47 protein-coding genes and 3 pseudogenes (2 of these 50 cut by a window edge) are annotated in these 57,671 nt (G+C 43.2%); 11 read left to right on the forward strand and 39 right to left on the reverse strand.

Going from position 1 to position 57,671, the window contains the following annotated elements; translation table 11 throughout:
* Nucleotides 1–329 carry the start of an ABC transporter substrate-binding protein gene (locus tag BAZ21_RS13130; RefSeq protein WP_068501127.1) on the reverse strand. Its footprint begins 1,291 nt before the window's first position, so the window shows 329 of its 1,620 coding nt (coding positions 1–329); it begins with the start codon at nt 327–329; the stop codon falls past the left edge of the window.
* Between the two features lie 310 nt (nt 330–639).
* On the opposite strand from BAZ21_RS13130, the gene BAZ21_RS13135 reads away from it, so the two are divergent.
* Both BAZ21_RS13135 and BAZ21_RS13140 read left to right on the forward strand, forming a co-directional pair.
* On the forward strand, nt 640–1,005 hold the full coding sequence (locus BAZ21_RS13135; RefSeq protein ID WP_068501130.1) for a BlaI/MecI/CopY family transcriptional regulator: 366 nt from the start codon (nt 640–642) through the stop codon (nt 1,003–1,005).
* Entirely contained in the window at nt 998–2,521 is a 1,524-nt protein-coding gene (locus tag BAZ21_RS13140; protein WP_068501132.1) for a M56 family metallopeptidase, read from the forward strand. Before BAZ21_RS13135 ends, BAZ21_RS13140 begins: the two co-directional genes overlap by 8 nt.
* Before the next feature lie 552 nt (nt 2,522–3,073).
* Here BAZ21_RS13140 and BAZ21_RS13145 read toward each other — a convergent pair.
* Complete coding sequence (locus BAZ21_RS13145; protein ID WP_068501134.1) at nt 3,074–4,069, reverse strand: zinc-binding dehydrogenase; 996 nt, start codon at nt 4,067–4,069, stop codon at nt 3,074–3,076.
* 182 nt (nt 4,070–4,251) lie between these two features.
* On the opposite strand from BAZ21_RS13145, the gene BAZ21_RS13150 reads away from it, so the two are divergent.
* Nucleotides 4,252–4,845, forward strand: coding sequence for a TetR/AcrR family transcriptional regulator (locus BAZ21_RS13150; protein WP_068501136.1), 594 nt, complete (start codon nt 4,252–4,254; stop codon nt 4,843–4,845).
* 81 nt (nt 4,846–4,926) lie between these two features.
* Here BAZ21_RS13150 and BAZ21_RS13155 read toward each other — a convergent pair whose 3' ends face one another.
* Nucleotides 4,927–5,376: a GNAT family N-acetyltransferase gene (locus BAZ21_RS13155; protein ID WP_068501644.1), complete on the reverse strand. Its 450-nt coding sequence runs from the start codon at nt 5,374–5,376 to the stop codon at nt 4,927–4,929.
* A 175-nt stretch (nt 5,377–5,551) separates the two neighbouring features.
* Here BAZ21_RS13155 and BAZ21_RS13160 point away from each other — a divergent pair, with 175 nt between their 5' ends.
* Nucleotides 5,552–6,388, forward strand: a complete 837-nt coding sequence (locus BAZ21_RS13160) for a MerR family transcriptional regulator (protein ID WP_068501141.1) — start codon at nt 5,552–5,554, stop codon at nt 6,386–6,388.
* A gap of 82 nt (nt 6,389–6,470) precedes the next feature.
* On the opposite strand, the gene BAZ21_RS13165 is transcribed toward BAZ21_RS13160, so the two are convergent.
* From BAZ21_RS13165 to BAZ21_RS13175, 3 genes and pseudogenes are all read right to left on the reverse strand, one after another.
* Nucleotides 6,471–7,238 carry an S-layer homology domain-containing protein gene (locus BAZ21_RS13165; RefSeq protein ID WP_068501143.1) on the reverse strand — a complete coding sequence of 256 codons (768 nt, stop codon included), beginning with the start codon at nt 7,236–7,238 and terminating at the stop codon, nt 6,471–6,473.
* 417 nt (nt 7,239–7,655) lie between these two features.
* Complete coding sequence (locus BAZ21_RS13170) at nt 7,656–8,414, reverse strand: cyclase family protein (protein WP_068501146.1); 759 nt, start codon at nt 8,412–8,414, stop codon at nt 7,656–7,658.
* A 391-nt stretch (nt 8,415–8,805) separates the two neighbouring features.
* Nucleotides 8,806–9,184: pseudogene (locus tag BAZ21_RS13175) on the reverse strand (MerR family transcriptional regulator).
* A gap of 337 nt (nt 9,185–9,521) precedes the next feature.
* On the opposite strand from BAZ21_RS13175, the pseudogene BAZ21_RS29635 reads away from it, so the two are divergent.
* The 3 genes and pseudogenes from BAZ21_RS29635 to BAZ21_RS13185 form a co-directional block, all read left to right on the forward strand.
* Nucleotides 9,522–9,629: pseudogene (locus tag BAZ21_RS29635) on the forward strand (cupin domain-containing protein); the annotation flags it as partial.
* Between the two features lie 85 nt (nt 9,630–9,714).
* Nucleotides 9,715–10,755, forward strand: coding sequence for an NAD(P)-dependent alcohol dehydrogenase (locus BAZ21_RS13180; protein ID WP_068501150.1), 1,041 nt, complete (start codon nt 9,715–9,717; stop codon nt 10,753–10,755).
* A 336-nt stretch (nt 10,756–11,091) separates the two neighbouring features.
* A complete protein-coding gene (locus tag BAZ21_RS13185) occupies nt 11,092–12,663 on the forward strand; it encodes a sensor domain-containing diguanylate cyclase (protein WP_068501153.1) in 1,572 nt (523 codons plus the stop codon).
* A 378-nt stretch (nt 12,664–13,041) separates the two neighbouring features.
* On the opposite strand, the gene BAZ21_RS13195 is transcribed toward BAZ21_RS13185, so the two are convergent.
* The 3 genes from BAZ21_RS13195 to BAZ21_RS13205 form a co-directional block, all read right to left on the reverse strand.
* Nucleotides 13,042–13,506 (reverse strand): MerR family DNA-binding transcriptional regulator, encoded by a 465-nt coding sequence (locus BAZ21_RS13195; RefSeq protein ID WP_068501158.1) that lies wholly within the window; start codon nt 13,504–13,506, stop codon nt 13,042–13,044.
* 282 nt (nt 13,507–13,788) lie between these two features.
* On the reverse strand, nt 13,789–14,310 hold the full coding sequence (locus BAZ21_RS13200; protein WP_084011623.1) for an FAD-dependent oxidoreductase: 522 nt from the start codon (nt 14,308–14,310) through the stop codon (nt 13,789–13,791).
* Nucleotides 14,311–14,453: 143 nt separating this feature from the next.
* The gene (locus BAZ21_RS13205) at nt 14,454–15,350 is read right to left on the reverse strand and encodes an AraC family transcriptional regulator (RefSeq protein WP_068501162.1); all 897 of its coding nucleotides are present in this window, start codon (nt 15,348–15,350) and stop codon (nt 14,454–14,456) included.
* Nucleotides 15,351–15,468: 118 nt separating this feature from the next.
* Between BAZ21_RS13205 and BAZ21_RS13210 the strand changes: the two genes are divergently transcribed.
* Entirely contained in the window at nt 15,469–16,377 is a 909-nt protein-coding gene (locus BAZ21_RS13210) for an EamA family transporter (protein ID WP_068501165.1), read from the forward strand.
* 9 nt (nt 16,378–16,386) lie between these two features.
* Here the strand turns inward: BAZ21_RS13210 and BAZ21_RS13215 are convergent, their stop codons facing one another.
* The 7 genes from BAZ21_RS13215 to BAZ21_RS13245 all read right to left on the reverse strand — a co-directional run bounded on the left by BAZ21_RS13215 (nt 16,387) and on the right by BAZ21_RS13245 (nt 25,962).
* The gene (locus tag BAZ21_RS13215) at nt 16,387–17,484 is read right to left on the reverse strand and encodes a GerAB/ArcD/ProY family transporter (RefSeq protein WP_084011625.1); all 1,098 of its coding nucleotides are present in this window, start codon (nt 17,482–17,484) and stop codon (nt 16,387–16,389) included.
* 51 nt (nt 17,485–17,535) lie between these two features.
* On the reverse strand, nt 17,536–17,757 hold the full coding sequence (locus BAZ21_RS13220; protein ID WP_068501168.1) for a hypothetical protein: 222 nt from the start codon (nt 17,755–17,757) through the stop codon (nt 17,536–17,538).
* Nucleotides 17,754–18,959, reverse strand: coding sequence for a Ger(x)C family spore germination protein (locus BAZ21_RS13225; protein WP_068501171.1), 1,206 nt, complete (start codon nt 18,957–18,959; stop codon nt 17,754–17,756). The genes BAZ21_RS13220 and BAZ21_RS13225 overlap by 4 nt, the downstream gene beginning before the upstream one ends.
* A 35-nt stretch (nt 18,960–18,994) precedes the next feature.
* A complete protein-coding gene (locus tag BAZ21_RS13230) occupies nt 18,995–20,581 on the reverse strand; it encodes a spore germination protein (RefSeq protein WP_084011627.1) in 1,587 nt (528 codons plus the stop codon).
* A gap of 221 nt (nt 20,582–20,802) precedes the next feature.
* Nucleotides 20,803–21,810 (reverse strand): cation diffusion facilitator family transporter, encoded by a 1,008-nt coding sequence (locus BAZ21_RS13235; protein ID WP_068501175.1) that lies wholly within the window; start codon nt 21,808–21,810, stop codon nt 20,803–20,805.
* 407 nt (nt 21,811–22,217) lie between these two features.
* Nucleotides 22,218–23,075, reverse strand: coding sequence for a Cof-type HAD-IIB family hydrolase (locus BAZ21_RS13240; protein WP_068501178.1), 858 nt, complete (start codon nt 23,073–23,075; stop codon nt 22,218–22,220).
* A gap of 277 nt (nt 23,076–23,352) precedes the next feature.
* Nucleotides 23,353–25,962, reverse strand: coding sequence for a glycosylhydrolase-like jelly roll fold domain-containing protein (locus BAZ21_RS13245; RefSeq protein WP_068501181.1), 2,610 nt, complete (start codon nt 25,960–25,962; stop codon nt 23,353–23,355).
* A gap of 179 nt (nt 25,963–26,141) precedes the next feature.
* Between BAZ21_RS13245 and BAZ21_RS13250 the strand changes: the two genes are divergently transcribed.
* Complete coding sequence (locus tag BAZ21_RS13250; RefSeq protein ID WP_068501185.1) at nt 26,142–27,185, forward strand: AraC family transcriptional regulator; 1,044 nt, start codon at nt 26,142–26,144, stop codon at nt 27,183–27,185.
* A 52-nt stretch (nt 27,186–27,237) separates the two neighbouring features.
* Here BAZ21_RS13250 and BAZ21_RS13255 read toward each other — a convergent pair whose 3' ends face one another.
* The 16 genes and pseudogenes from BAZ21_RS13255 to BAZ21_RS13325 all read right to left on the reverse strand — a co-directional run bounded on the left by BAZ21_RS13255 (nt 27,238) and on the right by BAZ21_RS13325 (nt 44,535).
* Entirely contained in the window at nt 27,238–29,127 is a 1,890-nt protein-coding gene (locus BAZ21_RS13255; RefSeq protein ID WP_068501190.1) for a beta-glucoside-specific PTS transporter subunit IIABC, read from the reverse strand.
* Between the two features lie 417 nt (nt 29,128–29,544).
* Nucleotides 29,545–30,321, reverse strand: a complete 777-nt coding sequence (locus BAZ21_RS13260; protein ID WP_068501193.1) for a class I SAM-dependent methyltransferase — start codon at nt 30,319–30,321, stop codon at nt 29,545–29,547.
* Nucleotides 30,322–30,655: 334 nt separating this feature from the next.
* The gene (locus BAZ21_RS13265; protein WP_068501196.1) at nt 30,656–31,132 is read right to left on the reverse strand and encodes an RNA polymerase sigma factor; all 477 of its coding nucleotides are present in this window, start codon (nt 31,130–31,132) and stop codon (nt 30,656–30,658) included.
* A gap of 34 nt (nt 31,133–31,166) precedes the next feature.
* Complete coding sequence (locus tag BAZ21_RS13270; protein ID WP_068501200.1) at nt 31,167–32,108, reverse strand: polysaccharide deacetylase family protein; 942 nt, start codon at nt 32,106–32,108, stop codon at nt 31,167–31,169.
* Between the two features lie 65 nt (nt 32,109–32,173).
* Nucleotides 32,174–33,388 carry an ABC transporter permease gene (locus BAZ21_RS13275; RefSeq protein ID WP_068501204.1) on the reverse strand — a complete coding sequence of 405 codons (1,215 nt, stop codon included), beginning with the start codon at nt 33,386–33,388 and terminating at the stop codon, nt 32,174–32,176.
* Entirely contained in the window at nt 33,385–34,122 is a 738-nt protein-coding gene (locus BAZ21_RS13280) for an ABC transporter ATP-binding protein (RefSeq protein WP_068501207.1), read from the reverse strand. Before BAZ21_RS13280 ends, BAZ21_RS13275 begins: the two co-directional genes overlap by 4 nt.
* Nucleotides 34,119–35,573, reverse strand: a complete 1,455-nt coding sequence (locus BAZ21_RS13285) for an efflux RND transporter periplasmic adaptor subunit (RefSeq protein WP_068501210.1) — start codon at nt 35,571–35,573, stop codon at nt 34,119–34,121. The genes BAZ21_RS13280 and BAZ21_RS13285 overlap by 4 nt, the downstream gene beginning before the upstream one ends.
* 35 nt (nt 35,574–35,608) lie before the next feature.
* Nucleotides 35,609–36,715 carry a TolC family protein gene (locus BAZ21_RS13290; RefSeq protein WP_068501212.1) on the reverse strand — a complete coding sequence of 369 codons (1,107 nt, stop codon included), beginning with the start codon at nt 36,713–36,715 and terminating at the stop codon, nt 35,609–35,611.
* 155 nt (nt 36,716–36,870) lie between these two features.
* Nucleotides 36,871–38,880 (reverse strand): ABC transporter permease, encoded by a 2,010-nt coding sequence (locus BAZ21_RS13295; protein WP_068501216.1) that lies wholly within the window; start codon nt 38,878–38,880, stop codon nt 36,871–36,873.
* Nucleotides 38,846–39,625 (reverse strand): ABC transporter ATP-binding protein, encoded by a 780-nt coding sequence (locus BAZ21_RS13300; protein WP_068501219.1) that lies wholly within the window; start codon nt 39,623–39,625, stop codon nt 38,846–38,848. The genes BAZ21_RS13295 and BAZ21_RS13300 overlap by 35 nt, the downstream gene beginning before the upstream one ends.
* A gap of 101 nt (nt 39,626–39,726) precedes the next feature.
* Nucleotides 39,727–40,713 (reverse strand): sensor histidine kinase, encoded by a 987-nt coding sequence (locus tag BAZ21_RS13305; RefSeq protein WP_068501222.1) that lies wholly within the window; start codon nt 40,711–40,713, stop codon nt 39,727–39,729.
* The gene (locus BAZ21_RS13310; RefSeq protein ID WP_068501226.1) at nt 40,710–41,411 is read right to left on the reverse strand and encodes a response regulator transcription factor; all 702 of its coding nucleotides are present in this window, start codon (nt 41,409–41,411) and stop codon (nt 40,710–40,712) included. The genes BAZ21_RS13305 and BAZ21_RS13310 overlap by 4 nt, the downstream gene beginning before the upstream one ends.
* A gap of 91 nt (nt 41,412–41,502) precedes the next feature.
* The gene (locus BAZ21_RS28985; protein WP_176718150.1) at nt 41,503–41,667 is read right to left on the reverse strand and encodes a hypothetical protein; all 165 of its coding nucleotides are present in this window, start codon (nt 41,665–41,667) and stop codon (nt 41,503–41,505) included.
* A 182-nt stretch (nt 41,668–41,849) separates the two neighbouring features.
* Nucleotides 41,850–42,586 (reverse strand): annotated as a pseudogene (locus BAZ21_RS13315) (YjjG family noncanonical pyrimidine nucleotidase).
* A 120-nt stretch (nt 42,587–42,706) separates the two neighbouring features.
* Nucleotides 42,707–43,219, reverse strand: coding sequence for a GNAT family N-acetyltransferase (locus BAZ21_RS13320; protein WP_068501230.1), 513 nt, complete (start codon nt 43,217–43,219; stop codon nt 42,707–42,709).
* Between the two features lie 110 nt (nt 43,220–43,329).
* A complete protein-coding gene (locus BAZ21_RS13325) occupies nt 43,330–44,535 on the reverse strand; it encodes an MFS transporter (protein WP_068501233.1) in 1,206 nt (401 codons plus the stop codon).
* A gap of 217 nt (nt 44,536–44,752) precedes the next feature.
* On the opposite strand from BAZ21_RS13325, the gene BAZ21_RS13330 reads away from it, so the two are divergent.
* The gene (locus BAZ21_RS13330) at nt 44,753–45,331 is read left to right on the forward strand and encodes a TetR/AcrR family transcriptional regulator (protein WP_068501236.1); all 579 of its coding nucleotides are present in this window, start codon (nt 44,753–44,755) and stop codon (nt 45,329–45,331) included.
* Nucleotides 45,332–45,429: 98 nt separating this feature from the next.
* On the opposite strand, the gene BAZ21_RS13335 is transcribed toward BAZ21_RS13330, so the two are convergent.
* Genes BAZ21_RS13335 through BAZ21_RS13345 form a run of 3 tightly spaced genes read right to left on the reverse strand, consistent with a single transcriptional unit; the run spans nt 45,430 to nt 52,491 of the window.
* Complete coding sequence (locus tag BAZ21_RS13335; RefSeq protein WP_068501239.1) at nt 45,430–47,799, reverse strand: beta-galactosidase; 2,370 nt, start codon at nt 47,797–47,799, stop codon at nt 45,430–45,432.
* 25 nt (nt 47,800–47,824) lie between these two features.
* Entirely contained in the window at nt 47,825–49,126 is a 1,302-nt protein-coding gene (locus BAZ21_RS13340; protein WP_068501242.1) for a cellulase-like family protein, read from the reverse strand.
* On the reverse strand, nt 49,123–52,491 hold the full coding sequence (locus BAZ21_RS13345) for a DUF5107 domain-containing protein (RefSeq protein WP_068501244.1): 3,369 nt from the start codon (nt 52,489–52,491) through the stop codon (nt 49,123–49,125). The genes BAZ21_RS13340 and BAZ21_RS13345 overlap by 4 nt, the downstream gene beginning before the upstream one ends.
* Nucleotides 52,492–52,637: 146 nt before the next feature.
* Between BAZ21_RS13345 and BAZ21_RS13350 the strand changes: the two genes are divergently transcribed.
* Nucleotides 52,638–53,519 (forward strand): AraC family transcriptional regulator, encoded by an 882-nt coding sequence (locus BAZ21_RS13350; protein WP_068501246.1) that lies wholly within the window; start codon nt 52,638–52,640, stop codon nt 53,517–53,519.
* A 201-nt stretch (nt 53,520–53,720) separates the two neighbouring features.
* Here BAZ21_RS13350 and BAZ21_RS13355 read toward each other — a convergent pair whose 3' ends face one another.
* The 4 genes from BAZ21_RS13355 to BAZ21_RS13370 all read right to left on the reverse strand — a co-directional run.
* Nucleotides 53,721–54,326 (reverse strand): YczE/YyaS/YitT family protein, encoded by a 606-nt coding sequence (locus tag BAZ21_RS13355; RefSeq protein ID WP_256020896.1) that lies wholly within the window; start codon nt 54,324–54,326, stop codon nt 53,721–53,723.
* A 43-nt stretch (nt 54,327–54,369) separates the two neighbouring features.
* Nucleotides 54,370–55,809, reverse strand: coding sequence for a glycoside hydrolase family 1 protein (locus tag BAZ21_RS13360; RefSeq protein WP_068501254.1), 1,440 nt, complete (start codon nt 55,807–55,809; stop codon nt 54,370–54,372).
* 18 nt (nt 55,810–55,827) lie between these two features.
* The gene (locus BAZ21_RS13365; RefSeq protein ID WP_068501258.1) at nt 55,828–56,175 is read right to left on the reverse strand and encodes a PTS lactose/cellobiose transporter subunit IIA; all 348 of its coding nucleotides are present in this window, start codon (nt 56,173–56,175) and stop codon (nt 55,828–55,830) included.
* 366 nt (nt 56,176–56,541) lie between these two features.
* On the reverse strand, nt 56,542–57,671 hold the 3' portion of the coding sequence (locus tag BAZ21_RS13370; RefSeq protein ID WP_068501260.1) for a PTS sugar transporter subunit IIC. The gene runs 100 nt beyond the window's last position; the window shows 1,130 of its 1,230 coding nt (coding positions 101–1,230); its start codon lies beyond the right edge, outside the window; it ends in the stop codon at nt 56,542–56,544.

Here is a 57,671-nt window from a genome sequence, read left to right on the forward strand (position 1 = left end):
GCAAGCCAGTCCACAATTTTGCCTTTGCTATCGAAAGTAACCAAAGATTCAAATACTTTGTCAATGGCAAAGGCATTGTTCGACGTAATCTCATTATGTAAATCAAACGAGGTTACTGAAGCAGGCCGTCCATAGACGAAAGTTCCTCCCACTGCAGGTTTGTCTGTATTTGCACTCTGATTCGCTCCTTGATTCGTGCTCTGCTGAGCGCCATTATTTTGATCAGGAACGTTCTTCGATCCGGAGCATCCCGCAACTAACACCAATAATAGAACTGCTAACGTTCCTATCCACAATGGCTTTCTTAATGATGCATTTAACTCTAGCACGTATAATCCTCCTTTTTCGTATAAAGCATATGCATTTAGTATGGATAGTATTATGATTTAATCCTCCCGGTCTGTCAAACAAAAAAACTTTATTATGACGGGCTAAAACTAATTTATTGTCAAGCTGACTCGATCTTGCCGACTGTATCATCGGACTGAGCTTTGTTTTGCTCTATCCGATAGTAACCTCTGAAACAAATAGATACATTAAAAGATGAACATATTGTAATCGTTCTGACATTGATTTTTCTATAAGACAGTTGTATTATCATAAATATAAACTACAATTGTCTTATGGAAGGAGAGTGTTATGGATAAGCTGAATCTGGGCGATTCCGAGTTGAAGGTCATGTCTGTCCTCTGGCAGGAAGGCGATACAACAGCCAAGCATATCGCCGGTATTTTGTCCGACAACTACGGCTGGAATGTAAATACGACATATACGCTTATCAAGCGCTGCATCAAAAAAGGAGCGATTCAACGCTCCGAACCGAACTTCATTTGCCATGCGCTGGTGTCTCAAGAGGAAGTGCAGAGAAAAAGCACAATGGAACTGGTGAACAAAATTTTCGATGGCTCCACCAACAAGCTATTCGCTTCACTGCTCGGCAAAAAGGAACTGTCCAATGAGCAGATTGACCGGCTGAAAAAAATGGTAGACGAGTTGGATGAATGAGGTGCTTATGATGAACTGGCTGCAAATGGATATTTCCGCAGCTCTGATGATCGTTATTGTGGTCGGTGTAAGGACACTGAACAAAAACACGCTCCCCCGCTCTGCTTTTTTATGGCTGTGGGCTATCGTCTGGCTGCGACTCTGTATTCCTTTTTCCCTGCCTTCGGAATGGAATTTGTATTCGTTGTTGAATACAGCGGCAAATAAGCTGAGTGGTCCAACAATTATGGCAGCTACAGCAGTCCCTACTTCTCCGGTGGCTGCCTGGACAGCGGCTTTATCGGATTCAACGCCCCCCCAGCAATCATGGGGCGTACTGTCCGTACTGCCTTCCACTTTTCCGCAATCAGCACCTGACGCGTCGGCATGGCTGCTCGTCTGGCTGATAGGTGCAATCGGGCTCGCAGTGTTTTTCAGCGTAGCGTATATCAGGTGGTATCGCCGTTTCCGCTCTGCCCGTCCGGTCAAGCATGAATTTGTAGATCACTGGCTATCCCGCCATCGTCTGCTGCGGAGCATTCAGATCAGACAGACTGAGCAAATTGCTTCTCCACTTACATACGGGATTATTAAGCCTGTTATTCTAATACCCGTAACAATAGATTGGAGCGATCACAAGCGACTGGAATATGTTCTGACTCATGAATACGTGCATATCCGCCGCTTCGACAGCGCCACGAAAATGCTACTGCTGCTGGCATTCTGTCTACACTGGTACAACCCGTTTGTATGGCTGATGTATGTGCTGGTTAACCGGGATATAGAGTTGTACTGTGATGAGGCGGTAATACGACGGCTTGGCTATCAGCGGCGCTCCGATTATGCGCGCACCCTGATCCATATGGAAGAGCAAAAGCTGGCACTGCCATCCATGAACAATTATTTTAGCAAATTAGCGATTGAAGAAAGGATTGAATCCATTATGAAAATGAAAAAAACAACAGGCGCAGGTGTACTATCTGCTTGCCTGCTTATCGGAAGTCTGGCGACTGTACTGGGAACCTCTCCTGTCAGCGCTTCTATCGTGGCCTCGCATGCTGGTTCTGCTACGTTAGCAAAACATGCGAATGAATATCGTGCCGGAGAAACCTGGAAAGTAAACAACGAATGGGAATTTACTGTAAATTCGGTTCGCGAGACCACACTCGAGGGCAACACTATAGATGGTAACCGACCGGCCAAGCAGGTGCTAATCGTGAACTACAGCTACAAAAACATCCGTCCAGCTGGAGGCGAGCCACTCGCGTTCTCCAAGGCCCATTTTTGGATGACAGATGCACACGATCCGGAAAATAATAGTGCAGACGGCTCGCATTATACCCTATTCGTGCCTGGTATGGATCGCATCGGGGTTGTAAATCCGGGCCAAAGCGTACAGGGCGCAGAATGGGTTTACGCTTTTTATGACAAAAAGACCGATAAGGTTGAATTCAACGTCGGTGCCTATGACTCACATGAGAAGCTGCATGAAACCAAATTTATTGTGCCTGTAGAAGCACATACGGCAGTGAAGTAAGAGAGCATTGCCCAAATGTGCAGAAATAATGTTAACCCTATATATGAGTAAGAATAAATTATTGCTGTTATAGTCGAGAATTATCTCTGAAGGCTTCATGAGTAAATTCTAGCATCAGCCCTAAGCCATATGGAACACAGACTTGCTGCTAATCTGCGGACGCCTTAAACGTACATGTTTATAGCGACCGCAGGTTTTGTTATTCAGTCTATATGCTCTGCTTGTATAGCTTTCATACAAAAGTACTTGCGAATCCGTAATGCTCCAACTCTTTTCTGAATCCATTCAACCTGGACGGAGAATGGTTTCTCGTTCCAAATTACACGGCTGCCGGGAACTCGCTCCAGGTTGTATTATTGCTGCTGGTTAGATAGAATCTTGTATTTGGATAAATGTTTTTAAAAAAAGGAGCATTAGCCCTAGGCCAATACTCTTTTTAGAACTATAAATAACCACCGGGAAGTGTATTTGAGGAATCCACCATGATTAAAGACCTACTAATCGTAACACCGCCAGTCAATCAACCAAGCTGACCCTGCTCTAGTCGCTAGTTCACTCCATCGAATTGATTTTTGCAACAACTTTCCCTGTTATTTTTCCTTCTTTTAGTTTAACTAAATACTCAGGAATTTCTTCCATAGAAATGACCGTCAATGCTGGAGGTGCAATTTTCTTTTCAACTAATAATCGAGCGAATTCATCTCCAATTTCAGCTAAATTGGTTTGTGCTTTGTAATCCCCTTCTGTGTGAGCACCTCCAAGAGCAATTTCATGCAGAGACATGCCCTTTTCATAAAATCGAAGTCGACTAAATTCAGGAAAACCAGCTGTGACGACAATTTCACCACCAAAGGCAAGTACATCAATATCTCTAGTAGCACTTGCCGAGCTAATGGTATTCAGTACGTAGTCAACACCTCTTTCGTTTGTCAACTTGGCAATCACTGCATACACATCTTCTTTTGTAAAATCAATTGCCTCATCTGCACCAAGACTTTTTACATATTCTATGTCTCTTCCTTGGCAAGTCGTATATACCGTTAAGCCGCATAATTTAGCCAACTGAACAGCATATCCCCCTACACCACCTGCTCCTCCGTGTATCAGTATCGTATTTCCTGCTTTCGGTCTGAGTTTTTGAATTATTGCCTGATATGCTGTAAAGCCTGCCCCGGGAGCTACGGCAGCTACCTCGAAGGGAATGGCCTCAGGCAGCTTGCTTGCTGTATGAGCTGTCGTACAGGCATACTCCGCAAATCCTCCATCCAAATTTGTTATGCTGCGGAGATAGTACACACGATCACCAACCTTAAAGTTGTTGACCTCGCTTCCAACCGCATCCACAATCCCGGCAACATCTAATCCGAGCACTCTCTGCTTTTCACTTGCCAGGCCGGTATAAGCTGCAACCTGATAATCTGAAGGATTTAAACCAGATGCAAAAACCTTTACCCTAATTTCATTTTCTTTCGGCATGGGTTTATCTCTATCCTCCACAACCGTAAGGCTTTCTATCTTCCCCTGTTCTTTTAAAACAAGTGCTTTCATAAAAATACTACCTCCTGAATTAATCTGTGGCACCGGTGCCTGCTACGTAGAGCTTCTTTTCTATTTGACATTTATCTTAAGAAAAAATAGAATACACATGTGTTTCCGTTACAATTGTAACGTCGGTGATTTCAAGCGTCAATCGGATAGGATACGGACTAAACAAAACAGGAGGAATTGTAATGTCTGAAAACAAAATGACAGAAATGCAGCGATTAGAGATCCTACGCTTGTCTAACGCAGAATCCAACCGCATCACTAAAACGTGTATTGAATCAGCCATGATTTTATTAATGAAGGACAAATGCTTCCATGATATATCTATTACAGATATTGTAAAACGTGCTGGTGTGTCTCGAACTGCCTACTACCGCAACTACGACTCTAAAGAGGATATATTGCGAAGCGTAATGAAGGAAATCGTGGATAAAGTCATAGTTGCCATGAATCTGCGTTTTCCAATAAGTAACACATATGAATACTGGTACTCCTTATTCCACATGCTAAAACAACATGCCGATAGTCTGAAAATACTTCTAATGGCGAATTTCGGAGATGCAATACTAAACGAAATCCACAGAATAATGCAGAGTTCTGTATCCAAAAATAGTATCCAGGAAAATTACAAATCTTATTTTTGGAGTGGTGCCATTTACAGTGTAGCAGCGAGTTGGATTCGAGATGGTATGCAGCAGACGGTCGAGGAAATGGCGAAGATTTGCTATCAAATCATAGATTGCATGGATGAGGATTGTCATGCCATTCAAAAAGAATAGCCGACCTGGTATAGGATGATAAACTTCTCATGTGCTATTTTCCTCCACGTATCTAAACAATAAACTAATAATTTTAGTTAGTTATAACTCTTTGACCATTACCTTTTCTCCGTTTATATCCAGCTCTCCATTAAAACGAAAACCAAACTTTTGGTATAAATACAAGGCTCTGTGATTCTCCTCATAAAGGCTTAGATAGATCTCTTTACAATGGTATAAATTAACAAGATGCTTGATAAGCGCTGTAAGCATCATGTTCCCAAGCCCCTGTCCTTGGAAATTCTCGTCAATCATGAATCGATCCAACCATACTCGGCCGCTATGACCTTCTCCAGGAAAGAATCCATACATGGCAAACCCGACCAAAACATTCTCCCAATAAAGTCCTGCTGGTCGGTAGAAAGTGCAATCTTTAGCATCTTCCAAACTTTGTTGAGAAGCTTCAATATATGATTTTTGATGATCACTTACACGCAAGGACAATATTTCTTTCACATTTTCCTTAGTCACTTCTCTAATAGAGACTGTCATCATATCTACCTTTTCCTATACATAATTTATGATTCCTAATTTCTACTGCAATAAAGTTAAGCAGGTGGATCACAGCAGTGGCCAGCACAAAAAGGTCTTCTCTCCCTTGCTTTGGCCCATTACTATTCATACAATAAGGTATACCGTAACCAGATAGTCAAGTGGGGATGAAATGATGAGGAAAAATTCAGAGACGTATTTTACAACAGGACAATTCGCTAAAATATGTAAGGTAAATAAGAGAACTTTATTTCATTATGATGACATTGGGCTATTCCAGCCTGCTTTTATAGATGAAAACGGGTATCGTTATTATTCTTATCATCAATTTGATTTATTCTCCATTATTACTGTTTTAAAGGAATTAAATGTCCCTTTAAAAGAAATCAAGACGTATCTTGATGAGAGAACTCCAGAACGAATATTGGATTTGTCGAAGCACAAGATATCAGAAGTGAATAAAGAAATCGAAAAGATGATTAAAATTAAGCACTTATTGGAAGAAACCATTGTGTATACGCACAGAGGATTAAACTCTACAAGTAAAGAAATTAAAGTGGAGGAACATGAAGAAGAGAAAATAATTCGAAGCACTTCATTGAAAGAAAACAATATAAAGGATTACGCTGAATGGATGATGAATTTCAAAAAATTTGAACATAGCACACAATCCGTTGGAGCATCTTTTGTTGGGGCTATGTTGGATAAAGATGCTATTTTAGCGGGGAAATATGCCTCAAAATCGTATCTTTTTGTAAAAATAAACAATAGAGATAACACACATTTTTCAAATTTCATAAAACCAAAGGGGTTATACGCGGTTGCATATCATCATGGAAGCTATGAAAAGATCGGCAGAACCTATGAGAGACTAATTCAGTATATTGAAAAGGAAAATTTTCTTATTCAGGAATTTGCTTATGAAGAATATCTTATCGATGAAGTTGGTGCAAAAGATGAGAGTGACTATGTTACTCAGATTACGGTTGGGGTAAAGAGTAAAAATTTATAATAGATTTCAAAACAACCGTTCCCCGGTCGAATACCGAGAAACGGCTGCTGTTCATCTTGCTAGCGTGAAATTTCATTAAAAATCACTTGGTTGTGGCTTTGTACAAACGCTGTAAAAGGGTAACAGCTTCAGCCCGTGTGACTTGCGCTTTTGGGCGAAGGAATCCTTCATCAGCGGTAAGAACGCCCATCTTGGTTAGGGTGTAGAATGCTTCTGCCTTTTGATCCTGGGAATCGCCATCATAGGAGTACTCTTCTCCGCTCTTGTTGATGTACAGTACCGGATAGTAGGCCGAGAAATTGTCATTGTAATTTGCCTCACGAACTTTCATATCCTTGTACTGCGCAGCTGCGGAAATCACTTCCTCAATCTCGGGATGAAGAGTTTGATTGGTATAATCCGTCCGAACAGAAGCAATCATCATCATATCCCAGCGAGTCAACGGTTTATCGGGCTTGACATAGAATTGATAGTTTGGATATTTGCCTCCTACACTTTCAGCATACGGCCAAACATAATCTCCGTTGAATATTGCTGCAAAATCTTTATTCGCCCAGTGTTTACGCGCATCCACAAATTCTGAAGAGTTGCCGGATGAATGATTGATTTCTGGAAAAAGCTTGTGGAACATATGTACAAATTCCGCTTTCGTGATGGTTTTGCCTGGCTTGAAGGTCCCATCCGCATAGCCGTTGACAACGCCCTTGTCGACCATCGAACGAATTGATTCGGAAGCCCATTCATATTTTGTCCCGTCCACATCGGGAAACGTATTTGCCGCGAATGCGGATGGACTGAAAAACAGTGCCCCCGCAACCAGCGGGGTGATAAGCCATTTCTTTTGCAACATCTCTTTCCACTTCCTTTAGGTAAAATTTATGTAAAAAATAGTTCTCCAAACTCCATATTATATCGGCATTTTAAATGCAAATGATGAAGCTTTCCGCTTGCAGCACGCCCGACTCCAAAGCTTCGATCACAAGCGGATTCAGATTTGCTCTGGATAAGTAGATAGCCGCTGTCAGCCCCGAGTGGACTTTTACTACCTGATTAATCGCCTAGCATAGCACAACAAAAACAGCTCTGCATCGCCTGCAGGAGCTGTTTTTGTTGGTTACTATAGTATTTTAACAATAGCCAGTATTTTAACAATAGCCCTTCTATTTGAGGAATATTTACTTGAAAGTTAATTTTTCTGGAGGTCCAAGCAGCTGAGTTTAGTGGTGTATCTAATATTGGATATTGCTGCTGGAACGTTGTCTCCGTTTTATTCCTCTATGATTGCTACGGGACGAGCCCATCCAGCACTCGCTCTTTCCACTTTAACCGGAAAACAGCAAACCTTGAAGCCAAACGGCTTCGGCAGAAGCTCCAAATTGGCCAACTTCTCGATCTGGCAATATTCCCGGTCTTTGCCGACATAGTGTGCTGCCCAAAGGACGCCGTCTCTTGGTTGCTGCTTGTAGGCTTCCGCCTGGAGATTGAGCGGGATATCCCAACCCCATCCGTCAGTACCGACTACCTTAATTCCTTGATCCAGTAACCACATGGTCGCTTCGGCCGAGACACCGGCATGAAGGAATGCATACTTTTCATCATACAGCCGCTTATCCGCATCACTTCGGATAAGCACAATATCGAGCGGCTTAAGCTTGTACCCAATGCGGCTCAGCTCCGCAACCAGATCTTCAGACGTTATCTCATAACCGGGCGGCTTAGAACTAAAATCAAGAAGCACGCCATCAGAAAAAAACCACTCTAGCGGCAGTTCGTCAATCGTTCTAGCCGGTTTACCTTCCGATGTTGGCCAGTAGTGCCAAGGTGCGTCGATATGCGTTCCCGAATGCGTGTTAAGCGTTACGGTTTCGGTAGCCCATGCTTTGCCTTCCGGAAAGTCGTCAGGTTTCAGACCAAGTATTGCTGACGCTTGCATCGCGCCTTCGCTATGGCTCGAATACTCAATCTTTGCTGCTATCGGCTCACGGATGCTAGGGCTTATCGGAACGCTCAAATCAATGAGTCTCATCGCTTTTCCTCTCTTTCGTTTCTTGTCTATAATTTTTCCGGTTCATGGGCATTATACCATATTGCACTTACTATCTGGCGGGCCGTAGTCCTAATAGACAGACGCAGCCGACCAGTGGTACCAAGTTACAGATCCTATCCCACAAACGGAAGAACACTGGGGAAACACAGTCAGTGCCCGTGAAATCGTCGTTTACACTGGCCACGGCACTTCTTACTTAAGCCAATTAATAGACTCCTCATTAAAAATACAATTATTATTTTTATCACGCTGTAAATTAGGAACTAATTCCTTATCCGTATAATCAGCTGAAAATTTTAAAAAAATGCGGTATGTCTGTAGAGGAAATGGACGACCTGAAATGCTTTATCATAATGATTCGGTTACAGCTCTATATTTTGAGGCTAGACTCACTAGCCAATAATCTCCCGTCATAATCCTCAATTTTCCAATCCAATCTCTTTATGGTTTCGTCAATTTCCATCCGTTTTTCTACTAGCTTTTCTCTTTCGTCAGTCAGGATTTTTTTCCGAGCTTCTATGGTACGGTCTCCTTCAATAAATAAAGATGTATATTCAATCAACGCCTCTATCGTCAATCCGGCGCTTCGCATGCATTTTATAAATTCGATCCATTTGATATCCTCTTCAGTGTAGTCACGGACCCCGCTTTCTTTACGGTTTACCGGTGGAATCAAACCAACCTTGTTCATAATATCTGAGTGTTGCTGACGTTAAATCAAACTGTTCTGCCACTTTTGCAATATTCATTTTCTTCACCTCGTATTTTCATTATGTATTGACCTTATCACTTAAAGTTAACTTTAAGCAAGGATTAGAGCTTCAAGCGTAATGGCGTTTTTTGTTTCAAAATTTTCTCTTGTCTTAAAGTGAACTTTAAGGTTTATACTTCAGACAAAACCAAAAAAACGAATGGAGGATGGCGTAAATCGCGATGATATTTTATTCGGTGAAGTTTGGTCAAGAGAGAAGGAACTCTCCCCTCGCGATCGCAGCTTGGTCGGCGTTTAACATCGCTAAAGAAACTTATACAAATTAAGAGAAAGTAGGAATGGAAAGATGGCTGATGAACAGCTAAATCAAAGCACCTATCGGAAACGTAACCTTCGCTCCGGAAGCTCGTAATAACTGGCACTCTCATGAGGCTGGACAAGTTCTATTAGTTACTGGTGGTGAGGGCTGGTACCAAGAAGAAGCTTGGCAATTATGCCTGGAGAAACGAAATGGTTAGAACCTGTGGATAATGAATACATTTAATTCATACAAAGGGGTAGAAAAATATGTGTCAGACTCGTGTTCTGAGTGTACCAAGTGCAAAAGCACATTTTGAAAAGACCACAATTAAGCGTAGAGAATTGCAGCCATATGATGTCTTAATCGATATTAAATTTAGCGGGATTTGCCATTCCGACATTCATAGTGCCCATGATGAATGGGGCGGCGGCATCTTCCCCATGGTTCCTGGCCATGAAATTGCCGGTGTTGTAGAAGCCGTAGGTTCTGAAGTCACTAAGTTTTCTATTGGCGACCGAGTTGGTGTAGGTTGCTATGTAGACTCCTGCAGAGAATGCGAATACTGCCTGCGAGGCGAAGAGCAATTTTGTACAAAAGGTTTTGTCGCCACCTATAATTCCAGAGACTACGACGGTAATCCAACTTATGGTGGATACAGTCAGAAGATTGTTGTAACGGAAGGTTTTGTTGTTCATATTCCGGACAGCCTAGAGCTGGATGTAGCAAGTCCGCTGCTCTGTGCAGGAATCACCACCTATTCTCCTTTGAAGCACTGGAATGCCGGACCTGGCAAAAAAGTAGCTATTTTGGGAATGGGCGGTTTAGGCCATATGGCGATCCAATATGCGCATGCTATGGGTGCTGAGGTCACTGTACTGAGTCGGTCGTTGAATAAAAAAGATGAGGCTTTGAGCTTTGGTGCTGATCATTATTTTGCAACAAGTGATCCAGAGACATTCACTGAATTGGCGGGCCGTTTCGACCTTATATTGAACACTGTATCTGCCAATCTTGACGTAGATGCCTACTTATCAACGCTAAGCATTGACGGAACAATGGTAAACGTGGGTGCACCCAGTAAGCCCGATCAATATAATGTCTTTTCCTTAATAATGGGTCGACGCAGTATTGCTGGCTCACTCGTTGGCGGTATCCGTGAAACTCAAGAGATGCTTGATTTTTCTGCTGAACACGGTATTGTTCCGCAAATCGAAGTCATTGCTGCGGATCAAGTTGACAAAGCTTATGACCGAGTTCTTCGGAGTGACGTTCGTTATCGTTTCGTGATCGACGTATCTACATTGTAATTGTAATATCGAAAAAAAGGGCTGCTCTTGTCTAAAGAGTTAGCCCTTTTTTTCGATATTAATATAAGATGGGGTTACCTAATTTGATCCGGCCTTGCTCTACGGTTAAAATCATATCTAACATTCCACTGCTCTGTCATAGTATTTAACCCCTATTAGGATGAGTAGCCTGCACCACTATACGTGGGAATTTCCGCTTACCTTTACTCCTGTTTCCCATTATACTTATATCATGCATGCTGAAGAATAACAGCCGGAACGATTTTCGTTATGTTGTCCTCCAATATACGAAGAGAATAACATCACGATATACAAACATGTATGGAAGGACTGCCTATGTTTAGATATATGATTGCGAATTTCGCCTTGTTAACAGCGTTCCTTTTTCTCTTCAACCATTTATTCCGGCGCTACTTGATGGAAGACCATCGTACCTTGCGATTTAAGTTGCTTATAGGGATCATGCACGGCTGCTGTGCTCTTCTTCTTCTGTTGTTCAGTTATCAAATAAACGAAACATCCTTTATCGATTTCCGCCATATCGTTGTCATCAGTTCCGCTTATTTTGGGGGGCTGCCTGCTTCTTTAGTGACCGCCTTATTTTTTGTGCTTGGCCGGGCAACATTAGTAGGGACTTTTACGCCTTCACCTGCCAGCATGACGCCATTATTATCGATTACATTAGCTGCCATCGGCAGTGGGATCATTATGCAGGTTGTCAAACGCTATAGGTACCGCTGGTTGCTTTCGGTATTACTGAGTATGACGCTCATTACGATTATGTCGCTTATAAGGGGGATTACAAAAGATACCTATTCCTATTTAGCACTTGTCGGTTTGGGCGGACTTTTCGCAGCATCGTTAATTGCCTTCTTTTCTACAACGAATCGACTAACTAAACAATTGGAGCACAGTGAGCGAAAATACCGTTCCCTACATGCACTTCAAGAAGCGATTTTTCAATCCGCAGTAGGTACGGCTATCATAGCCATCGATTGGCAGGGACAGATCACGCATGCCAATAAGGGTACAGAAAAAATGCTTGGCTACCGGGCCGACGAGCTGATTGGCAAAGAATCTCTTCTGATCTTTCATGACCCGAATGAAGTCGAGGCTTATGGGAAAGAACTATCCGAAAAAATAGGTAAACCCATTTATGGATTAAATGTGTTTTTTTACGGCGCGGCAGAATATGTATCCGAAGGACGAGAATGGTCATATATTCGGAAGGATGGTGCCAGGATAACGGTATTGCTGACATTGTCACCGCTTTTACTGGACGGGAAAACGGTTGGAGTCATTGGGATTGCCAAGGATATTTCCGAAAGAAAGAAAATGGAAGAGCAATTGAAGCAGCTTTCCCTGTTGGATGGACTAACCAAAATTGCAAACCGTCGTTTTTTTGATGAAATGCTCAAACAGGAATGGAAAAATGCAGAGCAGAATGAGAAAGGATTGTCTCTCATTTTCTTTGATATAGATTATTTTAAAGCTTACAACGATCTATACGGACATCAGGCCGGAGACGAATGCTTGCGTAAAGTAACGGCCATCGCCATAAAGACCATCAATCATCCAGCGGCTACAATCGCCCGTTACGGAGGGGAAGAATTTACGGTTATCCTGCCTGATACGAGTGCCAAGCGAGCAGCGCAACTTGCCGAAGATCTGAGATTAGCCATAGAAAATACCGCAATCATTCATAACGGAGCGTACATGAAAGGTGTGGTCACGGTTAGTATTGGTGTCGCAACCTGCTATCCTGATGCCAACAATGTTCCAGAGGAACTGATCGCAAAAGCAGACGAAGCGCTTTACTACGCCAAGGGTCATGGACGCAATCGCATTACTAATTACAAGGAGCTGCCAAAAAAGGCGGGGACGCTTGGGTATGATCGGTACTCCTGATACTGCACGCTCACGAGTTCATCTACGAGCCGGACATTAGTGGTAGTTTTCATAAATCAGCAGCAAGGAAGGACAGGAACAATAGCAAAATCCCCTGTCCTCCGACAGAATAAGAGTCATTAGAGGGATCAGCTTTTTATAATGGGATACAATAAGTGAATGTAATATTTATAACGTTCTTCTTCCATAAGACAAATATAAAAAATTTCATATTTCGTTTCTGCAATTTTGATTTGATGCTTGGTGCAATAATCGTTAACTTGGTTATCAATCCTTTGAGAATAATCGGAGTCCTCAAATGGATTTCCAATGTAGTTATAGCGCAGAGCACGGGGCAACTCAATACGTTCAGCATTTTCGCAAGCGCTCCCTACAATATTAGAGCAATACATTGCTTCTTCTAATCATGACTTCATTTAAACTCATTGAAAAATTCATACCTCTGCAGATATACAAGTATCCGTCTTCGATATACTCTAACTCATTGGGCTTTTCATGAAAACTTTTCAATCTTTCGTTAAACATATTTAAATAATTAATTTTCCTTTGCAAAACCATAATTTCATCAGACATGTCCTGAATATGAGAGTCATTTTGCGAGAGAATTTCATGAATACCGCCAAAACCCAACCTTTGTTTTATGGAAGAAATAGGTACATTTAATTCTCTCAGCATAGTAACATTTCCAAAATTCAAAGTTTCATTTAACGTATAGTAACGATATTTATTTCTTTTTACTATAGAAGGTTTCACAAGACCTTCTTTGTCATAATAACGCACTGTATCAGAGCTTGCATTATGAAATTTGGCAATATCACCCGTTTTAAAAAACTTTTCAGTCATTGCTTTATGACCTCTTTCTGTTATAGATCTGCTCGCTTACAGTAAAAGCATCGTAACGATCCGACTTAACTACAATATTTAGTATACATAATACAGTGATCAATTAAACAAATAATCAGAACGAGACGTTTACACAAAAAGAGCCCAACCAGAATATCCTGATTGGACTAAGTATTGATATAGAAAACTTAAGACAGGGATGCATCCTTACTCATGCTGAGTAATAATTCACTGTACGAAGGATATGGATGAATAGCATCTTTAATGGATTAAAATGGTATATTATAGCTCCGGCTCCAACAACAATAAGATCTTTGGGAAAGTCTTCATTTTAAAAACGTTTTCGTTCGTTAAATAATCTATCTCTTTCAGCCCATTAATGTTTGGAACAAATGCAGAAGACCCTGTACTAATTACGATATGGTCCGCTTTAATTTCCTGGCCTTCCACCATTATAGTGTGAGTATCAACGAATTCTGCAGTTCCATTCATATATTCAATACCGGCTCCGGTTAAAGCTTCAACAGCTTCTCCTTGATGAGCTTTTTCTGTCAGTCTCCTTACTTCGTTTAAAATCTCACCCGAGTTGATCTCCACATGACCATACTTCTTTGCTGTGTAAATCTCTTCAGCAATTTGGATAAGAGCCTTACTTGGAATACAACCTGCCCACGTACATTCACCACCGGGTTTGAATTTTTCTATAAGAAGCACTTTCTTTTCCAACTCCGCAGCTTTAAATGAAGCATTTAACCCTCCAGCACCTGCACCAATAACGACAAGTTCGTAGTGTCTGTTCTCCAGTTTTCAAGTCCCCTTTACTTAGTGATCTTACTTTAAGGAGGAGTATAAACTATGGAGCAACTCAATAGTCAACGTTCCTTTTCGTACCAATGTGCTTACAAATCGGTCGCTTTTTAAGATAAAGATATTATCGTTTTGTCTCCTCATTCAATGAATTCATTATTTTTATATTTTTTGTATGCTAATGGTGTCATGTTCATTGACTTTCGGAAATGATTAATGAAGTAGCTTGTGCTATTAAATCCTACTTGATAAGCAACATCTGTGACATTGCATTCGGCTTGTTGAAGCAAAATTAAGCTTTTTTGAATTCGATAATCCAATACATAATGTAAAGGTGTCTTCTTTAAAATTCGTTTGAAATATCGGCAGCATTCGGACCGACTTAATTGCCCAGCTCGTGCGATGTCGTCTAAAAGAATTTTCTCAGCATAATGCAGGTGAATCCAGTTCAGCATCTCCTTCATTCGAAGATTCTTCAACATTTCTGTTTGTTCATACTCCAGTTGAAAGCCGTTAACAATCAAATTTCTCCAAATCAACGTTAGCTGTACGGTAATGTCCATTTCATAGTAGGGTGGATTTTGCTGAATCAGCTGATTGATTTTTAAAATAGCGCTTAGAATGTTTTTGCCCCAAAGCTCCTTTGTATTCAAGTGTATGTAAGGTAAATTAGTTGCTTGGATATAGGGATATACATAGGCTGTATAAAGTTCTTGTGATAGTACAAAGTTTGGAGAAACATTTAAACAAATATAGATGCAGCCCGAATCATTCTTGTCTGTCGCCATGTGCAGACAGCCGCTATTTATGAACAAACCCTCCCCTTCGTGAATCGTAATTTTTTCTTCTCGTATTTGGAAGATGGCTTGTCCTTTTAAGATCAAAACAAATTGAAATTCCTCATGCCAATGAAGTGGTATATATCCATTTATATTTTGGCTAATCGTTGTTTCGTAACATGCAATCGGCAACACAACGGTACGATGCTCAGTTAGCTCTTTTAAATCCTGGTCAATCATGAAATTCTTTATTTGCATCTTGCCACCTCAATATATTTATACTTTTCCATTCGATTTAGATATTTATTTAACGATTTTTCACTTATCATGTGAAGTATAATATACTATTTTTATATTTTATGATGGAGAGTTGATTATGAATAGAGGAAAAGGAATATTTCTCATTATAACCGGAGCGATATTTTGGGGAATTGGTGGCACCGTTGCCAAAAAGCTGTTTCAACAATACGCCATTGACGTGAATTGGCTTGTTACGATTCGATTACTCATTGCAGGTTTATTACTCCTGTCAGTTCAATTTGTTGGAAAAGACCGTGCTCAGATTTTTGGGATCTGGAAAAATAAAAAGACATCGTTTCACCTCATAATATTTGGATTAGTCGGTATGCTTGGGGTTCAATACACCTATATGGCATCCATTAAACATGGTAATGCTGCTGTAGCAACGTTATTACAATATTTAGCACCTGTAATGATTATTGTTTACTTATTCATCAGTAGACAATCTACTCTAACAAGAAAAGATGTGTTCACCGTTTCGCTCGCTCTAGTTGGCTGCTTTTTCTTATTAACCAACGGCTCATTCTCGCAATTATCTGTGCCGCCAGTTGCGATCGTTTGGGGAATTTTATCTGGGCTTGCGCTTGCATTTTATACTTTATATGCTGTTCCTTTACTGAAGCAATACAATTCCTTGGTCATTGTTGGCTGGGCTATGATTATCGGGGGAGTCGCATTAAGTTTTATCCACCCACCTTGGCAAATGGATTTTAAGAACTTAACACCAGAAACCTACTTTTATTTGATTTTCATTATCATTTTTGGTACTATGCTTTCTTTTTGGTTTTATATAGAAAGTTTAAACAGTCTATCGCCGAAAGAGTCGAGTCTTTTAGGAAGCTTAGAACCACTAGCGGCTGTGTTAACAACAGTCTTTTGGTTAAAAGATTCCCTTGGAATGTTTCAATGGATTGGCACAATCTGCATCATTATAATGATTCTATTTTTGGCTTTTAATAAAGAATCTTCCACAAACAACACATGAGCAGCAACATCAGCCTTCTTTTCGGCTTGTTTTTCGTTTGCGCAAGGAGGCGACGGCCAGCAATAATAGCGGAATAAGCAGATAAGTCGATAGGATGTGGAATGGAACTGCCGATCTCACCAAAAATCCGAAGACCGGAAAATTGGGTACATCCCAAATGCCTATGATCAGACTGAGCAGAGCGAGCGGAAAAACAATCGGACGGTAGTCCGCTAACTGAAAACATTGTGCAAAAGAAAGTGTTGCAGCGTAAAGAAAGATGCCAACCTGCAGGAAATTTCCGATAACCCACATCGCCAGAAGCAATGATTCCAGATTTTCCAGGAAAGAACCGACGCTGACATAACGAAAAGCGATGAGAATCGGGTACACTCTACTCCCCAAGTTCGGCCCCAGCAAAAATAAGGCGATCAGGCTGGAATAAGTCAGAAACAAAACAATGCTGATCATCGATATGTATCCCCATTTCCTCCCCTTCTCTGGATCCGTCACATAGGGCAAAAAAAAGGTCATCAGGAATAATTCGTTCATCCAACCCATCATCGAGAAGGACCCTTTGATGACCGGGATTACCCCATGATTCAGGACCGGAAATATGGCTTTGACATCCAAATCGGGAAGCAGCAGCAGCAGAAAAAAGACAGGGAAAATAAACACTGGTAAAAAAATGACAGTGCTCCTGGCCAGCGTCTCCACACCGCCGTGAACGGCGATCGCGCTAAGCAAGATCAAGGATCCCATTATGATCAATAAGGGAGTTTTATACAAAAAATTGCCTGTGACAAATTCCGCATATTGCCGGGTGATCCCCCCGGTGGCATGCAGATTGTAAGTGATATAGGCGAGGCCGATGACTTTTCCGGGAATTTTACCGAGAATCTGTTCGCTGTACTGGACAACCGTCTGCCCTGGATAAAGCTCATGCAATTGGGTCACGGTATAAACGGTAATCAAACCTGTCAGAGCGGCCAATATTCCCGTAAGCCAAAGATCATTTTGGGCAAATTGGGCCGTTATGGTCGGCAAAACAAGAAAACCGGAAGCCAGCACAGTTGGATACATCATGAGTCCCATTTGAAAAGCTGATATTTTCCCCTTCTCCAACATGTTCCTTCACCTCCGCCTTAAGTTAGTCCTGTCCCTTCGTATAAAGATCGGTTACGGTTCCGTTAGACCCCGAAATGGCTTGAAAATGAACAGAAGCACTGTAGTTGGCCCGGGCGTATTGGGCAGGTCCAGCATGGATAGGATCCAAACCAGGAGCAGCAGCGATACGAATACAGCTTTATCCTTTACCGGCTTTGCTTTTAGTTTCGGCCACTCGAAACGGGTAATCAGCAGCACGGAGATCGTAATGAAGCAGAAAAAATACCATCTCATTTCTTTTTTACCTCTTCCTTGGGCACTCCTTCTGGAGAGCTGATTAATCCAGGTCTAAGAATCTTTGCTTCAATTTCCGTGTTGACTTCAACTTTGGAAAACTGCTCATCCCATCGGTCCTTCATCTTCTCCCATTGCTTGGGATACTTTCGTTGAAATGTCTGGGCGAAATTAAAAACGTCCGTCTTGTGCCGCCGTTGAACCTCATAAAGCGCCGACTCGATTCGTTTTCTTACATCATCCTTGAATCCCTTGCTTATAACAGCGAGCAGATGCGGATTCATGGGATCCATTATAGTGCCATTTTGTATAATGTCCCCTTCTGTTCTAACCCGGACCGTCATCTTCCAGGTTTCGCCTTCAATCTTTGGAATCAGCTTGACGTTCGCCTTTACCGGTTTTAAAGACATTAGTCCTTCCGATCCCTCCGGTTTAAACACAACCGTATATCCTTTGACTTCATTCCTCAGCCACAGGATACCCCTTGTGACTCTTTCTGAAATTTGCCCCACCATTTTGTCATTTTTGAATACAGCGCTCCCCAGCAGGTACGGAATAGTTTGAAACGGCCCGGCTGATTGGGGTTTCGGTAGGATATAGATCATCGGTAGAATAGCCGTCCGGGAATCTCCACTTAACATAAGGCTCAACTGGTGCATCGTCACCCGTATCCCAATCCGCAAATCGGACAGCTTCCGCAGCACCTCGGCCGAGGAATTTTCGATTGGCGGAAACAACTCAAGCGCTGATGCCGCTTCTCCTTTACTTACGAACATATAGGCCCGCTCTCTCGTCTCAGGAAAACGGATTAGGAAATCGAGATGTTCACGGATCCCCGCCCTGGCCACGGATTCGCTAAATATATAGATTCTGCATTGCCCCCAAAACATCTCCCTGGGGATTACCCGTTGCAGCTTGGACAGAGCATCCGTGATGTCAAAACCTGTTTCCGATCGGACGGACGTCCTTCTTGCCGCTCCGCCTCCCGTAGCGCCGCCCCCTGTCGTTCCACCTCCAGACTGATTCTGCGGAAGGACGAATTGTACGGTCGCGCGAACCTGATTATTCTCCACCTTGTCGAATGCGAGCGCTGTAATCAGCGCCAAGTCATTAAGCTCTGTGCGATCCCAGCAGCCTCCCAGCACAAGCAGCAGCGGGATGAAAACCGCTGTTTTTATCCATGTCCTTATCCATGTCTTCATCCATCCGACTCTCCTTTGCCAGGTGTTTGTTTCGGCTACTCGCTGTTCTCGCGGGCTGGATCAGGCTTTTGACCGGCTGGCTGCCGATATTTGTCATACGTTCCCGTAAAGCGCGGGCGTGTGTTCAATTTCCACCAGGGAGCTCTGACCAGAACATCTCTCCATTCATTCAACTTGGGAGTGCTGACTTCGGACAGATAGGGGACGCCAAATGAGCGCAAGCTGCACATATGCAGAACTATAGCGATGATCCCCATAACCACGCCGACAAGCCCCAGGCTTCCGGCAAGAAAAATTAATGGAAAACGCAGCAGCCTGATGGCAATGCCGGCGATGTAACGCGGAACCATAAATGAAGAGATCCCCGTAATCGCAACCACAATAACCATGGGCGCGGACACAAGTCCTGCCTGTACAGCCGCCTGACCGATGACCAGCGCTCCGACTATGCTGACAGCGGCGCCAACCTGCTTGGGCAACCGCACGCCCGCTTCACGCAACGCTTCAAAGGTGACCTCCATCATCAACGCTTCGATTAACGCCGGAAAAGGCACCTGCTCCCGGGAACTTGCCATACTGACAAGCAAAGAGCCTGGCACCATCTCTTGATGAAAAGTAAGCACCGCCACATATACTGATGGAAGCAGGAGAGAGGTCGCTATAAAGAAATAGCGCAGCCAACGAATGACGGTGGAGATCAGGGACCGCTGATAATAATCTTCATGCGACTGAATTAACGAAAAAAAAGTGACCGGGGCGACCAAGGCAAACGGCGTTCCTTCTGTTAAAATCGCCACCCTCCCTTCCAGCAAACAACCGGAGACGACATCAGGCCGTTCCGTGCTGAGCAATTGCGGAAAGGGAGAATACGGATGGTCCTCAATCATTTCCTCGATATAACCGCTTTCCAGGATTCCGTCGATCCGTATACGCATGAGCCGGTTGCGTATTTCCTCCACCAGCGTCTTGTCCACAAGTCCTTCAATATAAGCCAGGACAATATTCGTTTGGGTATATTCGCCGATTCTCGTCGCTTCCATTTTAAGCAGCGGGCTTTTAATAATGCGCCGGATTTGGGAAGTATTGGTCCGCAAGGTTTCGGTAAATCCCTCACGCGGCCCCCTAATCCCCACTTCTGCCGAAGGCTCTTCGACGGAGCGTTTCTCCCATTTCGTCAATCCGAAGCCAAAGCCGGAAGTATAGTTGTCAGACAGCAGGATCGTATATCCGTTCGAAAGATATTCGATGCACTTGGCAAACGTCGTGAATTCTCTCGCTTGTATTGCCGATACTTTCCGTTCAATAAGCTGCCTGATATCATCGTTGTCACCGGCTGCCTCCTGCATGAAAGGAGCAATAACATGCCGTTCGATCGCTTCGGAATCGGCCAAACCTTCAATATACACTAACAAGGCGTTTGTTCTTCCGCCGACCAGGAAGGAACGGTAAACTACATCCGAACAATTGTCGTAAAGCAAACGAAGGCGGAGCTCATTTTGCCGCAAATCCGGATAAAGCTGCTTTGCCTGTGGAGCCTCAACCCTTTCCCGCTGAATCTGCCTTCCATTCAATTGGATTCCGGTCGGTTTGAACAGTTTTCTGATTATGCGGAGTTTTCTCATGGAGATTAAATCCTTTCAAACCACCCTGGTTTTATATATAAAATCACCCAAATATTTTAGGTTTATTCATTGTTAACCGATAATGGACGCCGGGTTTGCACAAAATGGATTTCGCTTTTTTCTTCATTACCTCATGAATGATCAGAGGTACATTGACCTGATTTAGTCTTTTAATATAGCAGAAGAGACCTACGTCACGTAGATCTCTTCTGGACTTCTTGTTAGTGATGTTCAATATGACACTGGATTCCCGGTCTATCAATCTGTATTGTAATATGCTTGATCTCGTATTGCTCTTTCAACAACTTCTGTGCCCGTTCCAATACAACACTGTTGTACATTGGATCTTGAATGATGATATGACAACTCAGCAACGGAACATCCGATGATAACGCCCATACATGGAGATCGTGCACTTCAACCACATGCTCAAGCTCAAGCAGGGATTGCTTAATTTGATCTGTGCTCATATTCAGCGGCGTACCTTCCATCAGAATATGTATGGAGTCCCGAGTCACCCGATAAGCACTGATGATCACCAGAATCGCCACCAATATACTGGCAATCGGATCAGCCAAATTCCAGCCAAAGAACATAATCAACAATGCAGCCACAATTGCACCTACAGAGCCTAGTAAATCCCCTAGTACGTGTAGAAAAGCACTGCGAATATTGAGATTTTCAGATGTATCTCCTCTCATGAGGATAAAAGCAGCAGCTATATTGACCAGCAAGCCAATAACTGCGATTGTCAACATTCCTGAAGTCATGATTCCCGGTGGGTTAGAAAGCCGTTCGAAAGCTTCCCAGAAAATATAAATCGATATCAGGGCAAGCGCTAAGCCATTAATAAAAGCGGCCAGTACTTCAAATCGTTTGTATCCAAACGTCTTTGACTTGCTCGCTTGCCGTTGTCCCCAGGTCATCGCCAGATAGCTTAACCCCAATGCACCCGCATCACTCAACATATGTCCCGCATCAGATAACAGTGCCAGGCTGTTAGTCAGTAATCCACCAATAAACTCAATGATCATATAACCAGCAATTAAAAAGAATGATAGCTTCAAAGCATTTTTGTTCGCTCCATGTCCATGAGAATGCCCGTGGCTATGGGAGTGTCCATGCCCGTGAGCATGTGAATGCTTACTGTCTTTAGAATGATTGTGTTGATCATGCTGGTTGCAACCATGTTCATTATTATGGTTGTATGTGTGGCTTTTCTTACTCATCTACCTACGCCTCTCTTCTATAAGATTCTAATAATCCACTATTTATATCAATATATGAGCACTTGTTCATGTGTATTATATGTAATCTAAATGTAATTTGCAAGAATAATATGAATCCCAAGTATTCATGGTTTTTCTAATCGGATCGCTGATTTCATATTGATTAGTATCTCTATAAGATGAATCTTTTATGCTTTGACAATATATCATACACGAACGAGCCGGAACTGCTTTTGCTCTTTTTATTGGACATATGGACATTGATACTAAAAAAGCTTGAGGACAGGTCCCCAAGCTTCATGGAATAAAATATGCGTTCAACTAACAAATCCCATTCACTTCCACGCTCGATTGTATCATAATTGACTGCATAATCATCGCCTGCACGGTGGCAAAACACCGTTAATTTATTCAGATATCAAACCGTATTTTACAAAGCTTTTATACAATCCATCTTCCTCAACGCTGCCAGTAATATCATTTGCAATTTCTATCAAACCCGGCTTTGCATTGCCCATAGCAATACCTACAGCGCAATATTCGAGCATCTCGGCATCGTTCATTCCGTCCCCAATGGCAATCGTCTGTTCCTGGGGCAGGCTCAAATGATTCAGCAAATCTGCAATGGCGATTGCCTTGTGGATGCCAGGGATCATCATTTCCCCGCTGTCCTTACCAAAGATCGGAACGGTGCACTGGATGACCTCAAATTTCCCCTGGAATTCTTCCTTGATGCGTTCAAAGGGTACAGCACTTTCCAGAAAGCAAACCTTATTGACATCGTCTTTATACAAATCAGTCTCTCCATAAGTCAAACCCGCGATAAATGGATGAGGGGAACGCTCCATTTTTTCTCTAGCCACAGGGTCGTTCTCCACATCCCCATAGATCCGTCTCTCCAAATGAGGTCTTAAATTATGGCTAGCATAGAGCGCTGAATTGGATTCCAGATAAAAATCAATTCCATGTATATTAAAGAAATCCACCATCTGCCTAACATCCTCAGGCGTGACTTTTTTATGATAAAGAATCTCGTTCCCGGACTCTACATATCCCCCTCCTGCTCCAATAAGACCATCAAATCCGATATCCCAAATGGCATCGTAGATTTCAGCTTTTGAACGGCCTGTACACAGATAAAGCAGATGACCGTTCTCGCGTGCTATTTTGCAGGCATTCTGTGCCGATTCAGGCACCATGCCATCATCACCGACAAGTGTTCCGTCAATATCGATAAACACAATTTTTTGAGTATCTCTATCCATTAGTATGCTGTCTCCCCTGTTTAAACGAATGATGTTTAATGAGATGATTGTTGTTTGTTCTACAATTACACTGTAATTTGTGTAACGCATTACATGTCAAATTTTTTTTGATCAATATAAGTTCTTATCCTCTGAACCCTAATTTATTTTCACAAGATGGGCATTATAAAAGCAGCCGAATGATCGGCTGCCTGAATCTTACATGCTAAGCTCTTCAATTAGGCGTATTCATTTCACCGCCTTTATTTAACACCGAAACTATTGTTTTCCCTGGTGTCTACTCTGCTAAACATGATTTCAATAAACGTACCGGTCCAAGCAGCCCTGTCGGCTCCTGAATCATGTATTGGGACAAGAAATCCTGCTCCTGCTTGCCGAGGTTGTTAGTGACTTCAATAATGATTTCATTCTTCCCCTTACGCAGTGCATCTCCAACTTCAAAGATATAAGGTGGACAGATTTTCACTCCCAGATATCGACCGTTGATTGTTACCTCGGCTACCTCGTATACACGACCCAAGTCGATTCGGACGTCTTCGACTTCTTCTTCCAGATGGATCGACAGCTCATAACGTACTGTTCCGGAGAATCGTTCACGCCCTTCCAATCTGGAGATATCCTGAAGAGAGCCCAGAACATTTTGAGATGAAAAATGAGGATAAGCTTCGGCCGTCGAAAAGGAAATGTTCCAAGGGCCGCTGATGTTGGCCAGTTCTTTTACTGTTTCTCCGCTTGCTTCAACAGCCTCTTCACTTTCAAATACCACGATCGACTCATATGGATGCAACGTGAGAGATACAATCCTTTTTCCATTTTCCAAGGCTTGAGGAATGGACTTCAGACGGTTATCAAAGCCATCGTAAGCGGCAACCTGCTTCCCATTGCTTAAAGTTACCTTTGTCTCAATGATCCGGTAAGGGTCTTCATTGAAGAACATATATAGATTTCCATCCTCTTGCCGGTAGTGATAGTAACGAAGATAAGGCTGAAACTCCGATGTCTGGATATCACTAATTCCTTCTTTCTGGAGCTGGACCGCAAAATCACTTAAATTTTTAATAGCTGCTCCTGCCAGAAGCAGAGGATCTACCGCTTCTCCGTACTCATTACGCACGGGCAATCCGTCAATAAAATAGACCGGGATGCCGGCATCCGTAAGTGTCTTGACTTGCGTCAGCAGTGTTTGTGGTAAAGCTTCCGCATAGGGGATGACGAGAACCCTGAATGCTTTCCCATTGATCTTGTATTGATTTCCCTCGGGTTCAGCCTCCACAATCAGATCGACAGGAATCACATCAAAATCAATTTGATGCTGCATAAGCTCACGGGCAGGCTTTTGGAATAGCATATAGTCTCCAAGCCACTCCGCTTCCGCATGATAAAGCAGTCCTACAGGAGCAATATGCTCCCCCTCATTCAACAGGTGGCTGACACGGTTGAGGTAATTGAACAGCTCCCTCATGAACCGATATTGCGGATTATGTCCCCTCGCATCCAAATGTGGCGGGCAATCGGGGTCCGGAAATTCCTTCGGCGAAAAAGCATGAGGAACAAAATGGGTGACGCCCCGGACCAGCATATGATCCGTTATCCATTTCATCAGCTTAATGCCTTCCGCCCAACCATAGGCTCCGTATACTTCACACAGGGTGCGGTTGTTTTTCTTGGGATCGAGGTGCCCCAAGGATGTGCCCATTTTGGCAAGTCCATAATGGAAAAACTCACCGTCCCATCCTTTAGCGGTCATGGATTTGAACGGTCCTTTGTCCATTCCGGGCATAATTTGATTTAACACCACATCAATACCGGACATATCTTGTTCCCAAATGGCTCTGAAGAAATGTCCTGCTCCACATCCAAGGCGAGCATGCGCATTGTTGTCTTCGATCAGATGACCGATATATTCAACACCATGCTCACGGCACCAGACCGCCAATGTACCAGTAAAGGACTCACCGTACATACGGCTGATCATATCCATATATTTATAGCGAATCGAGTGCTCGGTTCCTTGTCCCTCTACCGTGGACAGCAGCGGAAGCTGAAGTCGCTCCTCAGGTGTAAATTTTTCGAGAAGTCCTTCTTTCCAGGGGAAAACCATTTCGGCTCTGCCGATGGACCCAAACGCGCCATGCATATTTCCAAAACGCGGCTCATCCGAAAAAAAGCCGGCGAACGTTTTTCCAAAATCATGTTTATAATGCTGGTAATGAGGTTCATATACCTCCTCAATCAATACTTTTACCGCTTCCGGATCTAGCGGGTTTAAATATCCATCCGTATGGGGTTCTCCCCCATGCACTGTCTGCAGCATAATGAATATCCGCCAGTCCCCTTCCGGTATGTCCCAATACAAAACTCCGTTTTTCTCAAAAGAGGTCACATCCTGCAGAGTTAAAGGATCTACGCTGTTCTCTCCAGTTCGGCGAGCAGCAACGATCCCCAAAATTTCATCTTGAATCGGGACTGGTTTCAAATCAAGACTCATCCGATTACCAGGGCTGCCCCATTTCACCAGAAAAGAGGAGTCCTTCAGAGGGCCCACAAAATCCAACTGGTGAATTTTCAAATATTTTTTGGCATGCTGCGGATAGTCAGAAACGATTTTACCGTTGGCATAACCTGTAGGAAAATGAGAATCATCCAGGAGCCATACCTTCATGCCCCGGTTGCGAGCCTCATCCATGATGATATCCATATCTCTCCACCAAAGTTCGCCAACAAAATCCGGATGTGGTCTGGACTCCACACACAAAGCCTGAATGCCGGCATCCTGAACTTTACCTACGGCTTCTCTAAGAATCTTTTCTTCTTCACCATGAATCCAAAACAGCGGAAAAATATAATTGTCCTGCTTATTTTCCAAGACATCAGTCAGCCTTTTCATAACACACCCATCCCATCAATTTGATTTATCATCTAAGTACTGTCTGTTTATTTTCAAGATGATCTTGAGTTCAATTTTATGATAACAAAGGTAGCCTTGACTTTAATATCTTCTTAACTTAAGGATTTGACTTACTAAACTTAATCTTCTATAGTGATAGCTGCAGAGGTGAATCAAACATGTATCGTGAAGAGCTCAGGCAACGTCTTATGGAAATGTCGGAAAGCGAACTCCGACATAAAGAGAACCCCGATAGTGGACTTCAAATGTACGAAAAAATGAGAACAACGACTAGTGTATCCGAAGAGCCAGTGTACCTATTTGAATTCGATAATGACTCGCTTCACAGTCAACGGAATTCGAAATTTCCGGAAAATGCATTTAACAAATTACAAATCAATCAAATGTCGATTCGCCAGCATTCCAGATACTCCAAAATTCCCGTTCACATTCACAGCTACGTGGAGATTAATTATGTTTATGCCGGTCAGTGTAAGCAGCTAATTAATGGGCAGCATATCACCCTTCAAGAAGGTGATCTTTGTATGCTCGATACCAATGTGCCCCACACCATTTTAGAAACAACAGAGGAAGATATAATTATAAATTTCATTATGCTCAAGCCTTATTTTACAACTTCTTTTTTAAGCAGGCTGGCAAGCACGGGAATCATTTCCCAATTCATTATCAATGCGGTTTCCCAGATTCAGGACCACAACCGCTATATTATTTTTCATACCGGTAACGAAATCTCTTTTAAAGAAACCATGGAGAATCTGATGTGCGAATCATTTGATCCCAACATGTACTCCAAGGAAATCATCGATTCCTATATGGTTATCATGTTTAGCAAGCTTTTGCAGACATTCCAAGGGAATCAGGAAAAACAATACATTGAAAATCCTTCCCGAACCAATCTGATTGAAATTTTGAAGTATCTCGAAGATCATTACAAGGAAGCAACATTAGCTGCTACAGCTAAGCATTTCAACTTCCACCCCAACTATTTGAGTGCTTATCTAAGGAAGGCCACAGGCAGAACATTTAAGGAAATGATTCAAATCCAGCGATTAACAAGCGCAGCCATGCTTCTAACGAACACTTCATTGACGGTTAACGAAGTGGCTAATGAAGTCGGTTATAACAATCTCGGCTTTTTCTATAAAAAGTTCACTTCCTTTTTCGGTCAAACCCCCAGCGATTACCGTAAAAAATACAGATAGCTGACTGGCTGGCAGCAAGCTAGCCAGTCAAGCCTCTGGAGACATGCTCATTTTATTGAATGCCAAGAACTGGATCTCCAGTTTGAACTTCTTGGTTTTCAGTAGTCTGGAGTTCAATGACTTGATGATCAAAGCTATTGGTGACGATGATCGGTGTAGTGACATCATAGTTGCTCTCAACAATCATGGCAAAATCTACTTCTACCAATAACTGCCCCTTTTTGACCATATCATTTTCCTTCACTTTAATATCAAACGGAGCACCTTTTAGTTTGACCGTATTGATTCCGATATGAATGAGCAGCTCCACACCGTCCGTGGATAAAAGCGCCAAAGCATGTTTGGAATTGGCGACTGTTACAATGGTCCCGTCGAAGGGAGCGTATACTCTGTTGTCTCTCGGAATGATCGCAAAACCTTTACCCATTGCGCCGCTCGAAAAGGCCTCGTCTTTGACTTCAGATAGCGGAATAAGCATACCTTGAATAGGATTGTAAACTGTCTTCGTATCACTAATGTGCAAATCACTTTTGCTGGAACTCACCTGTACAGGCTCGTCTACTTTATCTGCCGCCGGCTCTGGCTGGTTTTTGTAACCAAACAAATAAGTCAGTATGGTAGCGACCACCAAAGCTGTCGCACTAGAGATCAAGAAGGCGTAGAAGCTCACATCAATTCCTTTTGGATTGATAAACAGCGGAGCCGCAAACATCCCCGAGCCTCCGAAGCCATACATCTTGGCTCCCATAGCTGCTGTTATACCTCCGCCCATGGCTCCCGCTATTCCCGCCATCACAAAAGGCTTTTTCATGGGCAAGGAAATACCGTATATCGCTGGTTCCGTGACGCCCATGGCAGCTGATAAAGCGGCAGGCCCAGCGATGCTGCGAACTTTTTTGCTTTTGGCTTTAAGAAAAACACCCAATGCTGCTCCGACTTGCGCTAGAACAGTAACGTTCAAAATCGCGTTTACGGGATCATAATGCAGTGTAGTGATATTATTAATCAGGACCGGTATAAAGGCGTAATGAAGACCGAAAATGACGATGATCTGCCAAAATCCGCCCAGGATTATGCCTGCTACAACAGGGCTAAGATTGTAGATAGCCATGGTGACCTTTGCAAGACCATCACTGAATGCTGACAGTAAAGGACCCACGATCAGGAATGCCAGTATTCCCGTAATGAGAATAGTGAACAGCGGAACAAATATCATTTTGAGTGAAGAAGGTAGTTTTCGTTCAAACCACTTTTCAATTTTCGCGGCCATCCAAGCTGCAAAAATAATCGGAAATAATGACGATGTATAATTGGCCAGGACGACGGGAATACCTACAAAGTTTAGACTACTCCCGGCATTATAAGCCGTAACAATGTTGGGATATACCAGTGCTGCTCCAAGTACAGCCGTAATGAACGGGTTGGCACCAAACTTTTTGCCTGCAGAGAACCCAATCAAAATCGGAAGAAAATAAAACAAGCTATCTCCAAGTGCATTTAGTAAGATGTAGGTGCCATCTGTCTGCGCAAGCCAGTTTAAAGCGGTAAAAAGAGCGAGGAAGCCCTTAATAATCCCCGATGAGGCCATGACCCCAATAATTGGTGAAATAATACCGACGATCACATCAATAAGACGATTAAACGCATTTTTTTTCTTTTCCGATCCCGCTGTTTTGGATTCTTCGACCGTAAAATGAGTGCCCAACAGATTCATGACTTCTGAATAAACGTCTTTTACTTTGTTTCCAATGACGACCTGATATTGTCCGCCGCTGATGATCGCTGTCATCACCCCGTCCAGATTTTTAATTTTGTCCGTTTGGGCAGTGGCATTATCTTTCAGCGTAAATCTTAAACGGGTAACGCAATGCTCCAGATGACTAATATTTTCTTTACCGCCAACATACTGGATAATATCCTCGGCGAGTTTGCGATTGTCCATAGTGTCTCCCTCCTGAAAAAACAGTCATAACCTAGGTGTCAGCAAACGAAATTTCACGTAAGCAAAATCATTTTGAAAGCGCTTAATAAAGCGGTTACATTTTATTCTTAAATGTCTACGCTTTGCTCTTATATAACTGCAGGTAATCTCAACGGAGTAGGCCTATACCCTTCAATACCTTACAATTTAATAATAACAAAGGAAACTAACCTCTCCTATCATCTATTCTTAACGAAATCACTTACCAAACTTAAGAATCCAATGAGAATGTTTACAATAGCTCACCATCTCGGGGAGATCTCAATTGAATACAATTGAATAGCTAACGAAAAACACCTCCAAGGCATCTCCATATCTTACGACACGGTAGGATGCTCTTGAAGGTGTTTGAATTTCCTCACCGCTTCTCTGCTCTCTCTAAGCGGTTTTCTTGATGGCGACGATACGCAATCGACTTGTGTCGACTGTCCATTGTCCTCCCTGCTCCAGATGCGGCTTAACCTTTGCCTCGATGGCGCGGTAGATCATCGCTTTGTCTGTGGATGTGACGTCCGGGAAAAAATAATCGGCGAACCCGTCAAGCCAGTTTCGAATCCCTGCATCCCCCTTGAGCGGGGTAGGCCTATCGAAGTGCTGAGCCAATGTAACACGGAATCCAATCTGCTCGAGCAAGCTGGCGTATTCGCCAATGGTAGGAAAATACCACGGATTCCGTCCCTCCCACGCATAACCATGTGCCTCCAGCTCCCGTTGTATAGCAGTAGTCAGCACAGCGACATTGCCGCTGCCTGCGAATTCGGCTACGAATCGTCCTTCCTCCCGAAGGGCCAGCCAGATGGATCGGGCGACAGCCTCAGCATCCTTAATCCAGTGCAAAGCTGCATTGGAAAACACAGCGTCAAAGGGGATAGCCGTTCGGTAATGACAAGCATTTTCTACCTGAAAATGTAGTTCAGGGTACTTTTGTCTGGCCCGTCTCATCATCTCCTCAGACAGATCAATACCTGTGGTAATCGCTCCGGCGGCTGCCATCATGGCGGTCAAATCTCCATTCCCGCTGCCCACGTCCAGGATTCGCTCTCCACGTTGAGGCTGCAGCAAGGAGAGGGCACCACCTTCCAGCTTGGCGACAAAATCCAACTTATCATTATAAGCTTCCGGGTTTCCGTGATGGGTGAAAGGTTCGCTACACATAGACTCGATCTCCTTTTTGTATGAGTGCTTCAAATACTTTCAATATAATTTTTTTCTCCCTCTATTTTTAATTACAGATATTATATATCTATGATAACCTCAATATAAACAGACTGTCAAGAAGCTTAGCCACATATCAATACCAAGATCGATTATAAAAACATCTTTAATACAGTATAAACAGCTGCCGTTCGTGCAATTCAAAAGCTTGAGATACAAGGTTTTATTGAAAAGAGAGGGAGATCATTCATTAAACATCGAGTAAAAAAGCTGCCTAATTTATTACGGCAGCTTTTTTTTACTTATTGTGCAGTTTGGGTTCGTCCAAATCAGCTCAGGAAATATATCTTAATTTAATACGTTTTGAAGCTCTGTACAGCGATGACTTCACAGAACCTTCACTCTTGTTTAAAATTCGAGCTGTTTCTTTTATGGAGTACCCTTGAACTAGACGCAATTCAAGTACATTCCTTTGCTCGGCATTACTCACCATCAAAAGAATTCGACTGACTTCCTCTTGGATTTCAAAATCGAGGATATCCCAGCGATAGTAGAGCATTTCCCTATGTGAAGTGTATTCCCCAATCCGTTTTCGTTTTCTTATTAAATCTATAGCCAGATTTTTGGCAATTCTCAAAAGATAAAATCGGATACGATCTTGGGGCAAGTCAGGAGAAGCTCTTATTAACCGAATAAAACTTTCATGCAACAAATCTTCGGCATCCTGTTTGTTATGCAGTATTCTCAAAAGATAGCCAAAGAGCTCTGGTTTACAAGATAAATATAGATCCTCCAGATCTTTAATATCCATATTATTGCTTGTCCTTTCTGTTTCGATTGGTTAGCTACTTTATAGTCTTAAATTCATATCCCTGTTTTTTCAAATATGCAATGATTTCAGGCAAGGCTTTGGCTGTTTCTTCTTTCCCGTAAGTGTCATGCATGAGTACCACTGCTTTTTCTCTGGTTCCCATGCTCCGCTTGAATTCACGTATTAATTCTTCGGCATTCTTCGTTGCACCTTCTGCGTCTTTAGGTAATACATTCCAGTCGACCTGATGGTAATCCTTATCCTGTAGAGCTTTGTCTAGCACTACCATACCATTGGGATCTTTTCTCTGCCACGTCATATGACCGCCTGGAAATCGAATCACTCTTGTAGAAAAATCCTGCCCCAGAATCTGCTTTAAAATTTGATTTGTTTTTTCAATATCGTTCATAAAAATGTTCGAGTTCACACTCTGATTAGGATATAAATAACTATAGTCATGTGAGTAGGTATGATTTCCTATAGCATGTCCTTCCTTAACCATTCTTTTTATTATATGTTTAGCCCCCTCATTTTCTTCCGCTGCTTTTCCTACCAAAAAAAATGTTGCTTTCACATTTTCTTCTTTCAAAACATCCAATATTTTAGGCGTTACAGTTAAGGATGGACCATCATCAAAAGATAAATAGACAACCTTTTTACCGTCGATCCCCTCGGGCCTCTGGCCTTGCATTTGCTGATTCAAGTACTTTTCAACAAATGCTGCATCTTCAACGTCAGTATTATATTGTAGTGGAGAGGCCCTCTCCTTAGATTCGATATTAAATTCGTCGCTTGATACTGAATTAGTTTTTTCTGCAAATTCGATCCTTTTTACTGGCTGTTGTTTACTACTGAAAATGTCAAAGAGTTTTATAATAATTAGGACAACACAAATAACAATGATAATTAATAATCTCCTTCGATTCCTCCTCATACGATGTGCTCTTGTCCTATTATGCGTATAGCTTTTTTCCATTGTGTATGTTCCCCCGAATATAGACAGCTGGTTGCGGTTCATTTTGCTGCCACTTGCCAATAAAATTATTCGTATCTCAATGCATCTATAGGCTTCAATCTTGCTGCCTTATAAGCCGGATATACCCCAAACAGGATGCCGGTGCCTGCAGAGCTAAGAAACGAATATAGGATAGGCGAGATCGTAAATTCAATGGTCATATGTGCCGTTGCTTCGATTATTTTGGAGGCTCCTATGCCTGTAACAACCCCGAGCATACCTCCCAGCAGACCAAAGATGACCGCTTCAGACAGGAATTGAATCATAATATCTCTCGGCTTGGCACCAATCGCTTTCCGAATACCGATTTCTTTCGTGCGCTCTATAACTGACACCATCATAATATTCATAATTCCAATTCCCCCCACCACGAGCGATATCGCGGCTACACCTCCCAGCAAGCTGGTCATGATATTATCTACACCGGAAGCTGCACCTGCTGCTTCGGACTGACTCATCACTTCAAATTGATCCGGTTCCGAGGGTTTTAGCTGATGCGTCATACGCAAGCTTTCCAATATGTCTGAACGAGCCTGTTTCATCAAAGCTGGTGACTTGGCCGACACATCCAAGCCGGTAATGCTTTTCTCACCCAGACGGTTCATCATGGTTGTAGCAGGGATGTAAATTTGGTCATTCGTACTGTAGCTTAAATTCGTAGCTGGCTGAGAATTCAATACTCCGATCACCTTGAAAGGAAGCTGTTTAATTTGAACCGTTCGTCCGATCACGTTTTTGGTATCTCCACCAAAAAGACGTACAACCGCTTTGCTTTCCAGAATAGCAACATTCATACGTTTATCCATCTCATCGTTAGTAAATGTTCTCCCCTCGGCAAAGGAAAACTTTTTGACTCTATAAAATGAAGCGGATGTCCCTACAATGGTTGCATTATAGTTATATCGACCCCATACAGCTTTTGAACTGCTTGAAATACGGGGCATCAATGCCGCAATCGAACTCTTTTGTTCCAATGCCTTGACATCATTCCACGTAAATGAGGGCAAGTTGTCCCAATTGACTTCTTCCTCGGTCATCGGCATGGCTGGAGCAACCATAAGCACGTTATTCCCTAATTTATTGATTTCCTCCTTAATACTGGCCTTGGAGCCGTTTCCGATCGCCATAATGGCAATAACTGCTGCCACTCCGATAATAATACCGAGTATCGTTAAAAACGAGCGCAGCTTGTTGGTTGTTAAGCTATTCATTGACACCCGGATCGTTTCCATCAAATTCATAGGCTTACCATCCTTGATGAAATTCGTCTATTCGTAATACGTTCATCGCGTTCAATATTACCATCCCGAAAGCTGATCAATCGTTTGGCATATTCAGCAATTTCCAGCTCATGGGTAACCAGGACGATGGTTTTTCCCTGCTCATTCAACCCTTGAAACAATTCCATAATCTCGGTGCTCGTCTTCGTGTCCAGTGCGCCCGTAGGCTCATCCGCCAGCAGAATAACTGGATTATTTACCAATGCTCGGGCAATAGAGACACGCTGCTGTTGACCGCCAGACAGCTCGTTAGGCTTGTTGTACATCCGTTCTGCAAGACCTACGCTCCGTAGCGTCTCTATGGCTCTTTCCCGGCGTTCCTTGGCAGGTACACCTGCATACATCATAGGCAGCTCCACATTGGCTAACGCTGTAGTACGTGGAAGCAGATAAAATTTCTGAAACACAAAACCCAGTTTCTGATTTCGAATCTCCGATAGCTCGTTCTCACGAGCATCCAATATGGAATATCCATCCAGATAGTACTTCCCGGTATCCGGATGATCAAGGCAACCAATGACATTCATCATGGTAGATTTGCCCGATCCAGAGGGTCCCATGATTGCAACAAACTCACCTTCACTAATGGATAAATCCACGCTGCGCAGAGCCTGAATCTCCTGACCGCCTACCTCATACATTTTTTTCAGCTCTTTAATTTCGATAACAGTTTTATTGGATTGGGTTTCGCTCATTGTGCCTGTCCCCCTCCACTGGCATTCGGGTCAGCACTCCCGTTCTGAGGAGGAATAACAATGGTTTCGCCTTCCTTGACACCGGACTTGATTTCGGCCTGATCCGCTGTATAGACCCCCAGTTTCACCGGTCTAAACTCATAATCTGCCGGATTTGCGGCGTTCTTCGCTACATATACGCCATCCACTCCACCTTCGGATCTCAATGCGAGCAATGGCACAGACAGCGCATCTTTGCGCTCAGCCAACAGAAGTGATACATCTATATTCATCCCTGGTTGCAGCCTTATTTTTTGACTATCCAAAGACAATTCAATTTTGTATGTAGTCACATTGGAATCCACAACCGGCTCTGGAGAAACAAAGAGGACTTCGCCTTTAAATTGTTTGTCCGGGAATGAATTGGTGTGCATCGTAGCCTGAAGTCCGGTCTTCAATTTAGCGATATCACTTTCGTTAACCTTGGCGCTAACCTTCATAACTCCTGTATTGGAGTTGTTCATTACGATAAAAGGTGCGGTAGGACTGGTACCCACATCACCGTTGACCTTCAAAATAATGCCATCCCACGGTGCCGTAACCTGTAATTTGTTCAGGATACTTTTCTTCTGCTCCAATTCCGTTTCTGCCTGTTGTAAAGAAGCCTGTGCAGATTGAATGTTGGAGGCTTCAGGTGGGGACTGTGCAGCCTTTAATTGTATTAAAGCTGTTTTATAGCCCATTTCAGCATCCTCAATCGCCTGATTTTGTTTGGTCTGTACCTTCTTGTACTGCAGCTCAGCATTACTCATATCCAATTTTGCCTTATCCAGATTTTGCTTGGCCGTCGCGAGGTCACTTTCTGCAGCCGCATCATTCTGAACCAGATAAGCCTGATCATCATAATCCTTCTGGGCTTTATCCAAAGTCACCTTGGCTGCCACTTTTTGTGCAGCGGCTTCCTCTAATTCCATCCCGTCCTTGGCTGTTTTGATCGCCATCTGTGCCTTTAAGACATTTGCTTTCTGGAGCTCAATATCACTGGGCTTCGGTCCACGCTTGGCTTCCTCCAGCTTGGCCCTAGCAATCGCCACATTAGACTGGGCGTTTTTAATTTGCAATCTGGCATCTGAATCATCTAAACGGGCTAGAACCTGACCCGCCTTGACACTCTCTCCTGCTTTGACATTGACAGCGATGAGCTTGGCACCCTCGACATTTGTAAAATTAATATTGACTTCCTTGGAAGCCTGAACGGTCCCGACAACTGTAAGCGACTCGGTTATATTGGTTTTCTCTACCTGTACGATTTGGTTCGCAGGACCCTCCACGGGCTTTTCCTGGCTTCTTTTCATATATACAATACTGCCAATCCCCGCTAAAATGATCAGGACAAGAATGGCTATGATTCTTTTCAGCCTTCTTCTCTTTCTTACGACCTGCAATGCATCTTTCTTTTCTGTTTCTGGCAATGTAATATCCCCTTAAAATATATTTTTTCTAAATCTTATACGCTCCACGGCTTGTTCAAAGCATGTTGCAGCTGTGTCATTTGAACAATCAGTTCATCCATATTCCGTTCAATTTGCTTCACTTTTAATTGATTAGTGGCGACCTCTGCACCTGTCGCAAATCCCCGCGCCTTTTTTTTACGAGATATGTCCAACACTTTATTAGCGTTCTGCAGATTACTTTGCATTTGTTCGTATTGTTCATCATTTTGCTGTAGATTAAAGTAGATGCTCTTCAATGTTTCTGCCAGTTGGTCCTTGGTATTTTTAAGTCCGCCTTCCGCTGAATCTACATCTATCTGTTTAATTTCATAATCATCGGTTCCTGAGTTCCACGTGTAATATTTAATTTCCATCTTCGCCAGCTTGACAGCCTCTTCCTGTTTCCATACCGAAGGGCTCGCCGAGATTGCACGCGTCACAAGTGTATCCAAATTCGTTTTATCCATTTTTTGGTAAACGGGCCGATCAACCAGTTCATACACCGTTCCTTGCGGTTGCCCCATTTGCGTATTTAGTAAGTCCATTGCTTTTTGCAATGCAGCTTTTGCAATCTCTACATTCTTTTGTGCTTCTATACGAGTCTGAATAATGGTGCTTTGATCACCTGGGGAAATTTTCCCGCGGCTGGCCTTCGCCTCAGCAGCTTTTTCCTCCAATAGTGCAAGCGAAAGTGCGTCCTCACTATTCTTCACTTTGTTATCAGCCAGAAGCACATCATAATAATTCTTCATTGTAGTGTAGTCTGTCTGATCTCGGGCAAGTTCGATTTGCCTCTTGGATTCCAGATAAGTAACCGTCGATGAGGCATATCCCTTCCATGCTGAGCTACTAGCAGCATCCTGTTCACCGTTGCCTGTCCCTGCTGGAATGAAATCCAGATTCTTGCCTGCATTTTTCAGGTTAATTCGGTTTCGATCTATCGTTTGCTGGGCTTCCTTCAAGCCAAAGCTATTGGATTGCGCCCATTGCTGTGCTTGACTCAGTGTTAATTTCACACTTGCATTGGAAGCCAGTTGCTGCCCCTCTGCTTGAACATAGGACCCTGAAAAAGAGCTGGCCGACAAGGCCAACAGCAAAACAATTAACATACGTTTTTTCATAGATATCCCCACTTTTAAAATATGGTATCATATTGATGACGCTAAATTAATTCGTTGTTATATGAATTATAGATTTTCTCCTGAACCAGATTCACAGAAAGGAGGAACCCAATCCTGCCCTTCTGCAACTTTTTTTACACACTGCTTATCGTTCCTTACAGCATCTTTAAATCCAATTGACGAAGATACAGGAAACGTACAATAAGAAAGGAAAAGAATTGGATTGCCCAAAAGCACAGCATAATCTGGATAAGCGTAAAAGAGAATGGTGTTACATATCCCCCCTCTTTTGACATACATACACAAACCACGATACCTATAGATGACACGACTAATGGCAACAGAAATAGGAAGGCAATTTGTCTGGATGCAGCTTGTCTCATTTCCCTGGAGCTTAATCCGATTTTGGAAAGAGCCCGGTATATTTCCTCATCCCGTTGAAGATCTACATACAATCTGAAATACAACAGGCTTACCGTGCTTGCCAACATAATGATGGCGATAAATCCGCCAATAAATTTACTAATATTCAGATCCATCTCCGTTGTCAGATAATTCACTGCTCTTGAGAGCAACGCTCCTTTATTGACCTTGTTGGCTAACACGGAATACAACCAGATTTCCTGTTGAGTTTCAGAAGTTTCTAAGGAAAGTTGGCCATTCTTCCATTTTGGCACAAAGTAGTAAACAGATTTGTATGCCAACGGAACATTGAAATACCGTTGTTCAACTAAATGATCGTAAGTTCGATCTGGAACAATAAGTACCCTTCCTAGTTCAGAGATAATACTTCCATCAGACTGTACGTCATGTTCTATCATCTGGATATCCATTGTCTGGATATTCATAATCTGAGATCTTTCCTGACGGTAAGTTAGCTTTTTTTCTAAAAGGTCTTTCTTTTCTTCTGCGGACATTCCTTCTGGATTAAAAATGAGAAAGGCCTGATTATCCCGAAGCGGAGGTACCCGTTTCAGCTCCTTAAACCTGAAGGCAAGATCTTCATAGTCGGTTTGTTTCATCACAGGCATGAATTGTTCACGAAAGGAAAATAACAGCACTTCACTTTTCGAATATTTCACCCCAGCATTATAAAAATTTTGGTCAATCTCTTTTTCAAGATCTATGGAACTTACATCATCAGAAAAAAATGCGAATGAATAAGATTGCTCCCTAAAAAAGCTTTTTTGCTGCTGCATTGAGTCAAAAGTTGATGATGCTCCTACGCAGGAAACGATAGAAATGAGGGTAATCAATGAAAATAACCCGGCATTATTCCTAATTTTGTATGTGATCTCAGATAACCATAACAAATGGGTTCCACTCCAACACCATTTCCTGTTAGCTCTAAGCAATTGAATGAATAGTACGCATAATTGGCTGTAAAATAAGTAAATACCGACAAGCCCCATTACAATTGTATATTTAAATGTGTCTCCAACTGAATAGTACAACATATAAAAAGATAGGGTCCCTAAACGATACGGTGCCAAATAAATATATGGCGGAAAATCAATCTTCATTAAATATACAGCAGCTCCTATTAACCCTATGGCAAGAAGAGACAGGCTCCATGAAGCTTTAGATTCTTTGTTGAGCTGAGGAACCTTACTAAAAAGTTGCTGTAATTTAAATTGGCGTAAGAAGAAAACAGACACAAGTGAGATCAATATAAACAAAAACATAAAGCCAACCACGGTGAAAGCCAGTGCCTTCCAAGGAAAATAAAATGTTAAATACATCCTTATGACACTGGAGCCCAAAAGGAGAAGGAACTTCGCTGAAACAAACCCTCCAATAATCCCGGTAACCAATGATAAAAAGCCAATAATTAGATTTTCAAAAGCTATCAAAAAATAAATTTGTCTGTGATGTGTCCCCAAAATGGTCAGTATACCAAATTCTTTTTTTCGTGCTGCCACAAAAATATTGTTTGTGTATAGTACGAAGAAAAAGGAAAACACAAAAATGAGTAGAGCAGCAACTTGTAATCCCTTTTTTACATTAACTGCTGTAATTGCATATGAGACATCCGGGTGAAAAATAAATATCCCATATACGAAAAAAATTGAAATGATCAGAGAGCTGCTTAAATAATAAGGAACATAAGCACGCGCATTGCGTTTGAGATTATTCCATGCTAACAGACGAAAGCTCATGTGCATGTCTACTTCCCCCCAGAAAGGAGAGCATATCTATGATTTCCTGAAAAAATATTTGCTGACTATGACTACGGTGGATTTCATTATATAACTCACCATCTTTAATAAAAATAACCCGATCGCAATAACTGGCTTCCAATGCCCCGTGTGTTACCAGCACGATTGTGGAATAGTCCACACGATGAATGAGTTCCAGCATTTCCATCACAACACGTGAAGACTTGGAATCGAGATTGCCAGTTGGTTCATCTGCGAGCAGAAGTGAAGGAGAGTGAATAATAGCCCTGCCTATGGCTGCCCGTTGCTTTTGTCCCCCTGACACCTCATAAGGCCGTTTGTCCAAAATATCTGTAATATCCAGTTTTTTCGCTACGTCTTCCAGCTTATGCTCCATTTCCTTTAAACCTTTTTTATTCAGCATCAGTGGAAAAAGTATGTTCTCTCCCAAAGTGAGGGTTTCCAACAAATTATAGTCCTGAAATACAAGTCCCAGCTCTTTGCGGCGAAATAAAGCCAACTTATCCTTCTTAAGCAGATGTGGATTTTCCCCTCTAATGCATACCTCGCCAGATGTCGGCATATCAATGGTCGAAATCATGTTTAATAAGGTTGTCTTCCCACTACCAGACGGACCCATAATGCCGACAAACTCACCTTGTTTGATCGTTAAATGGATATTGTTGAGGGCACGGTAGGGAACCTTGCCATAGTATATTTTGGTAACTTGATCCATTCGTACAATCTCCATAATTCATTCCTTTCCTTTTCTTATGTCATGATCATAATCCATCCAGATAAGAGAGTCGATCGATTAACATTACAAAAACCTTAAACGTGCTGTAAGGTTTCTTATTTGCGAATTGAAAAGAAGATTTGAACCGTCGTCCCTTCGCCAACCGTCGAATTCAATTGAATGTCATGATTCAGCCTTTTGCAGATTTCAGACACCAAATAGAGTCCCATCCCGGTTGATTCACTATACTTCCGTCCATTTTCACCTGTGTAATAAGCCTCAAATACCCGGTCTACATCTTTTTTAGGGATACCGATCCCCTCATCCTGTACTTTCAACACAATCATATGATCTCTTACGTCAGACATCAGCTTCAGACTGTGGGCATGACCTGAAGAGTATTTCACCGAATTGGTCAGCAATTGGTTCAGTATAAATCGTAGCCATTTGGCATCGGTAATTACACTCAACTGGTCGTCCACTTCAATGGAAGGATAAATTTCGTTGCGAATCAATAACCTTTTGTTATCATAAATCACTTCATTAACCAGTTTTCGTAATATAACAGGCTCCACGTGAAAGTCAGGCTCAAAGGACTCCAATCGTGACATATACAAAATCATGTCCAGTCCTTTTCCCATTCGATCAATCTCATCGTGGATCTGATCCGATTCGGGGTCTATTTTTCCTTTGAGGATTAAATGAATAACAGAAAGAGGAGTTTTCATCTGGTGGACCCACTGATTAATAAACGTAATATGATCACGCTGCTGATGCTCCAACTGATGAATTCGGGACTGATACAATCGGTAATATTGTAAAAGCAAATGTTGTAAAGATGAGGTTAGCGGATTAAGTACCTTCATCTGAATAAGCTCATCTAAATCTCTAATTTTAGCAGTCGATAATATTCGATATAAACCAGAATACATGACGTACCGGAACAGTAAATAGACCAACAATAGGGTGGACCCAAAAAAGACGGAATACAGAGCCGTCGACCAGTTACGATAACCATCCATCCAATAGATACTTAACACAAGAAAAAGCTGGATGATATTAAAAATGACCAGTGAAAGATGGTCACGCCAAAAAAGCTTCACCGTTCTTCCTCCTCAGACAAGTGAAGCCGATACCCAGCCCCTCTAACCGTCTCTATGATATCTCCCAATCCCAGCTCACTCAGCCTTTTACGGACACGAGTGACATAAACATTCAGTGTATTTTCGCCCACATACTGGTGATCATCCCATAAAGCCTCTAAGAGATGAACTCTGCCCACAACCTGCTTGGGGTGCGTCATCAGCAGCTCTAGCAGCGCTGCCTCTTTATGGCTAATCTCTACCTGCTTGTCATGGAATACAAGCTCCAAAATATCGGGATATAGTGTCAAGCCTGACACCTTTAAGGAACGTGATTTTTGAGCAACTGCATATGAACCATAGGCACGTCGCAGATTGCTTTCTACTTTGGCTAACAGTACTTCGGGATGAAACGGTTTCGTAATGTAATCATCTGCTCCGTTTTGCAGAGCAATGACCTGATCCATTTTATCATCGCGTGCGGACACAAAAAGGATGGGACATGTAGATTGAGTTCGAATTTGTCTACACCAATAAAATCCATCGAAACGAGGAAGATTCACATCAAGTAGTACCAAATCAGGCTCTACCTCCTGAAAGATACCCAAAACCTGATCAAAATTTGAAACAACGACTCCTTGATAACCATATTTTTCAAGATAGGATTGGAGCAAGGAGCTGATTTGAGGGTCATCCTCCACTATTAATATCTTTTGCATCGTGTTTTCTACCTTCTTAGTGCTTGAATTTTAAATAACATGATTCTCTATATATAATGCCTATTTTTGATCGTTCAAGCAATAACAACAATTAAGAGGTTTTCATTGTGGTGTATATTGAATCCCGGATCATATGCATGGTGGCAAACACCAGACCGGTTAAAAATATAATCATAATAACGATAACAGTTGCTGTGATGATGAGCCCTCTAAAATTTTTTAACGTTTCATTAAAACTTTGCTTTGAATATTTCATATTCTCACTTCTCTCCTTGCCTAGCTATTGTCCATACTAATCAGCATCTACGTAAGGAACAACAGCTGAAGCTTACAAAAACCTTACTTTGCTGTAATGTTTCTGTTTGGCTGTATGCCATTGAAATAAAATAAGACCCCCTTTGCCGATTCAGAATCAGCTAAGAGCGCCTTATTTCCGATTTACCATGTATTCCTATCGATTTCCGACGATGCAAAATTTAACACGTGGCTTTGGGACGTATAATATCCTTCAGTTCCATCAGACTTTTTATCTCATAGGTGGGTTGAATTCCGGACGTATTTGTTTTTCCGGCAGGGTTAAACCAGCAGGTATCCATTCCGTATTGGTGTCCACCTTGGATATCCGAGGTCAAAGAATCACCGACCATAAGAACTTTGCTTTTATCTGAAATGGCCAGCTTGGTAAAAGCGTAATCGAAAATACCAGCCTGTGGCTTCTGACAGCCTACTTCCTCTGAAATAATCACCTGCTCAAACAGGTGTCCCAGCGACGAAAGCTGAAGTCTGGACGTTTGCACCTCTTTAATTCCGTTCGTAATGATCGCCAAACGAAAGTCGGACAGCATGCCACATAATTCAGCAGCTCCGTCAGTCAAAAAAGCACCTTCACCCAAATAACGCAAATAAGCAGCACTGAAATCATCTGAATTGAAATCCAGCTTATGAAGGGCAAACAATCGCTTGAACCTCTCCACTCGCAGCTGCTCCGAGGTAATATGTCCTTCCTCTGCTTCCCGCCACAGCGCACTATTGATTTCATCATAACTGGCCTTATACTCAGTAGCCCCTTGTGGCAAGCCGAATTGGGTAAACGTATGATGTAGCGCGTGACGCTCTGCCTTTTTAAAATCAAACAGCGTATCATCGATATCAAATAAAATAACTTCGTATTTCATGGTTCCCTCCATATTGCTGCATTACGATTCCATCCCGTTCCTTGAAATGCAGTGTGACTTCCCACTTCCCGGTTATTATACAGAATCTGGTCGATCCGTCAAGTCATTGACTTCATCTCCCTATACGTCGATGGTTTTATATAGTATGTGACGCATAACGCCACCGTATTTAAGCTTGGTATCTCCAATTTTATAGCCTTGATGAAGAAAGTTATGAAGACTGTGGCTATTTGAAGGATACACGGTTGCTAGAAAAGAAGAAAAGCCCATGGCAATGAGCGTTGCTTCTCCCTGCTTTAACAGCGCCTGTTGCAGACCGAATCCCCTGTAACGAGGCAATATGCATACGGAGTTCATAACAGCACTGGTTCGTATCTTCTCCGCCGACCAATGCAAGTCATATCCCAGGTGCCCTTCTTTCTCTCCGGCTGTATCCACAATTAAAAAGCCTGCCACATTGGATTGGTCCCAAGCCAACAATGTAAAGCCTTCTTCACTGATATGCTCCTTGACATACTCCAAATCATCCGTAACAAAATAGTTTCGATCATGGATTTCTTTATCAATCTGACACATGATTTCATATATACTTTGCATGTGCTTATCATCGGCCTTTTCTATTAAGAATTCCATATAATCCTCCATTCGACATTGTTAATGTTGATTATGCGTTTAAAAAGAAAAGACCGCAAGACTGATTGACAATCTGAAGCGGCCGAGTGCGTTTTAAATTTTTTTAGCGATCAGTGGTTTTTTTCAGTGAGAAAGTAAAGCAGCGATAAAAGCGGTAAAACAACTCCAATGAGTGCGGTGAAACTCCAGCCGCTATAGGCATAAGCCCAGCCTCCCAACGATGAGCCAACCGCTCCGCCAATAAAGAAAATCGACATAAATAGACCGTTCAAGCGACCTCTTGCCTCACTCCCCAATGAATATATGGCGCGCTGTCCAAGAACTAGATTTCCTGATACAGCCATATCGAGCGTAATCGCAGAAATGAAAAGGATGACGAGAGCTATAGTGGAATGGTCTTGAAACAGATAGATCAGCAAAAAAGAGATCGCAGCTATGACCATAGCTAATCCGGTCAACAAACGGGTCCAGCCCTTATCCGCCAGCTTCCCGGCAATCGGCGCGGCGACTGCCCCACCTACTCCAACTAATGCGAACAATGCGATACCTTGCTGAGACATCCCAAAGTCATCCGCCAACCGTAAAGGAACTGTCGTCCAAAAAAGGCTGAACGCTCCGAATAAGCAGGCTTGATAAAAGGCACGACGACGCAACACAGGTGTTTGTTTGAAAAGAACGCCCAATGACAAAATCAATTTACCATAGTTCACCGTAGGTGAAGGCTTACGCTCAGGAAGCGCGCGCGATAACAGAACGGCCAGCAGAGTGATCACAACAGCCGATAAGGAAAATACAGCCTGCCAGCCCCAAAGGCTGGTGATGAAGCTTGCGACCGGCCGGGCAAACATAATTCCGAGCAAAAGTCCGCTCATCACGTTCCCTACCACGCGGCCACGCTGCTCTTCCGCTGCCAGATAGGTGGCATAAGGCACCAGGATTTGGGCCACCACTGAGCCCAATCCAATAAACAGTGATGCGATTAAAAACAGCGCTCCGTTCGGGGCAAACGTTGCCGCCAGCAGAGCACATACCACAACTGCCAAAGCGACAACCGCAAGTCGCCGATTCTCAATGATATCACTGAGCGGTACGATAAACAGCAGTCCTGCAACGTAACCGATTTGGGTCAAGGTGACGATTAATCCGGCTACAGCTGAAGAAAGCCCCATTGCGGCACCAATCGGACCAACCAGTGTTTGGGCATAATACAGATTGGCGACGATAAGACCACATGCTGATGCCAACAGCAGCATCATCCAATTTGAAATACGTTTACTCTCTTTGACTAAACTTTCTTTAACTAAGCTTTTTTGCATAATCATCCTTCTCCTCTTTTGTTTTTTTGAATGAACGCAGGACACCATGTTCAACATGGCTGTCATCCAAAAATTAAATACTGAACGTTTAGTTCATTAATTTGATATTCAAATAATATACTGAACGTATCGTTTTGTAAATAGGCAATTTTATTTTCTTTTTATTCGAGTGTTTAGTATACTGAACGTACCGTTTTTATTTGAGGAGAGGATTTTTATGCAGCGCAAAAGAGGACGTCCACGGAATGTTGAAACGCAAAATTCCATATTATCCGCTTCCTATGATTTGTTGTTGGAGGGTAGTTTTGGCGCAGTTACCGTAGAGAAGATTGCAGAACGCGCCGGAGTCAGCAAGGCCACGATTTATAAATGGTGGCCGAATAAGGCCGCTGTTGTCATTGATGGCTTCTTGGCTGCGGCTGCGGAAAGGCTGCCCATACCGGACGCAGGTTCAGCTTTTCAAGACTTACTCATCCACGCTACCAATGTCACTCGATTTATGCTCAGCCGTGAGGGAAAAATCATTGCGGAATTGATTGGTGAAGGCCAGTTTGATGCAGGACTGGCAGAGGCATACCAGATCCGGTATATCCATCCTCGCCGACTTGAGGCCAGACAGCTTTTGGAACGGGGAGTTCGGAGTGGGGAATTAAAGGGGAATCTTGATATCGAATTAAGTATTGATCTCATTTATGGACCCATTTTCTATCGATTGCTGGTTACCGGGGGGCCTTTGGACGATGCGTATATAGAAAATTTAATGAACTCTGCATTTCAAGGGATTAGAGCGCAATGAGCGGGAGATATGCACATCTTCATTCGCAATGATGAATCAAAAGGATAGCAGTTCTTCCAGTCTCCTGAGAGATGCTATCCTTTAAAGTGTTTTTCAGCTTATTTGTTGAAGTTGATGGAAATTTCATACACGGGAACGATGCTGACAGAAAGGATATCAGCAATGGACTGCTCTGCCGTCTCATTCCAACCAGCCATGGTTGTATTACTGTTGACCACTGTACCTTTGCGGATCGGTGAAACGTACAAATACATTCCGTGCTTCACTAAACGTTCCTCGAATTGCTTCAAACCGATTTCCCAAGCTGTATCGTTGCAGAAGTTATCATTAATGAGCTCGCCTTTGATGAAGGCATATCCAATATCGCCTGTATAATGAATTCGCAGCAGCGCTTCCTTCAATCCTGTAAAGGCATTCCGTGCAAAGTCGAGCGTGGCTCGTTCATTGTTTATCTTGTTATATTCAAACTGGATCTCTGCTGCAGGTGCTTTCAAGCTGTACGTTTTGAATAGCCCCTCTTGGGTAATTCCGGTCTGCTCTCCGCCCTGAATGGATGCAAAAGAATCCTCAAAAGCCGGAAAAACACTCATGACAACCGTATGTTGATCTGTTGATTCCAGCTTCATTTCCTCTCCGTCATCATAGACAAGCAAATTGGCTTCCGTAAATACAACTCTTTCCCTGCCATGCAGCCTTACTTTCCAGAAGTTCAAGCTTTGCTGACTTGTCATCGTATAGATCATTATTTTGGGACCATGAGCAGCTTCAAGCTGAATCAGACTAGACTCCGAATTAGCGACTTCAATAACGGTCCATTCTCCAAACTGATTACAGTTTCCCTTATCTACCGTCACTTTTTTGATGCCTTCCGATTGTATTGCATACGAGCCCTTCATCCCTTCCGGGATATAGAAAAAATAATACGCTTCCCCGTCCATCTCCATTTTCGTAATCAGCTGTGTCGTGGCGTACTTGAGTGTTATGCCGCCAAGGTCAAAATTAAACGGCAGGATAGCAAAGCTGTCTTTCCCCAGCGTTAATTCACCTTGATGCGGAAACGTAATGGTTTCTCCCGGCAGATCAACACTGACATTAAAATCCTCCAGGTTGTGAGTATCCATATGATCCTGGAAGTTATTTAGAAATAAAAAACCTGCTCCCTTATGCGATCGGACGGCATAACGTAACGTTTTTACGTCATAGGGGTTCATTTGGGACGTATCTTCTGGCAACAGTGTTTTGGTGCGTGAAAAAAGCTTTTGGAATGTGGATAAGAAGTAATGCTGTAATTTTGTTCGCTTATACGATTCTCTCACCTGACCAAATTCTCCAATCATGGCGTTGAAATCGTAAGATATTTTGGGTGTAGCCAAATCGTTGGTATAGGGATTCAGTCTACCCTTTGGATTGGAACCGCCGTGGTACATGTAATAACCGATCAGATTGCAGCCTTCGCCTACCTTCATCACCGTCATAGCGGGTACGCTATTATACGGAAATACAAAACGATATTTATAGAATTGCACCATGCCGCCACCCATCTCGCAGCACGCATACGGATAAGTTTCCGGCAGATAACAAGGCTCAAAATTATAGCTGCTCGGAATGTTGTTATTATGTTTATCTCGGAAAATGTACTCCGGAGTGGCCGGATGTTCCGTTAAATTGGCTACACGTCCTTCCTCATAATAAATCCAGGGCCAATACGCATATCCGCCCCATAATGGCAGCATATCCGGTACCGGGGTTGACGCACCTCCCCAAGCTGTACAGGTGTAAATCGGTGTATCCATTCCCGCCTTCAGCGCCATTTCCTTCAGCTTTAGCATATGAGCGCTGCCATCTCTTCCACTGCTCACCCACATATTGTTGATGCCTACCGTCAGGCCCCACTGGGCCGAGGAATGCTGGTGCTCGTTTTCGATCTGGGTTCCGATCACCGGACCGCCGTCCTTGTACAGCAATCCTTGCACCTGCAAACTGATTTCCTGATACAGTTGGCGCACATAAGCAAGATAGCCTTCATCATTGGAGCGTACCTCAAAGGGACGGCCGAATAACCAATCCGGAAGACCGCCGTTTCGTATCTCGCCGTGGCAAAAAGGACCGATGCGTATAATGACGTATAAACGATGTTTGGCGCACAGCCCAATGAAACGGCGCAAATCTTTGTTGCCTTCCCATTCGAACACCCCTTCGACCTCTTCATGCAGATTCCAGAAAATATACGTCGCAATGATGTTGACACCGCCCATTTTGATCTTGACAATCTCGTCTTCCCAATACTGTTCATGGTAACGGGAAAAATGAAACTCACCGCAAATCCCAAAAAACGGCTCGCCGTCTTTCTCCATATAATAATTGGTGAAGCCAATCGACTCGCCTGCGGGGTTGGTTCCCCCCAGAGGAATATGCCCACTGTAAATGTGCTTGTGATCATTTTCGACGACTATTCGGTAATTTTTCATAAAAAGCACCTCTCTTTACATGGAGTTAAACCTGGCGATGCGATGCCGATTCGAGAATAAATGTATTCCACTTTCGCTGCCATGCGATATCGTTCCAGAATGGATGATGCGGTGCGCAGTTCGAGCACAAGGTCATTCCCCAAAAGCCAAGCGACATGCCTTTGCGCAGGGCGTATTCAGCAATGAACTTCCCGACAGGTCCTTCCTCAAAGCCGGCAAAAAGCGGCGTATAACCAACGTATCCTTCTCCAATGACAATAGGCATCCCGGAATGACGGGCCCACTCGCAAATTTCCTCCAATCGCAAGTCCGCCTTTTGCAGCATCGCCATTTTATGATCACTGTACCGGTCATACAAGAACAAATCCCATCGCTCGGGATCTACCCAGTCATGCAAATAAATCTGCTTCATGCCAACCGGGTTGCCCTCCATGCGCCATTCCTGTCCTGCAGGCAATGTCCATTCCTCAAAGGGAGGGGCATCCTCTCGCAGCAAGGATTGGACGAAGGAGTTGGGAAAAGCTTCCTTCTCATCGTTCAGTCCGGTGCGATCCATTAATTCATTTAATACACCTTTTAAATAGAGGTGAAAATGTGCCACCTGCATATTCCGTGCCACATACGCTTTCGGATAGGCTTCGTTCAGCGTATAGCTTGCCGTCATTAAGACGTCGGGGTGACGTTCCCTCAGAAAAGAAACGGCCTCCTCCACATAAGGCTGCATGGCTTCAACTAGCGCCGCAGTGTCAGATTCTGCAATGCCTTGAGCTGTGCCAACAGCTGTCAGCTGCCCAAACTCCACCTCGTTATGCAGCTCTGCATACACGATCTGGCTTGCATAGCCTTCGTCCTTGACAAAGCGAATGAGCTGATCCATGGATCGTGCAATGGCCATAAACCGGTCCTGCGCTGGAATAGCAGCCAACTCTTCGCGCAATGCAGGATGTGCCAGGAAGCTTGGGCTCTGTTGATACTCCCAGGAGGACAAAATAATATAGCATCCGTGCTTTTTGGCCTGTCTGAACAGCTCTAGCAGGTGGACATGACCGTCCAGTTCAGCGCCGCCCCGGCAATTGTACCAACGCGTGCGCTGTCCGACTGCTCCGAGATTGCCAAACTTTAATGGTCCCGGCCGCTTCCCCTCTGCTGTAAACAACATAAACGGCATTGCACATATACGAATGGTATTATAGCCTCTGTCTACAGCTTCCTTGAAACGGGCCGCAAGATCATGATAAGGCTCTCCTGGCAAAGTCATCGTATACCATGAGAAATCCCACATCGTAATTGTTAGCTTCCGTGGCAGATTTTTCATCAAATCGTTCATCCGAGGGCTCCTCCTTCGTTTGCAGCAATGATGAGATCGTTAGGTTTCAAATGAATCAATGCTCCTTGATGGTGCGGTTCCAGCTGCAATACGAATTCAAAATGATGCTCAGCTACTTGCTGCTGCCCCAGACCCAGTAAACCCAATGCTTTCATATAATTGCAATGTATCCGGTTACGCATATTCAAATCGTCTTCAAAAACGAGGAAATCAGGCAGGGAAACTGCAAAATAATCGATTTTCACATCATCAAACAGATGTTTATCTGCATAATCAATGAGCTTGTTGAAGCGGCTGCGCGCTTTCTTTGTCTGACCAAGCTGCTGGCTGGCCAAGCCCTGATAGAAGATCATATCCGGTGGCTGATCGTTATAATAGATCGCGCTGGCAGGCTCTTCAAGTCCCAGTGAAGCTACGGTGAACGCCTCACGAGCTTCATTCTCTTTTCCCAGCTTCCTATAGGCGCAGCCCAAATAATAATAAATGTTGTTCTCCTGCGCCCCGTGCAGCTTGCCTTCTCCCAGATTTTCCGGATACAGAAGCGCTTGCTTGAGCCTTTCCACAGCCTGATCGAACTTGCCTGTTTGCAAGTCAATCTTGGCAAGCTCCACCATGGCCAGCACATATTGACCGGTCACCTTCCCTTCCCCGCCCTCCCAGGGATGGAATATCCGCTGCTTCAATAGTAATGATGCTGTTTCATATTGCCCCAGCGTATTATGAAGCGTTACATACTCCAGATATAGATCGTCTCGCAGTGTGACTACGTCCAGATGTGCTGCAAGCATGTTCAGTCTTGCTTCCGGTTGCACGCCCACTTTCTTGTATAACTGATCAAGCTCATACAGGATGCGGGCATCGGAGCGATTACAGTCAAATGCCTTTTCCAGCGCTTGTCGTGCCTTCTCCGGCTGACCTAATTTATTAAAATACCCTAAAGCAAGATTCCGGTGAACCACGGAAAAGGTAGAATCAATCGTCCGTGATGCTTCCCAGGCAGCGATTGCGTCGGCGTGCCGTTTTTTGTCATACAACCAATTTCCCAAATAATAGCGGACTCTCGCATCATCTTGGTTCATGCGAATGGCAAACTCCAATGCATCAAGCTCAAGCAAACTGTTCGGAAAACAATAGTCGGATGGTGTGGCGGCGGCCAAGACGAGAGCTCTGTTCGAGTCCTGCGACCGACCCAGTTGCGCGCAGCAATAGGCTTGCACATAATGCACCATAGGATAATTTCGCGCCTTCGCTGGAGCATCCTCCAGCACATCAACCGCTTCCTCATACAAACCTGCTGCTGCATAATCCGCTGCTACTGCCATATAATTATATGCATCGCTGCGCATCAGTTTGAGCAGTTCGGCGGTCACTTCCGCAGCAAGGGATGTTCGCCCCAGTTTCTGAAGTGACAGTATCTTTTCACGATAGGCGGTGAAATCAGTCATATCCAGTTGAAGAGTTTCTTCGCAAAAGCGTATAGCCGTTTCATACTGATCAAGCTTGCGCAGCAGTGCCGCTTTCAAATTGCGCGCTTTATAGTTGCGGGAATTGCGAATGAGTGACCGTTCCGTCAGCTCAAGTGCTTCTTCATAGTCGCCTTTTTCGCATGCAATTTGAGCAAGTAGGAAGTAGCCCGCGTCTTGCCAGGCCGCCAACCATACCGATTTATAAAAAGCGGAGTATGCTTCCTCAAGTCGCCCCTGATGCTTGAGTGACAAGCCGAGTTGATAGAAAACCTCTCCATCATATGGGTTCGAATTGCGTCTGGTTAGACGCATCTTGGCCTGGCGAAAGTGCTTTTCGCTTTCGCTATATAACCCCCGGCGCAGAAGCAGTGTGCCGTAAGCGATATGAATTCGGCTATCCTCGCTGTCTCTATTCAGTCCTTCTGTATAATAGGCTTCCGGTTCAAAGGTGGCATGACGGTATTGCTCCAGATGCTGGCCGGCCAGGTACAGTTCTTCGTTTGTTTTTAATTGGGCGGGCTCAGGTAGTGGTGATGCCGCATCCGGCAATGGCTCTACTTTCGGTTTCTGCGGCTGGTAGCTGACCAGCAATCGTCCATTTTCATCCCTAACCGTCAATTGAAGCTCATCATCCTCGTCCTCCGCATCAAGCGTTACTTTCTTGGCAAAGGTGATATCCGGGGTCAAATGGACCGATTCTTGAAGATAAACTCTACGTGAGCTGCAAAGTTCGACAAGTACGTTTGGAAACGGTGAAGTCACATAGACCGATATTTCAGCCAGTTCTGCAGCCCGGTCAATTTCGAGATTTACAGCTGCATGGATCGAAGCGTTCTTCACAACACCGATGTTTTTGTAAGGCATAAAATATTGGGTGAATGACTTTTCCTCATAGGGATGAAGCCAAGAAAAATCCGGTTGGTTATCTGTATAGACTCCGGTCATCAGTTCGATATACGGCCCATCTTCATCAGTCAGATTGCGATCCCACGCCTTGCCAAATTCGCCGCTGCCCCACGTCCACTGTTTTTTGCCTGGGGAAATATGATGGTTCGCTACATGCAGCAGTCCTGCCTGCAGTGCATGGTCATACCCGCCTACAAAATTGTAGTCCGATTTATAGGCCATGTACGAGGTGGGGACCGGTATATTTTTATATCTGGAGATGTCTACACCCTCGGAATAGTCCATTTTGTAATAGATGCCAGTAGCTATTGGAAAACGAGACACATCCCGCTTCCCGTGATCCAACACGGCAGTAACATCTGGAGGAAACACGGATTGAGTATGATCGTTTACCGCTACAGCAGGATTGGCCCACCACAAGAATGTTTGCGGCTCCGGGGTAGGGTTATACAATTGAACCTTGATCTCGATAAATGCTTTGTTCGGGTGCAGCGTAAAACCAGCTGCCATCTTTGTGCCATACATCCGGTCAATCTCGCTGACCCATGCTGTTGCGCTCCCGTCCTCATTTTCCACCAGCTTATAATTAACAGGACCGAAAGTGTTCGGACGGTGATGCTGTGGCCAATTGAACTCGATGCCCCCCGAAATCCAGGGTCCAGCCAGGCCAACGAGTGCAGGCTTAATAACCTGATTATAATAAACAAAATCGTAATTATTCGTTTTGTCAATGGCCCGGTAAATACGCCCCCCGAGCTCAGGCATGATCTGGATTTGTACATATTCATTCTCCAGAAAGACCATTCTGTAGTCACGTAACTGCTTCTCATTTTTAATTTTGTCAATGACTGGATGAGGGTACACACGCCCCGAGCTACCTTGATACACCCGTTTCTCCAGAAACATAGGGTTCTTGTCAGGCTTACCAACTCCATATGTCGGGATTTGGGCGGTTTCTTCCCATATTTTCACCTTGGAGACGGAGATGTTCAACACGATCACTCCTCAACTCATGTAATGGCTTTCATGAATAAAAGTTTACAAGAGCATAAGTAGTTGCACAATTGACGATTTCCTGTTTATGATGGACTATACACTTATTTTTTTATGAAAAGGTTATAGAAGAAAGGCAGATCGCGATGGATAAAAAAGACGCAGGATTTGAACGGGAGAAGCTTTATGTCCTCCCTGCTTATATTGTGGATGAATTAAAATCGCATGCACTTACGAGGGATGGGTATATTACAGATATTGGCTATTTCCCACAGGCCCGCCATCATTTTCGTGAAAGACCTCAAGGCTGCAATTCTCATATTTTCATCTACTGCGCCAACGGCAGGGGGTGGATTCAAATGAGAGATCAAGGCGTCATATCTATGACTGAGCAAAGTTTTGCCTATATCCCCATGGACGTGCCGCATGCTTACGGAGCTGATGAAAATGATCCTTGGACCATATATTGGTTTCACTTGAGAGGAGAACAGATTGGAGAATTTATAGCTCTGCTGGAGCCATTCAAACCTTATATATCTCTGCTGTCCGGAGACGAGGCGAAGCTGCTGGAGTTATTTCATCAATGTTATGACCTGCTCGTGGACAAACCCTATTCTGTCATCCATCAGGTGCAAGTCTCGCAAAGTATCCGTTACCTGCTGAGTTTTGTTACATCCGTGGCCGCACGCAAGCAGGACAGCAAAACTCAGAGATATATCGATAGAGCAACCCGTTATATGAGCGAACATCTGGAATCCGCGGTCACTGTAGAGGAGCTTAGCCGGCACATCCAGATATCGAAGCAGCATTTGAACTATATATTCAAACAATCTACCGGCTACTCACCGATTGATTATTTTCTGCGTATGAAGATGCAACGTGCGGGGCAACTGTTGGACCTGACAAGTGGCTCGATTAAAGAAATCGCCGCAGCACTTGGCTTCCAGGATCCCTATTATTTTTCAAGATTATTCAAAAAAATAATCGGCTGTTCTCCTTCCAACTACCGTAACCAGTTGAAGGGGTAATTGGGCTTCATTCCATAGCTGCTTAGCAAACAATTACAGTGCAGAGGCGAAAAGAAAAACGAAAGCATGGTTTCGCTTTATGGAATCCATGCTTTCGTTTTTATGTGCACACCATTATGTTTTCAGCTTCCGTTTGATGCCATCAATACCAGATGGCTCCGCACTCGACACAATTTTCTCCATGGTATCTCTCCCAAACTCCTAAGGTGTTATTTTATTTCTCGATTTTTTTTGCAGCGGTATAAATAAAATCTTTTCGAGTAGCAAAGTTCCCGGCCCAGTTAAAGCAAAGGCAATAACGGTTCCGATGCCGACGATTCCCCCGAAAAAGAATCCGGTGCTTAGAAAGATAGCATCTACACCTATTCTGCCGATATCATACCTTAATCCAAATTTTGACTCTGTATATCGCAAAATAGCGTCTATAGCATACATGCCATTGCCAAATTTCATCAACAAAACATAAGTGATGGAGTAACAAAAGTTAGCCAGGATGACGATCACTATTTTAATGAATAGAGATAAATCAGACAGCTCCATGTGCGCAATAAACGGATGAATCCAATTAATGAATGGTCCGACAAAAAAGGAATAAATCATCGAAGAAAAACCTATAGATTTACGATTTAATAAAAGACCTACAGCAAGAAAAACCATATTTACGAAAAAGCTTGTCAGACCTATACTCATTCCGGTACTTTTGTGCAATCCGTCCAATAAGACAGTTAATGTATCGGACCCTATATTGCACTCGATAAATAAATTAACGGCTAGAGCGGTAAACCCCATGGCAACGACCAAAATCATGAATCGTCCGCCAAATTTCAAATAAATAGGCATTTACGAAACCTCAGTCCAAGTTTTCTCCATTGGAAGCGATCACTTTTTGCATCCAAGAAAAACTGTCTTTTTTGAAGCGTTTTTTACTACCGTTGCCATGATCATCTTGGTCGACGTAAATAAATCCGTAACGTTTGCTCATTTCCGAGGAAGAACAACTAATAATATCAATAGGCCCCCAGGCATAATATCCTCTTAAATCCACCCCGTCCTTAATGGCCTCTTTCATTTGCTCAATATGGGCCCGGAAATAGTCAACCCGGTAGGAATCATGAATGGAATGGTCTTCTTCCAAGGTGTCATGGTAGCCGATCCCGTTTTCCGTAATATAAATGGGGCACTGATACCGATCATAGAACAGGTTAAGAAAAGTGCGCAGACCGATAGGATCAATGGTCCAGCCCCATGGATTTGCCGGAAGTTCGGAATTGCGGTAAGACTCTGTCTTATTCTTCATACTTTCTTCATCAAAAATACGCGTATAATAGTAGGAAAATGACATAAAGTCAGCTGTGTTCTTTAACGCTTCTTCGTCACCTTCACCGAATTCCACGGTAATATTATTGTCAGCGAAATAGCGGAAAGCATAGCCAGGATAATAGCCGCGCAGTAAAACATCGGAGAAGAAGTATTCCATCTGATTTCTTCTCACAGTGGCAAAGACATCTTCCGGTCTGCAGGTAGCCGGATAAGCCGGTCCGCCGCAGAGCATCATACCAATTTGCAAATTCTTATTCAGATTTTTGGCATATTTCGTCACCAGACCACAGGCCACCATTTCATTATGCACACCCTGATATTTGGCAGAAGCCAGATCATCCACTACATCTTCGGCAATTCCCAGATGATTAAAGGATTCATGAACAATTAAATTAATTTGATTAATAATAATCCAATATTTCACTTTCTTATGATAACGATCAATAATTACTTTGCTGAATCGAACAAAGAAATCGATCATTTCTCTGGAGTACCACCCTTTATAAGCCAGGGTCAAATGAAGCGGCATTTCATAATGTGACAGGGTGATCATCGGCTCCATGCCGTTCGCTATAATTTCGTCGATCAGGTCATCATAAAATTTCAAGCCTGCTTCATTCGGTTGCTCTTCGTCGCCATTCGGAAAAATTCTTGCCCAGTTAATCGAGGTGCGAAAGGTTTTGAGTCCCAGTTCCCGCAACAATTTCAAGTCTTCTTTATAGGTGTGATAGAAATCGATTCCCCAACGTTTAGGAAAAATCCGATCTTCGCTTTTAACAGCTTCTTTAATATAGTCCGTAGTCAACTCCAAATTCGATTTTTTATCTAAAGGAATGCCATCCAAATATTCATTAATATCCGCTACACTTAAACCTTTTTCGTCAACATTGTAAGCACCTTCGATTTGATTGGCGGCGATGGCTCCCCCCCATAAAAAATTGGAGGGGAATCCTGTTGGAATGTTCTTCATTTTGATTACTTCCTCTCTTTATTTATTGGCCTTTTCCAGTTGGGTCAATCTCTGATTCAAGCTCTCGAAAATATCAATTAACCGCTTGGCAATATTAATTTCACTATAGACCGTCATGAGCGTGTCTTGCGCATGGGCAAATAAAACGGAGTACTCTCCTTTTGCTCCTTCGGTTTCTTTTTGGATACAATTCGTTTGCACGCGATGAGCGATGACAATTTCCGCATTGGCTAATTTCATCTTCTCCTTAGCCCCATCAAAGTCGCTTTTTTCAATATCCTTTAGTGCATCTGTACAATGCTTTCTTGCTTCCCCTGCGTGCAAAATGATTTGCATCGCATCTTGAGCCACTTGTTCCGAGGTCATAATAAAAATCTCCTTTATAGAGGTTGTTCAAAAAGTCATGTTTTGTAGATATAAGAAAGAATGGACATCTTAAGCATCAGCTTCCTTATATCGCAAGAATAACTACCGCTAGACGCGGTCTGTCTCCCTAGAATGTACGTCGACGGATGTTTTTCTTATCACGAAGACTCGACGTCGAATCTTGGATTCAGCCGGGCCTATAGCATATGCTTCCGAAGTATGTTTCCTACGGAAACATTTCAGTTGCTCACGTAGGTTCGCCTACGCTCCGCTACTCAGTTCCTGGCTTCATCCAACCTAAAGCGTTTTGAAAAAAGCATAAGCTTCGGTGCTGAAAACCTGACTTTTTAAACTCGCATTAATAGATTAATTGGTTTGCGGCAATTCTTTTTCAAGTTCTTGTTTTTCGTAGGTTTTGAAAAATGGATACCAAATCAGTGTGGCTGCCGCGACAACGATTAACATCAGGATAATCCCTGTAATGGTTCCCGTTGTAATCCACGTCGAAATTGGAAAAGGAACGTACCACATATCGAAAACCACTTTCGGGATAGGGCCAAAGTGAATGACTTTGGTTCCGATCCAAACGATCAACGGTAAAATTAAACCATTGATCCACATAGGCAGCATCATAATGGGATTCCATACGATTGAACCAAACACTAAAGGCTCGTTAATATTAAAGATGGAAGGTACAAGACTTGCGCGTCCCAGTGCTTTTAGCTTGGTGCTTTTAGAAAGCAGATGCATAATGGCCAGCGGCAACGTACAGGCCACACCGCCTACCCACAAGTATGCCGAATAAATCGTTTCGGCCGTTACGATATTGTGCGCCCCCATGGTAGCGTTTGCCATAATGGCCGCCAGAAAAATCGGCTTGGTGACAGGAGTCAAAATCCAACTGGAAATCCCCATGGAATACAAGAAACAGCTGATAAACAGAATTAACATGAATCCCCAAGGTGTCTCTACCACGCTGGCCAACGGCATAAAAATATTTAAAATGATGTTGTATATATCAATATGAACGAGATCGACCAACACCCAGGCCAGAATTATAGTTACCCCAATGGGAAGCATGGAATCAAACCAGGATCTGACAAAGTCCGGGATGACGGAATCTTCTTTGAAAAAAGAGAATTTCCCGAACAGACCCATGATATAACCGGTAAAAAGAGCGGCTATGATGGCAACGAACATGCCTCCGGTGCCCAAAGAATTATGAGTAAAACCAACCGTACCGTCCTTTACGACTTGGGGAGTAACGATGATCAAAAAAGTAATCAGGCTTGTACATCCGGCAATAAAGCGCTGTTTTCTTAACTTCTTCTTTTCCATCAAATTAAACGGAATCAGGAAAGAAACCAACAGCGAAAGCATGCCCATCGTCCATCCGAACGGAACCCAAAAATCAGGGTAGTTTTTGATATGATACACATCTCCAGGTATAGTCAGAAGACAAAATACCGATCCTAAAAGAATAAAAGGCAATAGTT

The sequence above is a fragment of the Paenibacillus kribbensis genome, from assembly GCF_001705305.1.
Classification (GTDB): domain Bacteria; phylum Bacillota; class Bacilli; order Paenibacillales; family Paenibacillaceae; genus Paenibacillus; species Paenibacillus kribbensis_B.

What these genes read in the sequence shown, in the direction of transcription:
- BAZ21_RS13135 (WP_068501130.1), top strand. Translation starts at nt 640, where the DNA reads ATGGATAAGCTGAATCTGGGCGATTCCGAGTTGAAGGTCATGTCTGTC.
- BAZ21_RS13140 (WP_068501132.1), top strand. Translation starts at nt 998, where the DNA reads ATGAATGAGGTGCTTATGATGAACTGGCTGCAAATGGATATTTCCGCA.
- BAZ21_RS13145 (WP_068501134.1), bottom strand. Translation starts at nt 4,069, where the DNA reads ATGAAAGCACTTGTTTTAAAAGAACAGGGGAAGATAGAAAGCCTTACG.
- BAZ21_RS13150 (WP_068501136.1), top strand. Translation starts at nt 4,252, where the DNA reads ATGTCTGAAAACAAAATGACAGAAATGCAGCGATTAGAGATCCTACGC.
- BAZ21_RS13155 (WP_068501644.1), bottom strand. Translation starts at nt 5,376, where the DNA reads ATGACAGTCTCTATTAGAGAAGTGACTAAGGAAAATGTGAAAGAAATA.
- BAZ21_RS13160 (WP_068501141.1), top strand. Translation starts at nt 5,552, where the DNA reads ATGAGGAAAAATTCAGAGACGTATTTTACAACAGGACAATTCGCTAAA.
- BAZ21_RS13165 (WP_068501143.1), bottom strand. Translation starts at nt 7,238, where the DNA reads ATGTTGCAAAAGAAATGGCTTATCACCCCGCTGGTTGCGGGGGCACTG.
- BAZ21_RS13170 (WP_068501146.1), bottom strand. Translation starts at nt 8,414, where the DNA reads ATGAGACTCATTGATTTGAGCGTTCCGATAAGCCCTAGCATCCGTGAG.
- BAZ21_RS13180 (WP_068501150.1), top strand. Translation starts at nt 9,715, where the DNA reads ATGTGTCAGACTCGTGTTCTGAGTGTACCAAGTGCAAAAGCACATTTT.
- BAZ21_RS13185 (WP_068501153.1), top strand. Translation starts at nt 11,092, where the DNA reads ATGTTTAGATATATGATTGCGAATTTCGCCTTGTTAACAGCGTTCCTT.
- BAZ21_RS13195 (WP_068501158.1), bottom strand. Translation starts at nt 13,506, where the DNA reads ATGACTGAAAAGTTTTTTAAAACGGGTGATATTGCCAAATTTCATAAT.
- BAZ21_RS13205 (WP_068501162.1), bottom strand. Translation starts at nt 15,350, where the DNA reads ATGCAAATAAAGAATTTCATGATTGACCAGGATTTAAAAGAGCTAACT.
- BAZ21_RS13210 (WP_068501165.1), top strand. Translation starts at nt 15,469, where the DNA reads ATGAATAGAGGAAAAGGAATATTTCTCATTATAACCGGAGCGATATTT.
- BAZ21_RS13215 (WP_084011625.1), bottom strand. Translation starts at nt 17,484, where the DNA reads ATGTTGGAGAAGGGGAAAATATCAGCTTTTCAAATGGGACTCATGATG.
- BAZ21_RS13220 (WP_068501168.1), bottom strand. Translation starts at nt 17,757, where the DNA reads ATGAGATGGTATTTTTTCTGCTTCATTACGATCTCCGTGCTGCTGATT.
- BAZ21_RS13225 (WP_068501171.1), bottom strand. Translation starts at nt 18,959, where the DNA reads ATGAAGACATGGATAAGGACATGGATAAAAACAGCGGTTTTCATCCCG.
- BAZ21_RS13230 (WP_084011627.1), bottom strand. Translation starts at nt 20,581, where the DNA reads ATGAGAAAACTCCGCATAATCAGAAAACTGTTCAAACCGACCGGAATC.
- BAZ21_RS13235 (WP_068501175.1), bottom strand. Translation starts at nt 21,810, where the DNA reads ATGAGTAAGAAAAGCCACACATACAACCATAATAATGAACATGGTTGC.
- BAZ21_RS13240 (WP_068501178.1), bottom strand. Translation starts at nt 23,075, where the DNA reads ATGGATAGAGATACTCAAAAAATTGTGTTTATCGATATTGACGGAACA.
- BAZ21_RS13245 (WP_068501181.1), bottom strand. Translation starts at nt 25,962, where the DNA reads ATGAAAAGGCTGACTGATGTCTTGGAAAATAAGCAGGACAATTATATT.
- BAZ21_RS13250 (WP_068501185.1), top strand. Translation starts at nt 26,142, where the DNA reads ATGTATCGTGAAGAGCTCAGGCAACGTCTTATGGAAATGTCGGAAAGC.
- BAZ21_RS13255 (WP_068501190.1), bottom strand. Translation starts at nt 29,127, where the DNA reads ATGGACAATCGCAAACTCGCCGAGGATATTATCCAGTATGTTGGCGGT.
- BAZ21_RS13260 (WP_068501193.1), bottom strand. Translation starts at nt 30,321, where the DNA reads ATGTGTAGCGAACCTTTCACCCATCACGGAAACCCGGAAGCTTATAAT.
- BAZ21_RS13265 (WP_068501196.1), bottom strand. Translation starts at nt 31,132, where the DNA reads ATGGATATTAAAGATCTGGAGGATCTATATTTATCTTGTAAACCAGAG.
- BAZ21_RS13270 (WP_068501200.1), bottom strand. Translation starts at nt 32,108, where the DNA reads ATGGAAAAAAGCTATACGCATAATAGGACAAGAGCACATCGTATGAGG.
- BAZ21_RS13275 (WP_068501204.1), bottom strand. Translation starts at nt 33,388, where the DNA reads ATGAATTTGATGGAAACGATCCGGGTGTCAATGAATAGCTTAACAACC.
- BAZ21_RS13280 (WP_068501207.1), bottom strand. Translation starts at nt 34,122, where the DNA reads ATGAGCGAAACCCAATCCAATAAAACTGTTATCGAAATTAAAGAGCTG.
- BAZ21_RS13290 (WP_068501212.1), bottom strand. Translation starts at nt 36,715, where the DNA reads ATGAAAAAACGTATGTTAATTGTTTTGCTGTTGGCCTTGTCGGCCAGC.
- BAZ21_RS13295 (WP_068501216.1), bottom strand. Translation starts at nt 38,880, where the DNA reads ATGCACATGAGCTTTCGTCTGTTAGCATGGAATAATCTCAAACGCAAT.
- BAZ21_RS13300 (WP_068501219.1), bottom strand. Translation starts at nt 39,625, where the DNA reads ATGGAGATTGTACGAATGGATCAAGTTACCAAAATATACTATGGCAAG.
- BAZ21_RS13310 (WP_068501226.1), bottom strand. Translation starts at nt 41,411, where the DNA reads ATGCAAAAGATATTAATAGTGGAGGATGACCCTCAAATCAGCTCCTTG.
- BAZ21_RS28985 (WP_176718150.1), bottom strand. Translation starts at nt 41,667, where the DNA reads ATGAAATATTCAAAGCAAAGTTTTAATGAAACGTTAAAAAATTTTAGA.
- BAZ21_RS13320 (WP_068501230.1), bottom strand. Translation starts at nt 43,219, where the DNA reads ATGGAATTCTTAATAGAAAAGGCCGATGATAAGCACATGCAAAGTATA.
- BAZ21_RS13325 (WP_068501233.1), bottom strand. Translation starts at nt 44,535, where the DNA reads ATGCAAAAAAGCTTAGTTAAAGAAAGTTTAGTCAAAGAGAGTAAACGT.
- BAZ21_RS13330 (WP_068501236.1), top strand. Translation starts at nt 44,753, where the DNA reads ATGCAGCGCAAAAGAGGACGTCCACGGAATGTTGAAACGCAAAATTCC.
- BAZ21_RS13335 (WP_068501239.1), bottom strand. Translation starts at nt 47,799, where the DNA reads ATGAAAAATTACCGAATAGTCGTCGAAAATGATCACAAGCACATTTAC.
- BAZ21_RS13340 (WP_068501242.1), bottom strand. Translation starts at nt 49,126, where the DNA reads ATGAACGATTTGATGAAAAATCTGCCACGGAAGCTAACAATTACGATG.
- BAZ21_RS13350 (WP_068501246.1), top strand. Translation starts at nt 52,638, where the DNA reads ATGGATAAAAAAGACGCAGGATTTGAACGGGAGAAGCTTTATGTCCTC.
- BAZ21_RS13355 (WP_256020896.1), bottom strand. Translation starts at nt 54,326, where the DNA reads ATGATTTTGGTCGTTGCCATGGGGTTTACCGCTCTAGCCGTTAATTTA.
- BAZ21_RS13360 (WP_068501254.1), bottom strand. Translation starts at nt 55,809, where the DNA reads ATGAAGAACATTCCAACAGGATTCCCCTCCAATTTTTTATGGGGGGGA.
- BAZ21_RS13365 (WP_068501258.1), bottom strand. Translation starts at nt 56,175, where the DNA reads ATGACCTCGGAACAAGTGGCTCAAGATGCGATGCAAATCATTTTGCAC.